52 protein-coding genes (2 of these 52 cut by a window edge) are annotated in these 56,436 nt (G+C 62.4%); 28 read left to right on the top strand and 24 right to left on the bottom strand.

Features of this window, described 5'->3' with window-relative positions; genetic code table 11:
* On the top strand, positions 1 to 685 hold the 3' portion of the coding sequence (locus EKL15_RS22390) for a DUF3748 domain-containing protein (RefSeq protein ID WP_060441258.1). Its footprint begins 596 nt before the window's first position; only the last 685 of its 1,281 coding nucleotides appear in the window; the start codon falls outside the window, past its left edge; it ends in the stop codon at positions 683 to 685.
* Positions 686 to 715: 30 nt separating this feature from the next.
* Here the strand turns inward: EKL15_RS22390 and EKL15_RS22385 are convergent, their stop codons facing one another.
* Entirely contained in the window at positions 716 to 1,063 is a 348-nt protein-coding gene (locus tag EKL15_RS22385; protein ID WP_016929593.1) for a YceK/YidQ family lipoprotein, read from the bottom strand.
* 309 nt (positions 1,064 to 1,372) lie between these two features.
* Between EKL15_RS22385 and ibpA the strand changes: the two genes are divergently transcribed.
* From ibpA to EKL15_RS22370, 3 genes are all read left to right on the top strand, one after another.
* Complete coding sequence (gene ibpA, locus EKL15_RS22380; RefSeq protein WP_004933919.1) at positions 1,373 to 1,786, top strand: small heat shock chaperone IbpA; 414 nt, start codon at positions 1,373 to 1,375, stop codon at positions 1,784 to 1,786.
* A gap of 100 nt (positions 1,787 to 1,886) precedes the next feature.
* Positions 1,887 to 2,315, top strand: coding sequence for a small heat shock chaperone IbpB (gene ibpB, locus EKL15_RS22375; RefSeq protein WP_004933922.1), 429 nt, complete (start codon positions 1,887 to 1,889; stop codon positions 2,313 to 2,315).
* 167 nt (positions 2,316 to 2,482) lie between these two features.
* The gene (locus tag EKL15_RS22370) at positions 2,483 to 4,141 is read left to right on the top strand and encodes a putative transporter (protein WP_084827017.1); all 1,659 of its coding nucleotides are present in this window, start codon (positions 2,483 to 2,485) and stop codon (positions 4,139 to 4,141) included.
* A gap of 10 nt (positions 4,142 to 4,151) precedes the next feature.
* On the opposite strand, the gene EKL15_RS22365 is transcribed toward EKL15_RS22370, so the two are convergent.
* From EKL15_RS22365 to EKL15_RS22350, 4 genes are all read right to left on the bottom strand, one after another.
* Entirely contained in the window at positions 4,152 to 4,532 is a 381-nt protein-coding gene (locus EKL15_RS22365) for a type II toxin-antitoxin system VapC family toxin (protein WP_060424343.1), read from the bottom strand.
* Positions 4,532 to 4,753, bottom strand: a complete 222-nt coding sequence (locus EKL15_RS22360) for a ribbon-helix-helix domain-containing protein (RefSeq protein WP_004933932.1) — start codon at positions 4,751 to 4,753, stop codon at positions 4,532 to 4,534. The genes EKL15_RS22365 and EKL15_RS22360 overlap by 1 nt, the downstream gene beginning before the upstream one ends.
* A gap of 75 nt (positions 4,754 to 4,828) precedes the next feature.
* Entirely contained in the window at positions 4,829 to 6,079 is a 1,251-nt protein-coding gene (locus tag EKL15_RS22355) for a valine--pyruvate transaminase (RefSeq protein WP_100396613.1), read from the bottom strand.
* A 135-nt stretch (positions 6,080 to 6,214) separates the two neighbouring features.
* On the bottom strand, positions 6,215 to 8,278 hold the full coding sequence (locus EKL15_RS22350; RefSeq protein ID WP_100396612.1) for an alpha-amylase: 2,064 nt from the start codon (positions 8,276 to 8,278) through the stop codon (positions 6,215 to 6,217).
* 195 nt (positions 8,279 to 8,473) lie between these two features.
* Between EKL15_RS22350 and EKL15_RS22345 the strand changes: the two genes are divergently transcribed.
* Positions 8,474 to 8,626, top strand: coding sequence for a hypothetical protein (locus EKL15_RS22345; RefSeq protein ID WP_019455508.1), 153 nt, complete (start codon positions 8,474 to 8,476; stop codon positions 8,624 to 8,626).
* 1 nt (position 8,627) lies between these two features.
* Here the strand turns inward: EKL15_RS22345 and ghrB are convergent, their stop codons facing one another.
* The 8 genes from ghrB to EKL15_RS22305 form a co-directional block, all read right to left on the bottom strand.
* Positions 8,628 to 9,605, bottom strand: coding sequence for a glyoxylate/hydroxypyruvate reductase GhrB (ghrB, locus tag EKL15_RS22340; protein WP_047569939.1), 978 nt, complete (start codon positions 9,603 to 9,605; stop codon positions 8,628 to 8,630).
* Between the two features lie 72 nt (positions 9,606 to 9,677).
* Positions 9,678 to 10,946, bottom strand: a complete 1,269-nt coding sequence (locus EKL15_RS22335) for an MFS transporter (protein ID WP_060424334.1) — start codon at positions 10,944 to 10,946, stop codon at positions 9,678 to 9,680.
* Between the two features lie 141 nt (positions 10,947 to 11,087).
* Positions 11,088 to 12,053, bottom strand: a complete 966-nt coding sequence (locus EKL15_RS22330; RefSeq protein WP_197780064.1) for a sugar kinase — start codon at positions 12,051 to 12,053, stop codon at positions 11,088 to 11,090.
* Positions 12,054 to 12,060: 7 nt separating this feature from the next.
* On the bottom strand, positions 12,061 to 12,813 hold the full coding sequence (locus tag EKL15_RS22325) for a sugar phosphate isomerase/epimerase (RefSeq protein WP_060424332.1): 753 nt from the start codon (positions 12,811 to 12,813) through the stop codon (positions 12,061 to 12,063).
* Positions 12,814 to 12,979: 166 nt separating this feature from the next.
* Positions 12,980 to 14,014: a LacI family DNA-binding transcriptional regulator gene (locus EKL15_RS22320; protein ID WP_038875990.1), complete on the bottom strand. Its 1,035-nt coding sequence runs from the start codon at positions 14,012 to 14,014 to the stop codon at positions 12,980 to 12,982.
* Positions 14,015 to 14,140: 126 nt separating this feature from the next.
* Positions 14,141 to 14,803, bottom strand: a complete 663-nt coding sequence (locus EKL15_RS22315; RefSeq protein WP_016929583.1) for an OmpA family lipoprotein — start codon at positions 14,801 to 14,803, stop codon at positions 14,141 to 14,143.
* A gap of 254 nt (positions 14,804 to 15,057) precedes the next feature.
* Positions 15,058 to 15,504 carry an N-acetyltransferase gene (locus EKL15_RS22310; RefSeq protein WP_197784686.1) on the bottom strand — a complete coding sequence of 149 codons (447 nt, stop codon included), beginning with the start codon at positions 15,502 to 15,504 and terminating at the stop codon, positions 15,058 to 15,060.
* On the bottom strand, positions 15,501 to 16,067 hold the full coding sequence (locus EKL15_RS22305) for a DNA-3-methyladenine glycosylase I (protein ID WP_038875986.1): 567 nt from the start codon (positions 16,065 to 16,067) through the stop codon (positions 15,501 to 15,503). Before EKL15_RS22305 ends, EKL15_RS22310 begins: the two co-directional genes overlap by 4 nt.
* Positions 16,068 to 16,263: 196 nt before the next feature.
* Between EKL15_RS22305 and EKL15_RS22300 the strand changes: the two genes are divergently transcribed.
* The 7 genes from EKL15_RS22300 (at position 16,264) to EKL15_RS22270 (ending at position 27,321) form a co-directional block, all read left to right on the top strand.
* On the top strand, positions 16,264 to 18,252 hold the full coding sequence (locus EKL15_RS22300; RefSeq protein ID WP_203090417.1) for an autotransporter outer membrane beta-barrel domain-containing protein: 1,989 nt from the start codon (positions 16,264 to 16,266) through the stop codon (positions 18,250 to 18,252).
* Between the two features lie 735 nt (positions 18,253 to 18,987).
* A complete protein-coding gene (gene glyQ / locus EKL15_RS22295) occupies positions 18,988 to 19,905 on the top strand; it encodes a glycine--tRNA ligase subunit alpha (RefSeq protein ID WP_004933966.1) in 918 nt (305 codons plus the stop codon).
* Positions 19,906 to 19,914: 9 nt separating this feature from the next.
* The gene (glyS, locus tag EKL15_RS22290) at positions 19,915 to 21,984 is read left to right on the top strand and encodes a glycine--tRNA ligase subunit beta (protein WP_203090407.1); all 2,070 of its coding nucleotides are present in this window, start codon (positions 19,915 to 19,917) and stop codon (positions 21,982 to 21,984) included.
* Between the two features lie 307 nt (positions 21,985 to 22,291).
* A complete protein-coding gene (locus EKL15_RS22285; RefSeq protein ID WP_016929578.1) occupies positions 22,292 to 23,011 on the top strand; it encodes a DUF3053 domain-containing protein in 720 nt (239 codons plus the stop codon).
* Positions 23,012 to 23,551: 540 nt separating this feature from the next.
* Positions 23,552 to 25,471 carry a PTS mannitol transporter subunit IICBA gene (locus EKL15_RS22280; protein ID WP_197848347.1) on the top strand — a complete coding sequence of 640 codons (1,920 nt, stop codon included), beginning with the start codon at positions 23,552 to 23,554 and terminating at the stop codon, positions 25,469 to 25,471.
* Between the two features lie 58 nt (positions 25,472 to 25,529).
* Positions 25,530 to 26,675: a mannitol-1-phosphate 5-dehydrogenase gene (locus tag EKL15_RS22275; protein WP_197848348.1), complete on the top strand. Its 1,146-nt coding sequence runs from the start codon at positions 25,530 to 25,532 to the stop codon at positions 26,673 to 26,675.
* 94 nt (positions 26,676 to 26,769) lie between these two features.
* Positions 26,770 to 27,321, top strand: coding sequence for an MltR family transcriptional regulator (locus EKL15_RS22270; protein WP_016929575.1), 552 nt, complete (start codon positions 26,770 to 26,772; stop codon positions 27,319 to 27,321).
* On the opposite strand, the gene EKL15_RS22265 is transcribed toward EKL15_RS22270, so the two are convergent.
* Positions 27,318 to 27,926 (bottom strand): LysE family translocator, encoded by a 609-nt coding sequence (locus tag EKL15_RS22265; RefSeq protein ID WP_038875972.1) that lies wholly within the window; start codon positions 27,924 to 27,926, stop codon positions 27,318 to 27,320. The genes EKL15_RS22270 and EKL15_RS22265 overlap by 4 nt on opposite strands.
* A gap of 142 nt (positions 27,927 to 28,068) precedes the next feature.
* Between EKL15_RS22265 and EKL15_RS22260 the strand changes: the two genes are divergently transcribed.
* Both EKL15_RS22260 and EKL15_RS22255 read left to right on the top strand, forming a co-directional pair.
* Entirely contained in the window at positions 28,069 to 29,535 is a 1,467-nt protein-coding gene (locus tag EKL15_RS22260; protein WP_038875970.1) for a PLP-dependent aminotransferase family protein, read from the top strand.
* Between the two features lie 73 nt (positions 29,536 to 29,608).
* Complete coding sequence (locus EKL15_RS22255; RefSeq protein WP_004933989.1) at positions 29,609 to 29,971, top strand: YibL family ribosome-associated protein; 363 nt, start codon at positions 29,609 to 29,611, stop codon at positions 29,969 to 29,971.
* An 11-nt stretch (positions 29,972 to 29,982) separates the two neighbouring features.
* Here the strand turns inward: EKL15_RS22255 and EKL15_RS22250 are convergent, their stop codons facing one another.
* The 4 genes from EKL15_RS22250 to sodA all read right to left on the bottom strand — a co-directional run bounded on the left by EKL15_RS22250 (position 29,983) and on the right by sodA (position 34,310).
* On the bottom strand, positions 29,983 to 30,762 hold the full coding sequence (locus tag EKL15_RS22250; protein ID WP_197848349.1) for a class I SAM-dependent methyltransferase: 780 nt from the start codon (positions 30,760 to 30,762) through the stop codon (positions 29,983 to 29,985).
* Positions 30,763 to 30,864: 102 nt separating this feature from the next.
* Entirely contained in the window at positions 30,865 to 31,536 is a 672-nt protein-coding gene (yiiM, locus tag EKL15_RS22245; RefSeq protein ID WP_197848350.1) for a 6-hydroxyaminopurine reductase, read from the bottom strand.
* Between the two features lie 99 nt (positions 31,537 to 31,635).
* On the bottom strand, positions 31,636 to 33,564 hold the full coding sequence (locus EKL15_RS22240) for a methyl-accepting chemotaxis protein (protein ID WP_060441251.1): 1,929 nt from the start codon (positions 33,562 to 33,564) through the stop codon (positions 31,636 to 31,638).
* A 125-nt stretch (positions 33,565 to 33,689) separates the two neighbouring features.
* A complete protein-coding gene (gene sodA / locus EKL15_RS22235; RefSeq protein ID WP_004934003.1) occupies positions 33,690 to 34,310 on the bottom strand; it encodes a superoxide dismutase [Mn] in 621 nt (206 codons plus the stop codon).
* 418 nt (positions 34,311 to 34,728) lie between these two features.
* On the opposite strand from sodA, the gene fdnG reads away from it, so the two are divergent.
* The 10 genes from fdnG (at position 34,729) to EKL15_RS22185 (ending at position 45,581) form a co-directional block, all read left to right on the top strand.
* Complete coding sequence (gene fdnG, locus EKL15_RS22230; RefSeq protein ID WP_100396610.1) at positions 34,729 to 37,776, top strand: formate dehydrogenase-N subunit alpha; 3,048 nt, start codon at positions 34,729 to 34,731, stop codon at positions 37,774 to 37,776.
* Between the two features lie 12 nt (positions 37,777 to 37,788).
* On the top strand, positions 37,789 to 38,691 hold the full coding sequence (gene fdxH, locus EKL15_RS22225; RefSeq protein WP_033649532.1) for a formate dehydrogenase subunit beta: 903 nt from the start codon (positions 37,789 to 37,791) through the stop codon (positions 38,689 to 38,691).
* Positions 38,688 to 39,323 (top strand): formate dehydrogenase cytochrome b556 subunit, encoded by a 636-nt coding sequence (gene fdoI, locus EKL15_RS22220; protein ID WP_004934017.1) that lies wholly within the window; start codon positions 38,688 to 38,690, stop codon positions 39,321 to 39,323. The genes fdxH and fdoI overlap by 4 nt, the downstream gene beginning before the upstream one ends.
* Positions 39,323 to 40,252, top strand: a complete 930-nt coding sequence (fdhE, locus tag EKL15_RS22215) for a formate dehydrogenase accessory protein FdhE (RefSeq protein WP_038875958.1) — start codon at positions 39,323 to 39,325, stop codon at positions 40,250 to 40,252. The genes fdoI and fdhE overlap by 1 nt, the downstream gene beginning before the upstream one ends.
* A 113-nt stretch (positions 40,253 to 40,365) precedes the next feature.
* On the top strand, positions 40,366 to 41,016 hold the full coding sequence (locus EKL15_RS22210; RefSeq protein ID WP_100396609.1) for a DcrB-related protein: 651 nt from the start codon (positions 40,366 to 40,368) through the stop codon (positions 41,014 to 41,016).
* 40 nt (positions 41,017 to 41,056) lie between these two features.
* On the top strand, positions 41,057 to 41,662 hold the full coding sequence (locus EKL15_RS22205; protein ID WP_203090404.1) for a glutathione S-transferase: 606 nt from the start codon (positions 41,057 to 41,059) through the stop codon (positions 41,660 to 41,662).
* A 68-nt stretch (positions 41,663 to 41,730) separates the two neighbouring features.
* Positions 41,731 to 43,125 carry an L-seryl-tRNA(Sec) selenium transferase gene (gene selA / locus EKL15_RS22200; RefSeq protein WP_203090402.1) on the top strand — a complete coding sequence of 465 codons (1,395 nt, stop codon included), beginning with the start codon at positions 41,731 to 41,733 and terminating at the stop codon, positions 43,123 to 43,125.
* A complete protein-coding gene (selB, locus tag EKL15_RS22195) occupies positions 43,122 to 44,963 on the top strand; it encodes a selenocysteine-specific translation elongation factor (RefSeq protein ID WP_100396608.1) in 1,842 nt (613 codons plus the stop codon). The genes selA and selB overlap by 4 nt, the downstream gene beginning before the upstream one ends.
* 82 nt (positions 44,964 to 45,045) lie before the next feature.
* A complete protein-coding gene (locus EKL15_RS22190; RefSeq protein ID WP_041037283.1) occupies positions 45,046 to 45,306 on the top strand; it encodes a CopG family ribbon-helix-helix protein in 261 nt (86 codons plus the stop codon).
* A complete protein-coding gene (locus tag EKL15_RS22185) occupies positions 45,306 to 45,581 on the top strand; it encodes a type II toxin-antitoxin system RelE/ParE family toxin (RefSeq protein WP_033636570.1) in 276 nt (91 codons plus the stop codon). Before EKL15_RS22190 ends, EKL15_RS22185 begins: the two co-directional genes overlap by 1 nt.
* Before the next feature lie 11 nt (positions 45,582 to 45,592).
* On the opposite strand, the gene EKL15_RS22180 is transcribed toward EKL15_RS22185, so the two are convergent.
* Positions 45,593 to 46,504, bottom strand: coding sequence for a LysR family transcriptional regulator (locus EKL15_RS22180; protein WP_100396607.1), 912 nt, complete (start codon positions 46,502 to 46,504; stop codon positions 45,593 to 45,595).
* Positions 46,505 to 46,625: 121 nt separating this feature from the next.
* Here EKL15_RS22180 and EKL15_RS22175 point away from each other — a divergent pair, with 121 nt between their 5' ends.
* On the top strand, positions 46,626 to 47,252 hold the full coding sequence (locus tag EKL15_RS22175) for a LysE family translocator (protein WP_047729542.1): 627 nt from the start codon (positions 46,626 to 46,628) through the stop codon (positions 47,250 to 47,252).
* Positions 47,253 to 47,305: 53 nt separating this feature from the next.
* Here EKL15_RS22175 and EKL15_RS22170 read toward each other — a convergent pair whose 3' ends face one another.
* A complete protein-coding gene (locus EKL15_RS22170; protein WP_038875940.1) occupies positions 47,306 to 48,553 on the bottom strand; it encodes an MFS transporter in 1,248 nt (415 codons plus the stop codon).
* 217 nt (positions 48,554 to 48,770) lie between these two features.
* On the opposite strand from EKL15_RS22170, the gene EKL15_RS22165 reads away from it, so the two are divergent.
* Entirely contained in the window at positions 48,771 to 49,763 is a 993-nt protein-coding gene (locus EKL15_RS22165) for an acyltransferase (protein WP_100396606.1), read from the top strand.
* Here the strand turns inward: EKL15_RS22165 and EKL15_RS22160 are convergent.
* The 4 genes from EKL15_RS22160 to EKL15_RS22145 form a co-directional block, all read right to left on the bottom strand.
* Positions 49,758 to 50,681 (bottom strand): GlxA family transcriptional regulator, encoded by a 924-nt coding sequence (locus tag EKL15_RS22160; RefSeq protein ID WP_203090400.1) that lies wholly within the window; start codon positions 50,679 to 50,681, stop codon positions 49,758 to 49,760. The genes EKL15_RS22165 and EKL15_RS22160 overlap by 6 nt on opposite strands.
* 2 nt (positions 50,682 to 50,683) lie before the next feature.
* Positions 50,684 to 51,235, bottom strand: a complete 552-nt coding sequence (locus EKL15_RS22155) for an isochorismatase family protein (RefSeq protein WP_060441240.1) — start codon at positions 51,233 to 51,235, stop codon at positions 50,684 to 50,686.
* Positions 51,236 to 51,335: 100 nt separating this feature from the next.
* A complete protein-coding gene (locus EKL15_RS22150) occupies positions 51,336 to 52,724 on the bottom strand; it encodes an amidohydrolase family protein (protein WP_100396605.1) in 1,389 nt (462 codons plus the stop codon).
* A 127-nt stretch (positions 52,725 to 52,851) separates the two neighbouring features.
* A complete protein-coding gene (locus EKL15_RS22145) occupies positions 52,852 to 53,706 on the bottom strand; it encodes a LysR family transcriptional regulator (RefSeq protein ID WP_070914487.1) in 855 nt (284 codons plus the stop codon).
* Between the two features lie 126 nt (positions 53,707 to 53,832).
* Between EKL15_RS22145 and EKL15_RS22140 the strand changes: the two genes are divergently transcribed.
* Positions 53,833 to 55,032, top strand: a complete 1,200-nt coding sequence (locus tag EKL15_RS22140; RefSeq protein WP_100396603.1) for a cyanate transporter — start codon at positions 53,833 to 53,835, stop codon at positions 55,030 to 55,032.
* A gap of 75 nt (positions 55,033 to 55,107) precedes the next feature.
* On the top strand, positions 55,108 to 56,436 hold the 5' portion of the coding sequence (locus tag EKL15_RS22135; protein WP_049274344.1) for an esterase-like activity of phytase family protein. The gene runs 15 nt beyond the window's last position; 1,329 of the gene's 1,344 nt are visible here — the first part of the coding sequence; its start codon is at positions 55,108 to 55,110; the stop codon falls past the right edge of the window.

Here is a 56,436-nt window from a genome sequence, read left to right as displayed (position 1 = left end):
GGTGCCGCAGCCGCAGTCGGGCAGCGATCAGATCAATCGCGCTTACGAAGAAGGCTGGATCGGCCGCGAGGGTTACCGTAAGGCCGACGGCAGCCGGCAGCGCTGGGCGCTGGCGTTCATCGGCGATACGCTGTCCGCCGCCGGCGAGAAGCTGCCGGAGGTGTTTATTGTCGATCTGCCGGAGAACGATGCCGATTACGCCAGGGCGGGCGCTTTGCCGCTGCAGGGGACGGAAAGCGAGTTGCCGGCGCCGCCGCAGGGCGTCAGGCAGCGGCGGGTAACCTTTACCGGCGATCGTCGTTATCCGGGCATTGCCGGTGCGCCGCGCCATTGGCTGCGCAGCTCGCCGGACGGCAGCCAAATCGCATTTTTGATGAAGGACGACGGCGGCGTGGTGCAGCTGTGGACGGTGTCGCCGAACGGCGGGGAGCCGCGGCAGGTGAGCCGCAGCGAGCATGACATCCAGTCAGCGTTCAGCTGGCACCCGCAGGGCGGGGCGATTGCCTTGGTGTGCGACAACAGCGTGATGCTGTGCGAGGTCGCCGGCGGCCGCCTGCAGCGTTTAACGCAGCGCAGCGCGCAGCCGCCGTCGGCGGATGCCGTGGTGTTTTCACCGGATGGCAAGAAAGTGGCGTTTATGCGCGAGATAGCGGGGTTCAACCAGATCTTTGTGGTTGAGGTGTAAGGCGGGCCTGGCGGCCCGCTGCGTGCGCGATTAGTGGGTGGCGGTGCTGTCGTTGCCTTCGCCGGGATTGCCGGTTGCCGCCAGATTCTGCTGCTCGCTGCGCAGGATGCGCGCTTTTGGCGAGTCTGCGGTGGCGTCGTTGCCGGAACGCAGATAGTCGTAAGGCAGCAGTACGGTGTCCATCACTGCGGAAAACGGCAGATCCAGCGCCACCAGCGGCATCATCGCCCAGCTGGTGTTGTCGTCCTTCAGCATGTCCACGCTGGCGCGGGTGCCGGGGTAGTAACCCTGATTCGGGCCAGTATGGCTCATCACGCTGGAGCAACCGCTGGTCGCCAACAACATGCAGCCCGTCGCTATCGCTTTCATCGTCGTCATTAATCCATCCTGCAGGGTTGCTGTTCCCCTAAATTAAGCTGATTTATAACATCCTGTTGCTGCTTTTAAAGAAGCAAAATCCCGCTCTGTGGCGGCTCTCTCACTTTAGTGTAAGTGGTAAAAAAACTTTCGCCTAATCGGTGCGAAGTTTTTTTGATCCTCGCCTGTTGAATTGATGAAATCAACCCCCATTTTATCATCAGAGCCGAATTGAGAATTCGCCGTAAGGGAATTCTGGCTTAATTAGCCTGTCCAGAGTGGAAGGCGTATTTATTTCAACCTCGCTGAAGTGCCTTAGGAGGCTGTTTTATGCGTAATTTTGATCTTTCCCCGCTATACCGTTCCGCCATTGGTTTCGATCGCTTGTTCAACGCGCTGGAAGCCGGTCAGAGTCAGGGCAACGGCGGTTATCCGCCTTATAATGTCGAGCTGGTGGACGAAAATCATTATCGCATCGCCATCGCGGTAGCCGGGTTTGCCGAGCAGGAGCTGGAGATCACCACGCAAGATAATCTGCTGATCGTGCGCGGGGCGCACAATAACGAACCGGCAGAAAAAACCTATTTATACCAAGGCATCGCCGAGCGTAATTTCGAGCGTAAATTCCAGCTGGCCGAACACATTCAAATTAAAGGCGCCAAACTGGAGAATGGCCTGTTGTATATCGACATGCAACGCATCGTGCCGGAAACATTAAAACCGCGCCGCATCGAAATTAAATAAATGTCCGTTTCGCCGGCAGGTACGCTGCCGGAAAATAATACCTAGCCTGCCGTCAGGGGGCTGAATAAACACATCTCGCTTAATGAAAGGAGTTGTTCCTATGCGTAATTACGATTTATCCCCGCTTCTGCGTCAGTGGATTGGTTTTGATAAATTGGCCAGTTCAATGGGGGGCCAGGAACCCCAAGGGTTCCCACCGTACAACATCGAGAAAAGCGATGACAATCACTACCGCATTTCTCTGGCGCTGGCCGGTTTCCGGCAGAGCGAACTGAATATCGAGGTGGAAGGGCCGCGGTTGACCGTCAGCGGTAAACCTACGCCGCCGGAAAAACAGGTCGAATACCTGCATCAAGGCCTGGTGTGCAAAGAGTTCCAGCTGACCTTCACCCTGGCGGAGCATCTGCAGGTGTCCGAGGCCAAATTTGAAAATGGCCTGCTGCACATCGATCTGGTGCGTCAGGTGCCGGAAGCCTTGCAGCCGCAGCGCATCGCCATCGGTGCGACGCCGGAGCTGGAAGCCAAATAACCGACTGAAAAACGGTCATCATCATGCGGGGGAGATCCAGACGGATCTCCCCCGCTGCGTTATGTGGCGCACGCCACAGTCCCCCCGTCTGTCCGATGTCATAATCCTTGTTAATTGTGTGCTTTTAACCGTGAATTCCCGTTTCAACTTTGGCAAGGATGTGACCTATGAGCGATATCGCCCTGACCGTCAGCATGTTGGCGCTGGCGGCCGTCATTGGGTTGTGGATGGGGAACTGGAAGCTGTACGGCGTCGGGCTGGGTATCGGCGGCGTGCTGTTCGGCGGCATCCTGGTCGGTCACTTCGCCCAGAGCGGGCAAATCAGCCTGAACGGGGACATGCTGCACTTTATCCAGGAGTTCGGCCTGATCCTGTTCGTCTACACCATCGGTATTCAGGTCGGCCCCGGCTTCTTCTCTTCGCTGCGCGTCTCCGGTCTGCGTCTCAACGCCTTCGCGGTGCTGCTGGTGCTGACCGGCGGCGTCGTGGCGGCGGCGGTGCACAAGCTGTTCGACGTGCCGCTGCCGATCATCCTCGGCGTGTTCTCCGGCGCGGTCACCAACACTCCGGCGCTGGGTGCCGGTCAACAAATCCTGACCGATCTCGGTTCCGATCCGGCGTTGGTGGACGGGATGGGCATGGGCTACGCCATGGCCTATCCGTTCGGCATATGCGGCATTCTGCTGGTGATGTGGCTGATCCGGCTGTTTTTCCGCATCAACATCGAGCGCGAGGCGCAGGCGTTTGAAAGCCGCCTGGGCAATCAGCGTGAGCTGCTGCACGCCATGAACGTGGCGGTGCGCAATCCCAATCTGCAGGGCATGGCGATCAAGCAGGTGCCGCTGCTCAACGGTGAAGCGATCGTCTGTTCGCGCCTCAAACGCGGGGAGCTGCTGATGGTGCCGGCGCCGCACGAGCGGCTGGAGCTTGGCGACTACCTGCATCTGGTGGGCAAACGCGAAGATCTGGAAAATGCCCGGCTGGTGATCGGCGAAGAGGTGGACGCCTCGCTGTCGACGCGCGGCACCGCGCTGCAGGTGGTGAGGGCGGTGGTGACCAACGAGCAGGTGCTGGGCAAGAAAATCCGCGATCTGAACCTGAAGCAGAAGTATGACGTGGTGATTTCACGCCTCAACCGCGCCGGCGTGGAGCTGGTGGCCGGCAGCAACGTGACGCTGCAGTTCGGCGACATTCTCAACCTGGTCGGTCGACCGGAGGCCATCGACGCGGTGACGGCAATCGTCGGCAACGCCCAACAAAAACTGCAGCAGGTGCAGATGCTGCCGGTCTTTATCGGCATCGGGCTCGGGGTGCTGCTCGGCTCCATTCCGCTGTTCGTGCCCGGCTTCCCGGCGGCATTGCGGCTGGGGTTGGCCGGCGGGCCGCTGGTGGCCGCGCTGATCCTGGGGCGCATCGGCAGCATCGGCAAGCTGTATTGGTTTATGCCGCCGAGCGCCAACCTGGCGCTGCGCGAACTGGGCATCGTGCTGTTTCTGGCGGTGGTTGGATTGAAGTCGGGCGGCAACTTCATCGATACGTTGTTGCACGGCGAGGGGCTGACGTGGGTCGGGTACGGCGCGCTGATCACCGCCATTCCGCTGCTGAGCGTCGGTATTCTGGCGCGCACGGTGGGCAAGATGAACTACCTGACGCTGTCCGGCATGCTGGCGGGATCGATGACCGATCCGCCGGCGCTGGCCTTCGCCAACGGTCTGCATCCTACCAGCGGCGCCGCTGCGCTGTCTTACGCCACCGTGTATCCGCTGGCGATGTTCCTGCGCATCATGTCGCCGCAGCTGCTGGCGGTGCTGTTCTGGACGCTGTAACGCTGCCCGACTACAGCCGGTAAGGCATTAACACGCCGTTGTCAGTGCCAAAATCTTTGGGGTTGCGGGAGATGAGCGTCCGGAACCCCACCTGCGCGGTGGCCCAGATAATGGCGTCCGGCAGCTTCACATGCTGTGAGTGGCGTAGTTCTACGGCGCGTTCGGCAACTTCATCGGTAATAGGCAGCAGCAGGAATTGCCCTAAAAACTGGCGCGTTTTCAGCTCCAGCGCCGGCCCCTGTTTTTTGGCACCCACCATCACTTCCATCCAGGTGATGGCGCTAATAGCCGGGTTGATGTGGTATTCGGTCAGAACGTCTTTGGCTTGAGGAATGCCGTTGAGATAATCGATCAGGATATTGGTGTCGAATAGCGCCCGTTGAACCACCATTATTCCCACTCCTCGCGCTGACGATTTTCGTAGTCTACGCCATCGCCCATCGCCCCGGACCAGAGCCCGAAAGCATTGCTGGGATCTTCAACGTGGTTCTCCGTCAGATAACGGGAGACGGCCTGACGGATGATTTCGGCCCGGGGAACGTGGCGGATATTTTTCAAATTGTCGAGCTGCCGCAGGTCTTCTTCAGGTAAATCGATCACGATGCGGGTCATCGCTAGCCCTCCAAAAAAAAGATATACGATATATGCATCGTATATCTTTATCGGTCGATTTTCAATCAGCTGGCGTTAGCCTTCCTGATGCGCGCGTTCGATCTCTTCCGCCAGGATCGCTACGCCGCGCTCGATTTTCTCCGGGTCGGGCACGTAGTTCATGCGCATGCACTGGTGGGTGTGCGGCCAGTCGTGCTCCAGCCCCGGGAAGAAGTAGTGGCCCGGCACCATCAGCACGCCGCGCTTTTTCAGGCGCTGATACAGCACTTCGGTGGTGATCGGCAGATCCTTGAACCACAGCCAGAGGAAGATAGCCCCTTCCGGTTTGTGGATCAGGCAGCGCTCCGGCGACAGGTAGCGGCGGATAATCTCGATGGTGTGCTCGACGCGCTGTTTGTAGAACGGGCGAATCACCTCGTTCGACAGGCGCAGCAGATCGCCGCGCGCGATCATTTCCGTCGCCATCGCCGGCCCCATGCTGCCCGGCGACAGGCTGATGATGCCGTTCATGTTGGTCAGCGCGGTGATCACCTTCTCGTCGGCGATCACGATGCCGCAGCGCGAGCCCGGCAGGCCGAGCTTGGACAGACTCATGCACAGGATGGTGTTCGGGTTCCACAGCGGCGTGGCGTCGCTGAAGATGATGCCGGGGAACGGCACGCCATAGGCGTTGTCGATCACCAGCGGAATATCGCGCTGCTGTGCCAGCAGGTCGAGCTTCATCAGCTCTTCGTCGGTGATCACGTTGCCGGTCGGGTTGGTCGGCCGTGAAACGCAGATCATGCCGATGTCGTCGCCGATGGTGAGGTGTTCGAAATCAACGTGATACTTGAACTGGCCATCCGGCAGCAGCTCGATGTTCGGCTTGGCGGAGACGAACAGCCCTTCGTCCAGCCCGGCGTCGGCATAGCCGATATATTCCGGCGCCAATGGGAACAGCACGCGGCGGCGCGAACCGTCGGCATAGCGGCCGGCGAACAGGTTGAACAAGTAGAAAAACGCGCTTTGGCTGCCGTTCGTCAGTGCAATATTCTGTGGCGAAATCTCCCAGCCGAGCTCGTCGCGCAGCAGATTGGCCAGCGCTTTCAGCAGCGCGTCCTTGCCTTGCGGGCCGTCGTAGTTGCACAGCGCTTCAGACAGTTTGCCCTGATCGAGCATCTCCTGGCACAGCTGTTTAAAGTAGGCTTCCATCTCTGGGATCTGCGCCGGGTTGCCGCCGCCGAGCATGATGGCACCGGGGGTGCGCAGGCCTTCGTTCAGGTCGTCCATCAAACGGGTAATGCCCGCATAACGGGTAAATTTTTCGCCGAAAAGTGAGAAAGTCATAGGTGCAGCAGTACTGTTTCTTAGCAGGTAATCCCCCACCATACCGCCAGACAAATCCCGCTGCAATGCGGCCGACAAATCGACCAATGGGCACAAACTTCGCCCATTGGCCGATTGGTAGCATATTACACTGGATTATTGTGACCGTTCGCCGGCCCACACCACCATCACCTTATCGTCGCCGAGCCGGCGGCTGAAGGCGTAGTAGGCGGCGTGCGGCTGCGGGGTTTGCACGCCGCCGCCGATCGCCGGGTGGCGAGCGCGGAACTGCCCCAACCGTTGCCAGTGGGCCAGCAGCGGGGCTTTTTCTCCCAGCAGCTCACGCCAGTTCATGTCGGAGCGGGTGCCCTGCAGCGGATCGGAACCGGTTGGGCCGAGCGGGCGGCCGCTTTCATCGCCGTAGTAAATCTGCACCGCGCCCGGCGCCAGCAACAGCAGGTTCGCCGCCCGCTGTTGCAGCGGCAGCGAGCCTTTGGCGTCGCTGGCGAAGAACAGCCGGGTGTCGTGCGAAGAGAGGTAGCTCAGCACGTTGAAATCCTGCAGCCGCTCGGCCATCTGCCGGTAGGTGGCATCGATGTCGGCAAAGCAGCCCAATGCCTGCGCCGCCTGGTCCTGGAAGTCGAAGTTGATCATCGCGTCGAAGCCGTTTTGGTAATAGTCGCTTTTCATCACCCCGTGGCCCCAGGCCTCGCCGGTCATCCAAAACGGCGCGTCATCCAGCGCCTGCTGCGGGTGCTCCGCTTTCCACGCCGCCAATGCCGCCGTGGCGCGCTGCTTCAACAGCGCCAGCGTCGGTTTTTCCACGTGCTTGGCGGTATCGACGCGAAAACCGTCGATGCCGTAATCGCGCACCCACTGGCTGAGCCAGACGGTCAGGTAATCGCGGGTGGTGGCGCCGGGCATGTCGCGCGCGGCGGTGTCGGGTTTGTGGCGATAGAACAGCGGCAGGCCGCTGGCGCCGGGCGCTTCGGTTTTGATGTCCGGCAGGAAGGCCAGCGACATTGTCAGGTCATCATAGCCCGGTGAGTCATAGTCGCCGATGTCGGTGCGGATCCAGTTTTTCCCCCACCATTGGCGCCAGCCCGCTTTGTCGCTGAAGTTGATGTAGTCGTTGAAGCTGTGCCAGTTTTGCCCCGGTCCGGGGCGCCAGTCGCTCCAGTTTTTCCCCAGGGTTTTCTCCACCTCTGTACCTTGCAGATACAGCGAGCCGAAGTGGAACGTCTGCATATCCGCCAGCGTGGCGTAGCCGACGTGGTTCACCACCACGTCGAACAGAATGCGAATGCCGCGCCGATGCGCTTGCTCGACCAGCGTGCGCAGCTCCTGTTCAGTGCCCATGTTGGCGTCGAGGCGAGTCCAGTCCAGCGCGTAATAGCCGTGATAGGCGTAATGCGGGAAATCGCCTTTGGTGCCGCCGCCAACCCAGCCGTGGATCTGCTCCAGCGGCGAGCTGATCCACAAGGCGTTGACGCCCAGCTGCTGCAGATAATCCAGCTTCTGCGTCAGGCCGGCCAGATCGCCGCCGTGAAAGGTGCCAATTTCCTGCAGGCCGTCGCTGCGGCGCCCGTAGCTGTGGTCATTGGCCGGGTTGCCGTTCTCAAAGCGATCGGTCAGCACGAAGTAGACCGTGGCGTTATGCCAGCTGAACGCCGCCGGTTTCGCCGTGGCGGCGGATTCCAGCAGCAACAGGCCGCCGCTGGCGGCGGCGGGCTGCAGCGTGATTTTCCCCTGGCTCACCTGCGCCGTTTGGCCGGAATAGAAATCGCGCAGCGTTTCGCCTTCGGCGAAGGTGGAGGCGACGTCGACTGTGACCGGCTTGCCGTCCCAGCGCGGGCAGCTGCGGACGGCAACGGCGGTGCTTTCCGGCGCGCTGCTCAGGCTGAGCTGCAGCGTCGGCGTGCCGCTGCGGGTGTCGATGCGCACCTGATAATCGCCGGCGCGGAACTGCCGCCAGTTGACCGGCGGGTGAGTGCCGCAGGGCTGCAGCGACAGCGTCTGGTTAAGCTTCACCGCCTCGGCCGGCTGCCAGCAGTGGTTATCCTGATACAGCCGCAGCGGCAGCTGGCCTTTGGGCAGCGCGGCCTGGCTGGCGAACAACCCGGCGGCCGTTTCGTCGAAGGCCGGGAAGCCCGGCAGCGTCCAGCCGGCCAGCGCCGAAGGCGACAGCAGCATCAACAAGGGCAGGGGTAACAGTTTCATGGCTCTCCTTACGCGCGGCAGGAAGCGTTTTTTCGCAGGGTAGCGCCCAGTGTGGCAAACGGTGGAAAAATGGCCTCCTCCCTGCGGGGGTTTTTCGGGGAGGAGAGGAAGGGCGGAGCGTTTTCGGATTGATTCGGCTTGGCTTTGCGCGCGCGCTGCGGCAGATTAAACGATGAACATCAAAGGAGGTTAGCGATGACGGACAAAAACTGGCGAGAAGAGATCGTTCAGGCAATTCAGGATGCCGAATTGCAGCACTTTGCCGAAGAACATCAGCTGCAGGCGTTGTTCGCGCCGCAGCAGGAAGAGCAACACGGCCGGTTATCTGCAGACCACCGGCCGCGCTGAGTTATTTCCGCAACAGCTGCGGGTTGACGCAGTTTTCTTTCACCGTGCCGGTCAACGCGGCGATCAAATTATCCACCGCGCAGGCGGCCATGCCGTAGCGCGTTTCATGGGTGGCGGAGCCGATGTGCGGCAACGCCACCACGTTCGGCATGCTGAGCAGCGGCGAGTTGGCCGGCAGCGGCTCTTTCTCGAACACGTCCAACCCGGCGGCGTGGATCACGCCGTTTTGCAGCGCTTCGATCAGCGCCTGCTCATCCACCACCGGCCCGCGGCCGGCGTTGATCAGAATGCCGCTTTTCTTCATTTTCGCCAGCTGATCGCGGCCGATCATGTGGAAGGTTTGTTCGGTCAGCGGCAGCGTGATGCAAACGAAATCCGACTCGGCCAGCAGGGTATCCAGATCGCAGCGGCGCGCGTTAAAGCGCTGTTCCGCCTCTTCATGCGTGCGGCGGGCGTTGTACAGCACCGGCATGCCGAAGCCGAAATGCGCGCGCTGCGCCAGCGCCAGGCCGATACGCCCCATGCCGAGGATGCCGATGGTTTTATGGTGCACGTCGACGCCGAACCAGTCCGGCCCGATGCTGCCGCGCCATTCGCCGGCCTTCACCCGCTCGGCCACTTCCACCACCCGGCGCGCGGTCGCCAGCACCAGGCTCATGATGGTGTCGGCGACGGTTTCGGTCAGCACCGTCGGGGTGTGCATCAGCAGCACGTTATGGGCGTTGAGCGCCTCGACGTCGAAGTTGTCGTAGCCGACGGAAACGGTCGAGGCCGCGCGCAGTTTGGGTGCCTGCTGCAGGAAGGCTTCGTCAATTTTACCGCCGGAACCGATGATCCCTTCGGCCTGCTGCAGCGCCTGGCGCAGGTCGTCGCGGTTCTCCGGCTGCAGGCCGTTGAAGGCGTGCACGGTGAAGTGCTGTTCCAGACGTTCACGCAGATCGGCAGGCAGGCTTTTGTACAATACGATAGAAGGCTTCATCACGAACTCCAGCTGGGCCAAAGGGGGCATGGCGCCCCCCCGGTTGGGTTAACAGATAAAAGTATAACCGGATCAAGCCAATTGCGGCTGGATCTCGTTGCGGGCGGGTTTGACGATCAGCGTCAGCACCACCGCCACCACCAGTGCGATGGCCATAAACATGTAAGAGGCCGCCGGGCTGCCGGTGGCGCCATTCAGATAGCCGACGAACCATGAACCGAAGAACGACCCCAGCGCGCCCATGCTGTTGATCAGCGCCATGGCGCCCCCGGCGACGTTTTTCGGCAGCATTTCCGGAATGATGGCGAAGAATGGCCCGTAGGGGGCGTACATCGCGGCGCCGGCGACCACCAGCAGGCCGTAGGAGATCCAGAAGTGGTTGGTGCCCACGGCGTAAGAGCCGAAGAACGCCAGCGCGCCGATCAGTAGCAGCGGCCAGACGAACAGCTTGCGGTTTTGCATTTTGTCCGACGCCCAGGAGACCACGATCATGGCGATGGTCGCCGCCAGGTAAGGCACCGCCGACAGCCAGCCGGCTTCCACCATGCCCATCTGCATGCCGCTGCGCAGGATGGAAGGCAGCCACAGCACGAAGCCGTACACGCCGATGCTCCAGGCGAAGTACTGCACGCACAGCAGGATCACGTTGCGCGAACGGAAGGCTTCGCCGTAGTTGCGCACGGCCTTGATGCCTTTCTGCTCTTCGTCCAGCTGCTGTTGCAGCGCCAGTTTCTCCTCGGCGCTCAGCCAGCCGGCCTGCGCCGGTTTGTCTTTCGCCAGCACCCACCAGCAGAACGCCCAGATAACCGCCGGAATGCCCTCGATGATGAACATTTCGCGCCAGCCGAAAGCGTGAATGAGATAACCGGACACCACCGACATCCACAGCACCGTTACCGGATTGCCGAGGATCAGGAAAGTATTGGCGCGTGACCGTTCCGATTTAGTGAACCAGTTGCTGATGTAGATCAGCATCGCCGGCATCACTGCCGCTTCCACCACGCCGAGGATAAAGCGGATGGCGGCCAACATCGGGATATTGCTGACCACGCCGGTCAGCGAGGCGCAGCCGCCCCACAGGATCAGGCACCAGAAGATCAATTTTTTGACGCTGCGGCGTTCGGCGTAGATGGCGCCGGGAATTTGGAAGAAGAAATAACCGAGGAAAAACAGCGCACCCAGCAGCGAGGCCATGCCTTTGGTGATGCCGAGATCTTCATTGATGCCGGCGGCAGAGGCGAAGCTGAAGTTGGCGCGATCGAGATAGGCCAGGCTGTAGGTGATAAACACGATGGGCATGATGTACCACCAGCGTTTGGCCGCGACAGTCGCTTTGTTCATGTTCAGTATCCTTCAGTGGTGTTGCATCCCCTTCGCCCGGCACGCTGGGCATGCAAGACAAAGGGGCAGATGCTCTCCCGACGCGTCCCGGTTGTAGGGCCAGAGGCTGACGTCATGCGGAGAAGTCGTTTTTTTTTATTGTTATTCGGCCAGCGCCGCGCGGGTTGGCAGGCCTTCGCTGTCGCCGATGGCCTGGATCGCCAGCGAACCGATTTTGTTGCCGCGCTGCACCGCCTGTATCAGCGTTTTTCCTTCCAGCAGGGCGCTGAGGGTGCCGACGGCAAAGCCATCACCGGCACCGACGGTATCCACCACGTTGTCGACCTTCACTGCGGCCACTGCCGCCTTGTCACCGGCGGCGGTTTTAAACCAGGCGCCGTCCGGGCCGGTTTTGATGATCACCGCCTGCACGCCGCGTTCCAGATAGAAATCGGCGATGCCTTCCGGCGTCGATTGGCCGGTGAGGATCTGCCCCTCTTTCAGCCCCGGCAGCACCCAGTCGGCGGCGAATGCCAGCTGGTTCAGCTGCTCGATCATCACCTCGCGGCTAGGCCACAGCACCGGACGCAGGTTGGGGTCGAACGAAATGGTTTTGCCCATGGCGCGCATTTCGCGCGCCGCATGGTGGCACAGGGCCAGCGACTCGCTGGACAGCGCCGCTGCAACGCCGCTCAGGTGCAGGTGGCGTGCGGAACCGAAATACTCACGGTCGAAATCGGCGACCGACAGGTGGCTGGCCGCCGAGCCTTTGCGAAAGTATTCCACGCTGGGATCGGTACCATCGGTGGTTTTGGATTTCACCTGAAAACCGGTGGGATAGTGGCCGTCGACCGTCACCTGCCGGTAGTTGATGCCTTCTTTTTTCAGCTGCTGCAGGGTGAAGCGGCCGAACGAATCGTTGCCGACGCGGCTGACCCAGCCGACGTTCATGCCCAGACGCGCCAGGCCGATCGCCACGTTTAGTTCGGCGCCGGCGATGCGTTTGGTGAAGGTTTCCACCTCCGCCAAATCGCCGGTTTGCGCCGCCACGAACATCGCCATGGCTTCGCCCAGCGTGACCACATCCAGGGGCGCCTGCTGCGCCGTCGTTGCCGTTAACGTTGTCATCATGAGGTTACTCCGCACGCAAGATATTGACGTAATGGCGGGTGACGGCTTCCAGATCATCGCCCTGCAACGGGAATTCGATGCCGCGCGGCGCATCGTGCGGCAGGCGGGCCAGCAGATCGCGCCAGCTGCCGTCGGTATCGTCCAGCGCGACGGCGCGCCAGCCGCGCGGGCCTTGGGTGGCGGCTTTGACGTGCACGTAACCGACGTGGCGGGCCAGGCGTTCGGCGGCGGCGAAGGCGTCTTGCCCCACCCACAGCCAGTTGGCCATATCGAAGGTCATGCTGACCGGCAGGTGGCTATCTTCCGCGGCGTGGAAAAAGGCGTTCAGCATCGACAAAATGCCGCAGTCCGGCGTCTGATCGTTTTCGACCACCAGTTTGACCGGGTGCTGCTCCAGCGCCACTTTCAGCTCGGTAAAATCGAAGCCGGGGCGGAAATGGCCGAGGGACAACTTCAGCCGGCGCGCGTTCAGCGCCTGCGCTTCCGCCAGCAGCGCCGGCAGGTTAGGGTTCAGCGTATGTTGCGGGGTGAACAGCGCCTCAGGGGCGGAGTAGACGGCGAACAGCTGCTGGCGATCGATCTCTTGCGCCAGGGCCGGCAGGCTGTCCAGTTCGCCGGCGGCGAACAGTTCGCGGCGGATCTCGACCCCGTCGGCGCCTGCGCCGGCGATGATGGGCAACAGCGCGCGCTGGCCGCCGTGTTGTTTGACGGTATCGGTGCCGTAGGCGCCGGTGACCACGATGATTTCTGTTTTCATTTTGACTCCTGAGGCGGCATTGTCGCCGCCGCTGCTGTTACCGGTACGTTAAATGGAACCGGTTCCAGCGGAAAGCGACAGAGTGTAAAAATATGATCGCAATCACGAAGCTGAGCAAAAAACAGCCGATGAGGGCGGGGCGGGCAACGGCCCCGGAGAAGGCGGGTTAGCGGGTGGTGGAGCCGCGGACGATCAGCTCGCCGGAGAACATCTGCTCGCCGCTGGGGGCAGCCAGGCCCTGAATGCGCTGCACCAGCCGCTCCAGCGCCGCGTGCCCCATTTGGTAGGTGGGCTGTTTCAGCGTGGTGATGCCGACGCCCGCCAGCTCCGCCCACTCCAGCTCGTCGAAGCCCAGCAGGCCGATGTCGTTGCCCCACTGAATGCCGAGCCGGCGCATGGCGCGCGCCACCTGCAGCGTCAGGGCGCCGTTAGCGGAGATCACCGCCTTGCGCATGCCGCGATGGCGGCCGCTGAAATCGCTCAGCACCTGCTCCAGCTTCTGCCGATCGTTGAGCGGCGTTTCGGCCTGCTCCGCCAACAGCGTGGGGTGCTGCGCCATGGTGTGTCTGAAAGCGTGCAGGCGTTCGAGACGGGTATTGACCGTACCGAGCGGCTCGCTGAGGAACAGGATCGCTTCGAAACCTTGTTGCAGCAAATGTTCGGTGGCGACGGTGGCGGCTTCGCGGTTGTTCAGGCCCACCACGTCGCAGGCGAAGTCGGGAATTTTGCGGTCGATCAGTACCATCGGCAGCATCGACTGTTGCAGCGTGGATAACGCTTCCTCGCGCATGCCGACCGCGTTGACCACGATGCCTTCCACCCGGTAACTGCTGAGCAGCTGCAGGTAGTGCTGTTCCTGATTGACTTCGTTGTTGGTGTTACACACCAGCAGGGTAAAGCCGTGCTGGCGGCAGGCGGCCTCGATGCCGCGCATCACGTCCACCGAATAGGGGTTGGTGATATCGGCGAGGATCAGGCCGATCAGGCGGGTCTGGCCGCCCTTCAGGCTGCGCGCCATCTGGCTTGGCCGGTAGTCGAGCTGCCGGATCGCCTGTTCGATACGCTGTTTGAGATCGTCGGAAAGCAGGTGTTGTTCACCATTCAGATAGCGCGACACGCTGGTCTTGCCGGTTTTGGCGATGCTGGCCACATCGCTGATGGTGGCGCGCCCTGAGGCGCGCGTTGCCTTGACAGTGCTCACAGCCGATCCCTCCTGCGGTTAATTGCCAAGGAGACTACCATACCCGATGTGCGGGCGGGAGTATTGAAGGGTAAGGAGAAAATCGCAGGGAGGCGGCGGGGCGCCGGTTGCGCGCCCCGCACGGGATTACTGCAGCGGGCTGAGGGTGATCTCGACGCGGCGGTTTTGCGCCTTGCCTTCCGCGGTGCTGTTGGAGGCGATCGGGTTGTCCGGGCCGGCACCGGTGGTGCGGATACGGTTTGCCGCCACGCCCTGGGTGATCAGCGCGCTGGCTACGCCGTCGGCGCGCTGCTGCGACAGGTTCATGTTGAGCGAGCGGGAGCCGGTGCTGTCGGTGTAGCCGACAACGTTGACCGCGGTTTTCGGGTACTCTTTCAGCACCATGGCGACGCCGGTCAGGGTGTTGGCGCCCGCCGGTTTCAGCGTGGCGCTGCTGCTGTCGAAGGTCACGTTGTTCGGCATGTTCAGCACGATGTTGTCGCCCTGGCGGGTGACGCTGACGCCGGTGCCTTTCATCTTGTCGCGCAGTTTGGCTTCCTGCACGTCCATGTAATAACCTGCGCCGCCGCCCAGTGCCGCACCGGCCGCCGCGCCGATCAGCGCGCCCTTGCCGCGATCTTTCTTGGAAGAGGACAGCACGCCGACACCGGCGCCCAGTGCGGCCCCGAGGCCTGCGCCGATGCCGGATTTGCCGACTTCGGATTCGCCGGTGTATGGGTTAGTGGTACAGGCCGACAGTGTGAGCGCTACGCTCACTGCGCCGGCAATAATTGCAATGCGTTTTTTCATGTTCTTGTCCTTAATGGCATCAAAATCTGTACGCGCCTGCCCAAAACGGGGGCGCAAAAAATAGACGACGCAGGTGGGGCCCGCGTCACCGCGCTACTATGACGCGTTGACTCGCCGGCAGTTCCGGAGAAAAACGTGACAAATGATGAGCGCGGGGAAGTGCTGGGGGGAGTTATGCGACAAAACGCCGGGCGGCGCTATGCAGCGGATTCCTAATTGCGCGCATCCGGGGTGCGGATGCGCCTTTTTTAAGTCTAATGGGTTGAATTTTCGACTGCCGACCAGTTCATGATCAGCGTATAGGCCTGGGTTTCTTCATTGAACAGGCGCTGCGTCACCTGAAAGCCGTGCTTGTGGTAGAACGCGCAGGCACGCAGGTTCTGCTGGTACACCTCCAGGCTGAGCCGGCGGTAGCGCTGCTGCACGTACGTCATCAGCGCCTGGGCGACGCCGCGGCCGTGAAACGCCCGATCGACAAACAGCGCGCCGATGAACTGCTCGTCCAGCACGCTGATAAAGCCGACGATCTCGTCGTGATGCCAGCAGGCCCAGCTTTGCGCGCGCGGCAGGTAGTTTTCCCGCACCAGCGCGGCGCTCTCACGCCAGTACTTTTCCGCCACGAACGGATGGGCGGCGATGGTGCTGGGCAGCCACAGCGCCATCAGCCGTTCGATATCCTCCGGGCCACAGGGGCGGATCACCGTGGCTTTGGGTAGCAGATGCACCCCGTCAGATGATCGTTCACCAGCCCGCTGGCCTGCATGAAGGCGTAACAAATGGTGGAGCCGATAAACTTGAAGCCGCGCTTTTTCAGCGCCTTGGACATGGCGTCGGACTGTTCGGTTTTGGCCGGCACCTGGTTCAGCGCCTGCCAGCGATTGAGCTGCGGTCGGCCGCCGACGAAGTCCCAAATGAAGGCGACGAAATCTTCGCCGGCCGCTTCCATCGCCAGATAGGCTTTGGCGTTGGTGATGATGGCTTCTATTTTGCCGCGGTGGCGGATGATGCCGCTGTCCTGCAGCAGGTTTTCCACGTCCTCTGTGGTCATGGCGGCGACACGCTGCGGATCGAAACCGTGGAAAGCGCGACGGTAATTCTCGCGCTTTTTCAGAACGGTGATCCAGGAAAGGCCGGCCTGTTGCCCCTCCAGACACAGCATTTCAAACAGTTCGCGCGCGTCGGTGGTGGGCGCGCCCCATTCCTTGTCGTGATACTCGAGATACAACGGATCGGCCGTCACCCAACCGCAACGTTCGTCTGCCATCCTGACTGTCCTTATGCTGTGTTTATGAACAGTAATCATCGCTCGTAGCGCCGAACTTGGCAAGCCTCTGATTGTTTTGTCATCAGCCCGCTTGACGTGACGAAAAAGCCGACAATAGTTACTACATGGCCGGTGGAAAACCGGTCAACGATAAAAACGACATTGCCTTCATTTGCAGGCTCTCAGGAGTCGATTCATGCCTCTAAAAATAACGTGCATGCCCCGCCCGGCGGCGCTTGCAGTGGCGCTACTTTGCAGTGTGACCCTACCGGCTCAGGCGTACGATCAACTGTACGTCTTTGGCGACAGCCTGAGCGATACCGGCAACAACGGCCGGTTCACCTATGACAGCAACCAGCACTTGCTGTACGACGAAGCGTTGGCGCAACGCATCGGGGCGGCGCTGGTGGCTTCGGACAACGGCGGTGAAAACTACGCCGCCGGCGGCGCCGTGGCGGTGCCGGGCCTGAACCCGGTCGACAACACCCAGGATCAGGTGCAGCGCTACCTGAACCGGGTCAATGGCCAGGCCGACGGCGACGGGCTGTATATTCATTGGATCGGCGGCAACGATCTGGCGGCGGCGGCGCTGAATGCCGCTACCGCGCCCGGCGTGGCCTATAACAGCGCTGCGGCCGCCGCCGCGCAGGTGCATTCGCTGCTGAACGCCGGCGCCGGCACGGTGATCGTGCCAACGGTGCCGAACATCGGCTCCACGCCGCAGCTGATGGAATTGATCATTCAACAGGCGCTGTCGCCGGTGCAGGGGGCGGCGATCCAGGCGGCCTATGCCACGCTTAATTCGGTGGCGACGCCGGACAACGCTTCACGCACGCAGGCGATCCACGCGGCGTTGGCCGCCGCGGCGAAGCAGGGCAGCGCCATTCCTCAGGTGCAGCAGGCGATCGCCGCGCAGCTTATCGCGGCGTATGACAGCCTGAGCGCGCAGGCCGCCCAGCTGACCGATTTCTATAATCAAAGTGAAGACCGTCTGCTGGCGCAGGGCGGCGGCAATATCGTGCGGGTGGACGTCAACAAGCTGTTCGCCGAAGCGATCGCCAATCCGGCGCAGTTCGGCTTCGCCAACACCGCCGGTATGGCTTGCCCGCCGGGCGTTTCCTCGGCGGTTTGCCGTTCCGATATGCCCGGCTTCGACGCCAGCCAGTCCTATCTGTTCTCCGACCATTTCCACCCCAGCCCGCAGGCGCACCTGCTGATTGCGGATTATATCCAGGCGGTGTTGGATGGCCCGGCGCAGGTGGTGGCACTGAATCAGGCGACCGCGGCGATGGCGCGCGACAGCCGCGCCACGCTCGACAGTCGCTTCCAGCAGCTGCGCAATGGCGACAACCCGCAGGGCTCGCTGGGCGTGTTCGGCGGTTACGCCGGCCAGCACTACGACTATGCCGATAACCGGGCGGCGGGGGACGGCAATGCCACGACCCATAACCTGACCGTCGGCGTGGACTATCAGCTGACCGACGGTTGGTTAATCGGCGCGTTGATCGCCGGTTCCAACGACGATCAGCATCCTTCCAGCCGCTTTGATTACAAGGCGCGCGGGCTGCTGCTGTCGGCCTTCAGTTCGCTGGCGCTATTCGAGCATGGCTGGGTCAACGCCGATCTGCACTATGCGACGATGGATTATGACGACATCCGCCGCAGCATGCGGCTGGGGCCGCTGACGCGCACCGAAACCGGTTCGACCACCGGCAAGCAGTGGGGCGCGCGCGTGACCGCCGGCTATGACTTCCCGATTACTTCTTACCTGACCACCGGGCCGGTCGCGCAGTTCGCCTGGGATTACAGCCGCGTTTCCGGCTACGGTGAAGATGGCGATGACAGCACCGCCATGCACTTCAACGATCAAACTTACCACTCGCAGATCGGCGCGCTGGGTTGGCGGCTGGATACGCAATTCGGCGTGTTTAACCCTTATGCGGAAGTGAGTTATCAGCATCAGTTCGGCGACGACGTCTACCGCGCCGGCGGTGGCCTGAAATCGACGCAAACCTCGTTCACCCGCGACAGTGCGGGCCAGGACAAAAACTGGGTGGATGTCACGCTGGGGGCCAACATGCCGTTGACGGACAGGGTATCGGCCTTCGCCACCGTGTCGCAAACCGGCGGGCTGAGCAGCGGCGAGCAGTTTATGTATAACGTCGGCGTCAGCGCGCGTTTTTGAATTGGCCATCGGCGCGCTCAACGGCGCAGGAGAAGCCATAAGGGCTGTAAGCGGGGGGCGGCCTGGCGTGAATTATGCGGGCCGCAATGACGTTGGCGGAAATACAAAAAAAAACTGATCCTATGAAAGGATCAGGTAGCCACTTGGCCAACACCAGGGAAAATTTTATTTATTATTGTATAATCAAAGATTAACTGTCAATTTGTTTCTGTGGCCCGTTTGCGCCGTATTTCATCCCTGACCTTCCCTTCATACCCAGAGCCTCGGTCCGCCGTGCGCTATCGCCTTATTTTTCACGTTCATAAGAAATAATCTGGCACTTGATCACATTATCTCTCGGTGAGGGGAGTTTTTTAGTTGATAAAATTAACAAAAATAACATTGGCGCAACTTTATCTTGTGGCAAATATAAGGATATGCGTACGTAAATCAGCCTGAATTTGGCCGGCGAGGGGCGATATCGCGTTCAGCTAATTGCTTATTTAAACGGCGGTGAGTGATATTTTTGTTAAGCTCATCTAATGGATTTGGCGGCGTCACGCCTTTCAGGCCGGCTCGTGGATGGCGAGGGGGCCGGCCGGAGCGCTGTGTCTTCACGCTGCGGCCGACGTGTGAAAATCCAGCGCTTCTCGCCCCGATTCGCACTTGTTGCCGGATTCTGGCTGTATATCTTACGGTCAAAGGGTATACTGGCCCATTCCATCTAAATCCACTTGTATCGCGTGCGAATTCAACATGCAAAAGTTTGATACCAAGACCTTCCAGGGCCTGATCCTGACACTGCAGGATTATTGGGCGCGCCAGGGCTGCACCATCGTTCAACCATTGGACATGGAAGTCGGCGCGGGAACCTCACACCCGATGACGTGCCTGCGCGCACTGGGGCCGGAGCCGATGGCCGCCGCCTATGTGCAGCCATCCCGCCGCCCGACCGACGGCCGCTACGGCGAAAACCCGAACCGTCTCCAGCACTACTACCAGTTCCAGGTGGTGATTAAGCCGTCGCCGGACAACATTCAGGAACTCTACCTGGGCTCGCTGAAAGAGCTGGGTCTGGATCCGACCATCCACGACATTCGCTTCGTGGAAGACAACTGGGAAAACCCGACGCTCGGCGCCTGGGGCCTGGGTTGGGAAGTGTGGCTGAACGGCATGGAAGTGACGCAGTTCACCTACTTCCAGCAGGTCGGCGGCCTGGAGTGCAAGCCGGTGACCGGCGAGATCACCTACGGCCTGGAGCGCCTGGCGATGTATATCCAGGGCGTGGACAGCGTGTACGATCTGGTGTGGAGCAACGGCCCGCTGGGTGTTACCACCTACGGCGACGTGTTCCACCAGAACGAAGTGGAGCAGTCCACCTACAACTTCGAATACGCCGACGTCGACTTCCTGTTCTCCTGCTTCGAGCAGTACGAGAAAGAAGCCCAATCGCTGCTGGCGCTGGAAAAACCGCTGCCGCTGCCGGCCTACGAACGCATCCTGAAGGCGGGCCATACCTTCAACCTGCTGGACGCGCGCAAGGCGATTTCGGTGACCGAGCGTCAACGCTACATTCTGCGCATCCGCACGCTGACCAAAGCCGTTGCCGAAGCCTACTACGCTTCCCGCGAAGCGCTGGGCTTCCCGATGTGCAACAAGAAGAACGAGAACTAAGAGGCAGCCATGACTCAACAGACTTTCCTGGTGGAAATCGGCACGGAAGAGCTGCCGCCGAAGGCGCTTCGTTCCCTGGCGGAATCTTTCGCCGCCAACTTCACCGCCGAGCTGGACAACGCCGGCCTGGAACACGGTGACGTGAGCTGGTTCGCCGCACCGCGTCGCCTGGCGCTGAAAGTGGCCAACCTGAGCGCGGCGCAGGCCGATCGCGAAATTGAAAAACGCGGCCCGGCGATCGCCCAGGCGTTCGACGCCGAAGGCAAACCGAGCAAAGCGGCCGAAGGCTGGGCGCGCGGCTGCGGCATCACCGTCGATCAGGCTGAACGCCTGGTGACCGACAAGGGCGAGTGGTTGATGTACCGCGCCCACGTCAAAGGCCAGTCGGCGCAGCAACTGCTGGCCGGCATGGTCAGCACCGCGCTGGCTAAACTGCCGATCCCGAAACTGATGCGTTGGGGCGACTCCGACGTGCAGTTCGTGCGTCCGGTACATACCGTCACGATGCTGCTGGGTGCCGATCTGATCCCAGGCACCGTGCTGGGCATCGACTCTGCGCGCACCGTGCGCGGCCACCGCTTCATGGGCGAAGCCGAGTTCACCCTCGACAACGCCGACCAATACCCGCAGATCCTGCTGGAGCGCGGCAAAGTGGTTGCCGACTATGAAGCGCGTAAAGCCCTCATCAAGCGCGATGCCGAGCTGGCGGCGCAGAAGATTGGCGGCAAGGCCGATTTGAGCGACAGCCTGCTGGAAGAAGTGGCCTCGCTGGTGGAATGGCCGGTGGTGCTGACCGCCAAATTCGAAGAGAAATTCCTGGCGGTGCCGGCGGAAGCGCTGGTGTACACCATGAAGGGCGACCAGAAGTATTTCCCGGTGTATGACGCCGCGGGCAAACTGCTGCCGAACTTTATCTTCGTGGCCAACATCGAGTCGAAAGACCCGCAGCAGATCATCTCCGGTAACGAGAAGGTGGTGCGTCCGCGCCTGGCCGACGCCGAGTTCTTCTTCAACACCGACCGCAAGAAACGCCTGGAAGACAACCTGCCGCGCCTGGAAACCGTGCTGTTCCAACAGCAGCTGGGCACCCTGCGCGACAAAACCGACCGCATTCAGGCGCTGGCGGGCTGGGTTGCCGGCCAGATTGGCGCCGACGTCAACCACGCCACCCGCGCGGGCCTGCTGTCGAAGTGCGACCTGATGACCAACATGGTGTTCGAATTCACCGACACCCAGGGCGTGATGGGCATGCACTACGCGCGCCACGACGGTGAGGCGGAAGACGTCGCCGTTGCGCTGAACGAGCAGTATCAGCCGCGCTACGCCGGCGATGCGCTGCCGCAGTCGCTGGTGGCCTGTTCCCTGGCGATCGCCGACAAGATGGACACCCTGGCCGGCATCTTCGGCATCGGGCAGCATCCGAAAGGCGATAAAGACCCGTTCGCGCTGCGCCGCGCCGCACTGGGCGTGTTGCGCATCATCGTCGAGAAAAACCTGCCGCTGGATCTGCAGACCCTGACCGAAGAGGCCGTGCGCCTGTACGGCAGCAAGCTGACCAACGCCAAGGTGGTCGACGAGGTGGTGGAATTCATGCTGGGCCGCTTCCGCGCCTGGTATCAGGAAGAAGGCCACGCGGTCGATACCATTCAGGCGGTGCTGGCGCGCCGTCCGACCAAGCCGGCCGACTTCGACGCGCGCGTCAAGGCGGTGTCTCACTTCCGTACGCTGGAAGCGGCGGCGGCGCTGGCGGCGGCCAACAAACGCGTCTCCAACATTCTGGCCAAGTCTACCGAAACGCTGAACGACAGCGTGTGTGCTTCGGTGCTGAAGGACGCGGCGGAGATCCAGCTGGCGACTCATCTGGTGGTGCTGCGCGACAAGCTGCAGCCGTACTTCGCGGCGGGCAACTACCAGGAAGCGCTGGTGGAGCTGGCTGCGCTGCGCGAGCCGGTGGATGCGTTCTTCGATAACGTGATGGTGATGGCGGACGATGCGGAAGTGCGCGTGAATCGCCTGACGCTGCTGAGCAAGCTGCGTGAACTGTTCCTGCAGGTGGCGGACATCTCCGTGCTGCAGTAAGCGATTCTCTGCTGTGAAAAGGCGCCTGCGGGCGCCTTTTTTATTTCCGTTTCCTGGGCGCGAAGGCAAGGTCGCCTGGCGACTTGGGGGGCGACTTGGGGAAATTGAAGCGTCCGGTCGCCGACGGCAATGAACCTCAGTGCGTTTTGCGCACAATTTTCAACCGCATCCGGCCGGGGCAATGCTCATCGCAAGCGGAATCGCGTATCGGAACGCCGCCAGTTGATCTATTCTTATAGGCGCACGGAGTGCGCAAAAAGGGGCGGAGTCCAATGAAAAAGCAGGTTTATAACAGGAGTTATGTCACATGGCGGTAGGGATCCAGAGCAGAGGTTTCGCGCGTTGGTTGGCACCGGTATTGGCATTGTTGGTGGTCATGCAATTGACCGCCTGCGGCGATAAAGAGCCGGAACAGCGCAAAGCATTTATCGATTACTTACAGAATACCGTGATGCGCAGCGGGGCGAACATCCCCACGCTGAGCGAAGACCAGAAACAGAAGTTCGGCAACTATGCCGGTGATTACGCGATTTTGGTCGGTTTTTCTCAGCAGTTGTCCAAATCGGTCGGCGCCAGCCTGACCCCGGCGCTGGATCAGATTAACCAGATCCGCACCGCGCAGGACTACCTGAACAAACGTGATGCGCTGCAGCAATCGGTCGGGGCGTTGAACCTGTTGGGCCAGCAGATCCAGTCTGCCAAATCGCAGGCGGATACCGCCCGCGCGGCGCTGAAGCAGCCCGACGATCTGAAGGCGGTGTACAACCAGGCCTATGACAAGATTGTCACCGCACCGGCCAACGCCCTGATGCCGGCGATCCCGACCACCGCCAGCTTCGTGCAGGATCTGGTGCAGGTTGGCGATTTCCTGCAGAGCCAGGGCAATCAGGTCAGCTTCAACAACAACGGCGTGCAGTTCCGTACCGCGCAGCAGGTGGCGCAGTACAACACCATGATGTCGAATCTGGTGGCCAAACAGCAGAACCTGGTAAACGCGCAGAAAGCCATTCAAAGCGTGACGCAATAACGCCTCCACGCACGCAGCAGGCCGGCATTGCCGGCCTGTTTTATTTCCCCTCAGCGTTTCCAATAGCTTGCTGGTTTATTGCGCAGGCTTCTGTACTACACTTCAATTAATCCATTCATTCGGCAATGTAGTTTTCTTTCATTCATCACTTCGCTAGTTCCCGGCGGGATGAGTGCTCACAGGGAAGATCAAACAGAGCGTCGCGATCGGGCGCTGCAGCCAAAAATAAATTGTGATGCTCGTCACAATTTAAAAACAAACAACCAATTTAAAAATGTGACAAATATCACGTTATTATGGGTTTCAAGGCGGTTTTTTTCTCACTGTGCTTTTTTTACACGCCATAAATGTGATCTTTGTCACTATAAAGGGTGGTTTGTTGGGGTGTTGTATGTGATTTGTATCACAAAAAATCCGTGAAGTTCGCGTGACAAAAACAGCGTGATAGAGTCCGTTTCGCATACAGCGGCAACACGGCTGGATCGTCACAACAATAATCACGCGCTCTATTGTCAGCGCGTAACAATAGGGGTGTGTTTTATGTTTTCACCAGACATCAAGGTCAAAGTACAAAACTTTGGCCGCTTCCTGAGCAACATGGTGATGCCCAACATCGGCGCCTTTATCGCCTGGGGGATTATCACCGCGCTATTCATTCCAACCGGCTGGCTGCCGAATGAAACCTTAGCCAAGCTGGTCGGCCCGATGATCACCTACCTGCTGCCGCTGCTGATCGGTTATACCGGCGGGCGGCTGGTGGGCGGCGATCGCGGCGGCGTCGTCGGCGCCATCACCACCATGGGCGTCATCGTTGGCGCCGACATGCCGATGTTCCTCGGCGCGATGATCGCCGGCCCGCTGGGCGGCTGGGCTATCAAGCACTTTGACCGCTGGGTGGACGGCAAGATCAAAAGCGGCTTTGAAATGCTGGTGAATAACTTCTCCGCCGGCATCATCGGCATGCTGCTGGCGATCCTGGCCTTCCTCGGCATCGGGCCGCTGGTGGAGGTGCTCTCCAAGCTGCTGGCGGCGGGCGTACACGTCATGGTGACGAACAACCTGCTGCCATTGGCGTCCATCTTCGTTGAACCGGCGAAAATCCTGTTCCTGAATAACGCCATCAACCACGGCATCTTCTCGCCGCTGGGTATCCAGCAGGCTACGGAAGCCGGTAAGTCGGTGTTCTTCCTGATTGAAGCCAACCCAGGCCCGGGCATGGGCGTACTGATGGCCTACATGTTCTTCGGCCGCGGCAGCGCCAAGCAATCCGCCGGCGGTGCGGCAATCATTCACTTCCTGGGCGGCATCCACGAAATCTACTTCCCTTACGTGCTGATGAACCCGCGCCTGCTGCTGGCGGTGATCCTGGGCGGCATGACCGGCGTCTTCACCCTGACGATGCTGAACGGCGGCCTGGTTTCTCCGGCTTCTCCGGGTTCGATCCTGGCGGTGCTGGCGATGACGCCGAAAGGCGCCTACTTCGCCAACATTGCGGCGGTGTGCGCAGCCTTTGCCGTCTCCTTCGTGGTGTCCGCTTTCCTGCTGAAAACCTCCAAGGTGAAAGAGGATGACGATCTGGAAGCCGCAACCCGTCGCATGCAAGAGATGAAATCGCAGTCCAAAGGCGGCACAGCGGCGCCGGCATCGGTCGACGGCGATCTGAGCACCGTGCGCAAAATCATCGTCGCCTGCGATGCGGGCATGGGCTCCAGCGCCATGGGCGCCGGGGTGCTGCGCAAGAAAGTGGCCGACGCCGGGCTGAAGAACATCTCGGTGACCAACAGCGCCATCAACAGCCTGCCGGACGACGTGGATCTGGTGATCACCCACCGCGATCTGACCGAGCGCGCGATGCGCCACGCGCCGCAGGCCCAGCACATCTCGCTGACCAACTTCCTAGACAGCAAGCTGTACAGCGATCTGGTCGACCGTTTGGTGGCGGTCAACAAAACCAGCGACAACCAGCAGAAGGTGCTGGGCGCGCTGGACGACAGCTTCGAAGCCGGTGAGCCGAACCTGTTCAAGCTGAGCGAGAGCAACGTGTTCCTCAACCTGCAGGCCAGCGACAAAGAGCAGGCGATCCGCTTCGCCGGCGAGCAGCTGGTGAAAGGCGGCTACGTCGAGGCGGAGTACGTGCCGGCGATGCTGGAGCGCGAGAAACTCACCTCCACCTACCTGGGCGAGTCGATCGCCGTGCCGCACGGCACCATCGAGGCCAAAGACCGGGTGCTGCGCACCGGCGTGGTGTTCTGCCAGTACCCGCAGGGCGTGCGCTTCGGCGAGGAAGAGGATGAAGTGGCCCGCCTGGTGATCGGCATCGCCGCGCGCAACAACGAGCATATCCAGGTGATCACCAGCCTGACCAACGCGCTGGATGACGAGAGCGTGATCGAGCGGCTGGCGAATACCACCAGCGTGCAGGAAGTGCTGGACCTGCTCGGCGGCAAAAAAGCCGGATAACAGAATCATTTTAAAGGGTGCAGCTTGCTGCACCCTTCGACATTAAGAAGGTAGAGTTATGAAAGCATTACATTTTGGCGCAGGGAACATCGGCCGCGGTTTTATCGGCAAGCTGCTGGCGGACGCAGGGGTTGAGCTGACCTTCGCCGACGTCAATCAAACGGTGCTGGATTTGCTGAACAGCCGTAAAAGCTACGCAGTGCACGTGGTGGGCGAGCAAGAACGCGTGGAGAACGTCAACAACGTCAGCGCCGTCAACAGCGGCAGCGAGGCGGCGGTGGCGCTGATCGCTGAGGCGGATCTGGTGACCACCGCCGTTGGCCCGCAAATTCTCGGCAAAATCGCCGGCACGATCGCCAAAGGGCTGGTGCTGCGTCATCAGCAGGGCAATGTGCAGCCGCTGAACATCATCGCCTGCGAGAATATGGTGCGCGGCACCAGCCAGCTGAAGCAGCATGTGTTCGCCGCGCTGCCGCAGGATGAGCAGGCATGGGTTGAGCAGCACGTCGGCTTCGTCGATTCGGCGGTCGACCGCATCGTGCCGCCGGCGGACAGCAGCGATCCGCTGGAAGTGACGGTGGAAACCTTCAGCGAATGGATCGTCGATCAGACCCAGTTCAAAGGCCAACCTCCGGCGATCGCCGGCATGGAGCTGACCGACAACCTGATGGCGTTCGTCGAGCGCAAGCTGTTCACCCTCAATACCGGTCACGCCATCACCGCCTACCTCGGCCAACAGGCCGGGCTGCAAACCATTCGCGACGCCATTCTCGACCCGGCGATCCGACGCGTGGTGAAAGGGGCGATGGAAGAGAGCGGCGCGGTGCTGATCAAGCGCTACGGCTTCGACGCCGACAAGCACGCCGCCTACATCAACAAAATCCTCGGCCGCTTCGAAAACCCGTATCTGCACGACGACGTCGAGCGCGTGGGCCGCCAGCCGCTGCGCAAACTGAGCGCCGGCGATCGCCTGATCAAACCGCTGCTGGGCACGCTGGAATACGGCCAGCCGCACGCCAACCTGATCCAGGGCATCGCCGCCGCCATGAGCTACCGCAGCGAACAGGATCCGCAGGCGCTGGAATTGGCGGAATTGCTGAACACGCTCGGGCCGAAAGCCGCGCTGGCGCAAATTTCCGGCTTGCCGGCGGAAAGCGAGGTTGTAGAAGAGGCCGTTGCTGTGTATAACGCCATGCACAAGTAGAATCGTGATGATGAACACCCGAGCGCAGCTTGCTGCGCTCCTGCAACCCGAGTTCGGCATCGACGGCCCTCCCCACGCCTTTCGAAAAGCGACGATGGAAGAAGCACAGGCATTTGAAAACCAGGTTCTGGAAAAGCTGAACGCGGGCAAAACGGTGCGCAGCTTCCTGATCGCGGCGGTAGAGCTGCTGGCGGAAGCGCTCAACGTGCTGGTGGTGCAGGTATTCCGCAAGGATGACTACGCGGTGAAATATGCCGTCGAACCGCTATTGTCCGGCAGCGGCCCGCTCGGGGAGCTGTCGGTGCGCCTGAAGCTGATGTACGGGCTGGGGGTGATCTCCCGCCACGAATATGAAGACGCCGAGCTGCTGATGGCGATGCGCGAAGAGCTGAACCACGACGGCTCGGAATACCGCTTCGTCGACGACGAAATTCTCGGGCCCTTCGGCGAGCTGCACTGCGTGGCCGCGCTGCCGCCGGTGCCGACCTTCCTGCAGCCGGGCGAAGCGGATGAAGCGCTGATCGCCATGCAGCGCCAGCGCTATCAGCAGATGGTGCGCTCCACCATGGTGCTGTCCATTACCGATCTGATCGCCGGTATCGGCGCCAAACAACCTTCCCGACTCTCTCCTCTCGGCCGCGGCTAAGCAAAGGCCGCGCGCCACTCGTCGAACAACAACCACAGCGCGGTGGCGGCCATCAGGCCGGACATCACGCCGTTGAAGGCGCGCAGTTTCCAGGTGACCCGCAGCGCGTTGCGCAACCGGTCGCCCAGCACCGCCCACAGCAGCACGCACGGCAGGTTCAGCAGCGCGAAGCCGGCGATGACCGACAGCGTATGGACAAAGGTGGCGCCTTCGCGCGGGGTGAACAGGATCGCCACGTTGATCACCATCAGCCAGGCCTTGGGGTTGACCGCCTGAAACAGCGCGCCATTGAGCAGGCTCATCGGCTGCGCCTGCTCTTTGGCGTCCGGCGAGGCCGCCTGGAACAGTTTCCACGACAGCCACAGCAGGTAGGCGCAGCCGATCACCGCCAGCGGGAGGCGGATGACGCCGGCCCAGCTCAGTGCCAGTGCCAGCAGCGGGATAATGATCGCCAGCTGCACCGCACAGCCGACGCAGATGCCAAGCAGCATCGGCAGGGTGCGGCGCAGGCCGAAGTTGACGCCCGACGAGGCCAGCAGCAGGTTGTTGGGGCCGGGGGTAATCGACATGACGGTGACGTAGCTGACAAAGGCGGAGTCCAGCATGACAGGTTCCTTGAAAATGGCGGTAATCACGAGAGGATCAGCATAATCGCTGCGATGGGATGGTGACAGAACCACAAATCGGATATTGTCATGGTTACAGTTGTGCAAAATGTAAACTGTACCCATTGCCTGGAGAGAAACTGTGACCCTGCTCGATGAAACCCCGGATACCCGTTACCTGCAGCTGGCGGATACGCTGGCCGAGGCCATTCGCCGCGGCACGCTGCGGCCCGGCGACCGCCTGCCGTCGGTACGGCGCTGTGCGCAAACTCATCGCGTCAGCATCAATACGGTAGTGTCGGCTTACCGCACGCTGGAGGATCGCGGGCTGATCGAAGCGCGGCCGCAGTCGGGGTTTTATGTTCGCAGCACGCTGCCGGCGCTGAAGATGGCCTCGGCGCCCAGCGGGCGCATTGAACCGCCGGCGGACGACGTGCTGGCGCTGATCGACACCGTGTTTGCCGCCCAGCAAAACCCGGCTTTCACCAACATTGCGCTGGCCTGCCCGCAGACCAGCGATTTTTATCCCGGCGGCAAGCTGGGGCGCATGTTGTCCTCTCAGCTGCGCCGCCAGCCGGATCTGATCGGGCAGTACCCGTTGCCGCCCGGCAGCCTGCGGCTGCGTCAGCAGATCGCCCGCCGCTCGATGACGCTGGGCATGCTGCTGGAGCCGGGCGACGTGGTGCTGACCCACGGCTGCATGGAAGCGCTGCAGCTGGCGCTGCGCGTCACCACCAAACCGGGTGACTGCGTCGGGCTGGAGTCGCCAACCTATTTCTATCTGCTGCCGCTGCTGGCCAGCCTGGGGCTGAAAGCGCTGGAAATCCCCACCGATCCGCAGCTGGGGCTGTCGCTGGACGCGCTGGAACTGCTATTGAACGAGAAACGGCTGAACGCGGTGATCGCCATGCCGACGGTGCAAAACCCGCTGGGCTGCACTATGCCGCTGGCGGCGAAAAAGCGGCTGGCGCGGCTGATGAACGATCATCAGGTGCCGTTGATTGAAGACGGGCTGTATGCCGAGATCCAGTTCGGCGGCGCGCTGTCGCCGGCGGTGAAGGCGTTCGATCGCGACGGCTGGGTGCTGTTTTGCTCCAGCTTTACCAAAACGCTGGCGCCGGACTTTCGCGTCGGCTGGATCTGCGGCGGCCGTTTCCACGAGGCGTTGCGCAAGCTGAAGGCGGTGTCATCGATGTCCGAGTCGCAGCTGCTGTCGGAAACGCTGGCGACCTTCCTGGAGAGCGGCGGCTACGATCATCATTTGCGCAACCTGCGCAAGCGTTATGCGGCGCAGGTGGACGAGGCGCGGGCGCTGATCGCCCGGCATTTCCCGCGCGGCACGCTGGCCACGCAGCCGGCGGGCGGATTCGTGTTTTGGGTCGAATTTCCCCCCGGCGTGGACAGCGTGGCACTGTTCCATCAGCTGCTGGAGGAGCAGATTTGTTTGACGCCGGGCACTTTGTATTCGCCCAGCGGGCGCTACCGCAACGCGCTGCGGCTCTCCTGCTGCTACCCGTTCAACGCGCGCTACACCCAGGCGTTGGCCCGGCTCGGCGCCAGGGCCTGCGAGATGAGCGGCCTGCCGCCCGGCATTGCGCAGGACGGGTAACGGCGCGCGCCTTTTGCTACAATGCCGGTATCGTTGATTAGCGTGCCATTTTGGGCACAACGGGCCAGAGACCATGAAAGAGAAAGAAAAGGCAGAGATCAAGCGCCTGAGCGACCTGCTGGACGCCTTGAACCACAAAGACGCCACCGTGATCCAACAGGGCAACCCTGAGTTGATCGCGCAGCACACCAAAGAGAAAGAGAAACTGGCGACGGAGATCGAACGCCTGAAAAACGTGCGCGGCGAGAAGCTGAGCGCCGAAGCGCAGAAGCTGAGCAAGCTGCCGTTCAGCCGCGAGATCACCAAGAAAGAGCAGGCCGATATGGGTGCGCTGAAGAAGAGCGCGCGCGGGCTGATCGTGGTGCACCCGATGACCGCGCTGGGCCGCGAGATGGGCCTGAAAGCGGTCACCGGTTACGCCAAGAAAGCGTTCTGAACCCCCGGGCGTCAGACCTTGGTGGTGAAATACGCCTTGGTCTGATAGGGCACGGTGACCGTGTCCTGGCCCCGCAGTTCCTCTTCTTCCGCCACCAGCTGGCGCAACTGCTCGATAACCTGCTCCTGTTGCGGCTGCGGCAGCGCGGCGATAAAGCTGGTTGAACGCACCCGGTTGTAGATCACGTCCTCCACCGCGCCGCGGTGACCCAGCATAAACACCTGCTCCTGCAGCGGTTCAAAGCCTTTGAACGGGAAGAGTTTGCGCCATTCGCCGGTATAGAAACGCGGCGCATCGCCTTCGTGGCTATCGACGATCTGATTCAATTTACGCACCCAACCGACGCGCGCATCGCGCATGTTCCACACCAGACCGAGTTTGCCGCCGGGCTTGAGGATGCGCTGGATTTCCGCCAGCGCCTGCGGCGTGGCGAACCAGTGGAAGGATTGGGCGCAGACCACCGCATCGACCGACTCGTCCGGTAGCGGGATCGCTTCGGCGGTGCCCGCCAGCGTTTTCACCTGCGGCAGCGCCGCCGACAGTTTTTCCAGCATTTGCGGCACCGGTTCGACGGCGATCACCTGCGCGCCGGTTTCCAGCAGGCGCGGGGTAAACTTGCCGGTACCGGCGCCGAGATCGATGACCGTCATGCCGGCGTGCAGGCCGATAGTTTCACGCAGCCAGACGGCGATTTCCGGCGGGTAATCCGGCCGGCCTTTCACATAGCGATCGGCGTTGGCCTGATAGCCTTCGGCGGCGGCGTGATGAATCGAATGGATCGGGGTGGTCATTACCTGGCTCCTGGCTGAAAAAACGTGCGGCTACAGTATAGGCGGAAGAATAGGGTTAACGCGGCATTCGGCGCACGTTTTTCATCTTTTCCGCCCGCGATTTCAACGGCCGAGCAGGCGGCGGTTGAAGTCCTCGAGGCGCCCTTCGGCAAGCCGCGTGAGCATGGTCTTGCTCCAGCTGGCGGAGAGGCCGGCCACCGCCAACAGGCGGCGATACTGTTTCGCGTCGAACGGCATGTGCCAGGCGATGGCGATGGCTTCGGCGACCGACACGTCGCTGTTGCGCGCCGCCAGCTCCAGCGGACGATCGCCGCTGACCGCGCCCGGCGACACCACCCGATACAGCCAGCCGCAGCGTCCGCTTTGCTGCATCAGCACCGAAATGTCCTCGATGGCGAAGTGATAATTGAGCTTGAAGCACGGTGAGCGCGGCTGGGTGACCTGGATCAGCGCTTCGCCCCAGCGGAAGATGTCGCCCATAAACACATTGTGTTCGGTCAGCCCTTCGGTGGAGATATTCTCGCCGAAGGCCGGGGCGCAAAACTGCTCTGCCTGCGCCGGAAACTGCTCGCGCCAGTGGACGTAATGCTCGCGCGGGTAGTGGCACAGCGCGCGATCCGGCCCGCCGTGGTAGCTTTTTTCCGCCTGTTCGTCGCCTTCCAGGCCGAGCGGCGTGAGCCGGATGGCGCCATCCACCTGGCGTTTGGCGATGGCGCTGGGGCGCCCGCCTTCGTAGGGTTGAATATTGCCGATGTAAACGTCTGGGTGATGCATGTGCGCCTCCGTGTCTCGCGTCGAGGGCTCAGCATAGCCTGAGTTGTGCCGGGGGGACATAACAACCCGCCCGAAAATCCTCGGGCGGGCGGCGGGGCATCAGAAGGTGGTCCAGTTCTCTTCCGCTGCGGCGTTGGCGACCGCGGGTTTTACCGCCGGCGCTTTCGGCGCGGCGGCTTTCACGGCGGCGGGTTCGGTCTGCTCCGCCAAACGGAACACCGAGACGCTTTGCAGCAGCATGTCGGCCTGTTCTTCCAGCGAATCGGCGGCGGCGGCGGACTCTTCCACCAGCGCGGCGTTCTGCTGGGTGGTGTGGTCCATCTCGACGATCGCCTGGCCAATCTGGGCGATGCCGCGCGTCTGCTCATCGGAGGCGGCGGCGATTTCAGCCATGATATCGCGCACGTGGGTGACCGAGCGGACGATCTGTTCCATGGTGTTGCCGGTGCTTTCCACCAGTTCGGTGCCGGTTTTCACCCGGCTGACCGATTCGGCGATCAGCCCTTCGATCTCCTTGGCCGCCTGGGCGCTGCGGCTCGCCAGGCTGCGCACTTCGCTGGCAACCACCGAGAAGCCCCGGCCCTGTTCGCCGGCGCGTGCCGCTTCGACCGCGGCGTTGAGCGCCAGGATGTTGGTCTGGAAGGCAATGCCGTTGATCAGGGTGGTAATTTCGGCGATACGCTGCGAACTGCTGGAGATATCGCGCATGGTGCTGACCACGTTTTCCACCAGCTTGCCGCCCTGCTGCGCGGTCTGCGAGGCGTCGGTGGCCAGCTGATTGGCGTGATGGGCGTTGTCGGCGTTCTGTTTCACCGTGGCGGTCAGCTGTTCCATGCTGGCGGCGGTTTCCTCAACCGCCGCCGCCTGCTGCTCGGTGCGGGAAGAGAGATCGGTGTTGCCGGCGGCGATTTCCGCAGAGGCGGTAGAAACCTGGCTGACCCCCATCTGGATCTTCTCAATCATGGTGCGCAGATTTTGGCTCATGGCCGCCACCGCGTTCAGCAGCTGCCCCAGCTCGTCGCGGCGGGTGCTGGTCTGCGCCTGGCGCAGGTCGCCGCCGGCGATGCGTTCCGCCATCGCCAGCGTGCTGTGCAGCGGACGGGTGATCTGCAGCGTGATGCGCCAGGCGATAAGCACCCCGGCGATGATGGCGATCAGGGTGGTGATGCCCATTTGCAGCTGCGCCAGATTGATGTTGTTGCGCGTCTGCACCAGCTCGTCCTGCATAAAGGCGTTGACCAGCATGCCGATCGCTTGCGCGCGTTCGCCGAGCTGCCGGCTGATCTGCTGCTCGTGCTCATAGGCCGGCAGGTAAGCCGCGATGCGGTTTTTGTAATCGTCCAGGGCGGCTAGCAGCGGCTGCAGCTGCGGGCGCTGCGCGTCGCTCACCCGGCGGCTCAGGGCGTTGGCCGCGTCGCGCGCGTCGTCGATGGCCGCCATCAGCGGGGCTTCGGTTTCCTTATTCAGGCTCAGCAGCAGGCCGCGCGCGCCGTAGCGCACCTGGGTCAGCTTCTGGTTCAGCTGGATGAAGGCCAGCTGCAGATCGCCGTTGGTCAGCTGGCGTTCCACCTGGCTCAGGCTGGCCTGCACTTCCGACATGTTCCAGCTCTGGCGCACCGCGTCTTTCGCCGTGACCGCCTGCTCAAAGACTTTTTGCTGCTGTTGATATTCCCCGATCAGCGTCACCAGACGCTGCAGATCCTTGCGGCTTTGGGCGTCCCAGTCCAGCGCCTGCCCCTGGTCTATCAGTTTGACGGCGTTCTCAATATTGGCGCGGTTGTTCTGAATGTACTCCGGCCGGTAGGTCTGGCCGTACATGGCGCGATTGTATTTGGCCTGGTTGATCTCCTCGTTCAGCCGGTTGCTGAAGTCGATGCGATCGGCGCGGGATTCGATGATGTGCAGATATTGCGCCCCGGTGCCGGCGATGACGACCGCCAACAGCAGCAACAGCGCGAAGCCGAGACCGAGCTTTTTACCTACGGTGAGATGAGTGAACTTTCCTGCCAATGCTTGCAATGCCGCCATAGCGTTTTTCCTTCTCCGGGCGAACGTCAATTGAACAAACCATCGGCAAGAAGTGGTCAAACTTTAGCGGATTTCAGGCAAAAAAATACCCGCCGGTGGCGGGCATCTTCATCAACGGGGGCGAATTACTTCTTCGCGGCGAAGCGTGCGGCGGCTTCGTCCCAGTTGACCACGTTCCAGAACGCCTTGATGTAGTCAGGGCGTTTGTTCTGATATTTCAGGTAGTAAGCGTGTTCCCACACGTCCAGACCGATGATTGGGAAACCGGAAGCGCCGGCGACGGCTTCGCCCATCAGCGGGCTGTCCTGGTTAGCGGTAGACACCACGGCCAGTTTGCCGTCTTTCAGCACCAGCCAGGCCCAACCGGAACCGAAGCGGGTGGCTGCGGCTTTCTCGAACTCTTCCTGGAATTTCTCAACGCTGCCGAAATCGCGCTCGATGGCCGCTTTCAGATCGCCGCCCAGCGTGGTGCCGGTTTTCAGGTTTTTCCAGAAGAAGCTGTGGTTAGCGTGGCCGCCGGCGTTGTTGCGCATGAAGGTGCGTTTGTCGGCAGGCACTTTATCCAGATCCTGGATCAGCTCTTCAACGCTGTATTTGGCCAGCTCTGGGTAGGCTTCCAGCACGGTGTTGGCGTTGTTGACGTAGGTCTGGTGGTGTTTGGTGTGATGGATTTCCATCGTCTGCTTGTCGAAATGCGGTTCCAGTGCGTCGTAAGCGTACGGCAGGGATGGCAGTGAATAACTCATAATCATCATCTCCAGTGGTGTATGGGCGGCGCAAAGGGCGAGCACCGCGTAAGCAGTCGGATCATTATAGTTAATTAAATGATATTGAAAATGATTATCAATGCCCTGTGAACTGTGTGGTTAATGAACAAATCGCTGCGCTAACATACTGATAGAAGAGGGCGGCGGATGGCCGCCTCAAGCCGTCGATCCGGCGCGTGGGTTACTCTCTATACTGTAGGGAGCACCCACGCCGAAATGTATCGAAATGTGCCAATGCGTTCACTGAATGAGCACGAGTGTGTAACAACCACAAGCACGCTGTGGTAATATGGCCGGCGTTCGTAGCAAGCATAACAACAGTGACATTCGCGTTTGCCGCGCTAGCGGGGCAGGCGCATTTGAACAATGTGACAATCGAGAGTGAAAGGAGACCCCCATGCAGGTCAGCAGAAGGCAGTTCTTTAAGATCTGCGCTGGCGGTATGGCAGGAACGACGGTGGCCGCGCTGGGCTTTGCCCCCGAAGTGGCGTTGGCGGAAACCCGGCAGTACAAACTGCTGCGCGCCCGCGAGACCCGTAATACCTGTACGTATTGTTCCGTCGGCTGTGGGCTGTTGATGTACAGCCTTGGTGATGGCGCCAAGAACGCCAAAGAAAGCATTTTCCATATCGAAGGGGATCCGGATCATCCGGTAAACCGCGGCGCGCTTTGCCCGAAAGGCGCCGGCCTGGTTGACTTCATCCACAGCGAAAGCCGCCTCAAGTACCCGGAATATCGGGCGCCAGGGTCGGACAAATGGCAACGCATCAGCTGGGACGACGCCTTTACCCGCATCGCCAAGCTGGTGAAAGAAGACCGTGACGCCAACTTCATCAAAACCAACGACCAGGGCGTTACCGTCAACCGTTGGCTGACCACCGGCATGCTGTGCGCCTCGGCCGCCAGCAACGAAACCGGTTTTCTGTCGCAAAAATTTAGTCGCGCTCTCGGCATGCTTGCCGTAGACAACCAGGCGCGTGTCTGACACGGACCAACGGTAGCAAGTCTTGCTCCAACATTTGGTCGCGGTGCGATGACCAACCACTGGGTTGATATCAAGAACGCGAATTTGATTATCGTCATGGGCGGTAATGCGGCGGAAGCGCATCCGGTGGGGTTCCGCTGGGCGATGGAAGCCAAAATACACAACAATGCCAAGCTGATCGTGATCGATCCGCGCTTTACCCGAACCGCATCGGTGGCGGACTTTTACACGCCGATCCGCTCCGGGACCGACATCGCTTTCCTGTCGGGCGTGTTGCTGTATCTGATGACCAACAACAAGTTTAACCGCGAGTACGTCGAGGCCTACACCAACGCCAGCCTGCTGGTGCGGGAAGACTTTGCCTTCGAAGACGGCTTGTTCAGCGGCTACGACGCGGAAAACCGCAAGTACGACAAAACCACCTGGAACTACCAGTTCGACGAGAACGGCTTCGCCAAGCGCGACGTCACGCTGCAGGATCCGCGCTGCGTGTGGAACATGCTGAAGCAGCACGTGAGCCGCTACACGCCTGACGTGGTGACCAACATCTGCGGCACGCCGAAGGACGATTTCCTCAAGGTGTGCGAATACATCGCCGAAACCTGCGTCGCGGATAAAACCGCTTCGTTCCTGTACGCTCTGGGCTGGACTCAGCACTCGGTCGGCGCGCAGAACATCCGTACCATGGCGATGATCCAGCTGCTGCTCGGCAACATGGGCATGGCGGGCGGCGGCGTCAACGCGCTGCGCGGCCACTCCAACATCCAGGGGCTGACCGATCTCGGCCTGCTGTCGCAGAGCCTGCCGGGCTACATGACGCTGCCGTCGGAGAAACAGACCGATCTCGAGACCTACCTGAAGGCCAACACGCCGAAGGCGCTGCTGCCGGGCCAGGTGAACTACTGGGGCAACTACCCGAAATTCTTCGTCAGCATGATGAAGACCTTCTACGGCGACAAGGCGCAGAAGGACAACAGCTGGGGCTTTGACTGGTTGCCGAAGTGGGACAAAGGCTACGACGTGCTGCAGTACTTCGAAATGATGGCGCAGGGCAAGGTCAACGGCTACTTCTGCCAGGGCTTTAACCCGGTGGCGTCGTTCCCGAACAAAAACAAGGTAGTGGCTTCGCTGTCCAAGCTGAAGTTCCTGGTGACCATCGATCCGTTGAACACCGAGACCTCCAACTTCTGGCAGAACCACGGCGAGTTCAACGAGGTGGATCCTTCGCAGATCCAGACCGAAGTGTTCCGCCTGCCGTCTACCTGCTTCGCCGAAGAAAACGGCTCGATCGTCAACTCCGGCCGCTGGCTGCAGTGGCACTGGAAAGGCGCAGATGCCCCGGGCGAAGCGCTGAACGACGGCGAGATCCTGGCGGGCATCTTCAGCCGCCTGCGCGAGATGTATGCGCGCGACGGCGGTGCGGTGCCGGAACAGGTGCTGAACATGCGCTGGGACTACCTGACGCCGGACAACCCGTCGCCGGAAGAGGTGGCGCAGGAGAATAACGGCAAGGCGCTGGCGGATCTGCTGGATGCCGACGGCAAAGTGCTGGTGAAAAAAGGCGAGCTGCTCAGCTCGTTCGCGCAGCTGCGCGACGACGGCACCACCGCCAGCGGTTGCTGGATCTTCGCCGGCAGCTGGACGCCGGCCGGCAACCAGATGGCGCGGCGCGACAACGCCGATCCGTCCGGCCTCGGCAATACGCTGGGCTGGGCCTGGGCATGGCCGCTCAACCGCCGCATCCTGTACAACCGCGCCTCGGCGGACCCGCAGGGTAAACCGTGGGATCCGAAACGCCAGCTGCTGGAGTGGGACGGCGCCAAGTGGGTCGGGGCCGATATCCCGGACTACAGCACCGCCGCGCCGGGCAGCGACGTCGGGCCGTTCATCATGCAGCCGGAGGGCATGGGCCGCCTGTTCGCCACCGACAAGATGGCGGAAGGGCCGTTCCCTGAACACTACGAGCCGTTCGAAACGCCGCTCGGCACCAACCCGCTGCACCCGAACGTGGTGTCCAACCCGGCGGCGCGCGTGTTCAAGGACGATCTGGCGGCGATGGGCAAATCCGACAAGTTCCCTTACGTCGGTACCACCTATCGTCTGACCGAGCACTTCCACTACTGGACCAAGCACGCGCGGCTGAACGCCATCGCGCAGCCGGAGCAGTTCGTGGAGATCGGCGAGAAGCTGGCGGAGAAGAAAGGCATCAAGCAGGGCGACACCGTGAAGGTCAGCTCCAACCGCGGCTACATCAAGGCCAAGGCGGTGGTGACCAAGCGTATTCGCACGCTGCAGGTGCACGGCCAGGAAGTCGACACCATCGGTATCCCGATCCACTGGGGTTACGAAGGGGTGGCGAAGAAAGGCTTTATCGCCAACACGCTGACGCCGTTCGTCGGCGACGCCAATACGCAAACGCCGGAGTTCAAGGCGTTCCTGGTCAACGTGGAAAAGGTGTAACGGAGACGAATTATGGCCATGCAATCTCAAGACATCATTCGTAAATCCGCCACCAATGGTTTCACGCCGGCGCCGCGCGCCCGTGACCACCAGGAAGAAGTGGCCAAACTGATCGATGTCACCACCTGTATCGGCTGCAAGGCCTGTCAGGTGGCCTGTTCCGAATGGAACGACATCCGCGACGAGGTGGGGCACAACGTTGGGGTGTACGATAACCCTGCCGATCTGACCGCCAAGTCGTGGACGGTGATGCGCTTCTCCGAGGTGGAGGAAAACGGCAAGCTGGAATGGCTGATCCGCAAGGATGGCTGCATGCACTGCGCCGATCCGGGCTGCCTGAAGGCCTGCCCGTCGGAAGGCGCGATCATTCAGTACGCCAACGGCATCGTCGACTTCCAGTCCGAGCACTGCATCGGCTGCGGCTACTGCATCGCCGGCTGCCCGTTCGACGTACCGCGCATGAACAAGGACGACAACCGGGTGTACAAGTGCACCCTGTGCGTCGACCGCGTGGACGTCGGCCAGGAACCGGCCTGCGTGAAAACCTGCCCGACCGGCGCCATTCACTTCGGCACCAAGGAAGCGATGAAGCAGGTAGCGGCAGATCGCGTCAGCGAGCTGAACACCCGCGGCTACCAGAACGCCGGTCTGTACGATCCGGCGGGGGTGGGCGGCACGCACGTGATGTACGTGCTGCACCACGCCGACAAACCGCAGCTGTACCACGGTTTGCCGGACAACCCGAGCATCAGCCCGGCGGTGACCTTCTGGAAGGGCGTGTGGAAACCCCTGGCGGCCATCGGCTTTGCCGCCACCTTCGCGGCCAGCGTGTTCCACTATGTCGGCGTCGGGCCTAACCGCGTCGACGATGAGGACGAGCACGACGAGTCGCACGACGAGGAGACGCGCAAATGAGAAAGGAAAAGCCCATTCAGCGTTACAGCGCACCGGAGCGCATCAACCACTGGATCGTGGCGTTCTGCTTCGTGTTCGCCGCCATCAGCGGGCTGGGGTTCTTCTTCCCCTCCTTCAACTGGCTGATGAACATCTTCGGGACGCCGCAGCTGGCGCGCATTCTGCACCCGTTTGTCGGGGTGATCATGTTTGCCGCGTTCCTGCTGATGTTCCTGCGCTACTGGAAGCATAACCTGATCAACCGGGAAGATATCGTCTGGGCCAAGAACATCCACAAAATCGCCATGAACGAGGAAGTGGGTGACACCGGGCGCTATAATTTCGGCCAGAAGTGCGTGTTCTGGGCGGCGATTATCAGCCTAGTGCTGTTGCTGGCCAGCGGCGTGGTGATCTGGCGGCCGTATTTTGCGCCGTCGTTCTCCATCCCGCTGATCCGCATCGCGCTGCTGGTGCATTCGCTGGCCGCGGTCGGCCTGATTATCGTGATTATGGTGCACATTTACGCCGCATTGTGGGTAAAAGGCACCATTACCGCGATGGTGGAAGGCTGGGTGCCGGCGGCCTGGGCCAAGAAACATCATCCGCGCTGGTACCGTGAGGTCCGCGAGAAACGACAGGAAGATAAACCCTGATGAGTATCCGCATCGTTCCTAAAGAGCAGTTAGGGGCACAGCGTGAGAAGTCCACAACGGCGGAGAACATCCCGCCGTTACTTTTCGCCAACCTGAAAAGCCTGTACAGCCGCCGCGCCGATCGTCTGCGTCAGCTGGCGGTCGACAATCCGCTGGGCGACTACCTGAACTTCGCCGCCGAGCTGGCGCAGGCGCAGCAGCATGCGCTGCACGATAACCCGCTGGAGCTCGATCTGAGCGAAGCGCTGGCGCAGGGCGCCGCCAGCGGCAAACCGCCGCTCGATCTGAGCGTGTTCCCGCGTAGCGAGCACTGGCGCAAGCTGCTGACGTCGCTGATCGCCGAGCTGCGCCCGCAGGCGCCGGAGCATATCCTGGCGGTGCTGGACAACCTGGAGAAAGCCTCGGCGCACGAGTTGGAGCTGATGGCCGACGCCTTGCTCAACCGCGAGTTCGGCAAGGTGGGCAGCGAGAAGGCGCCGTTCCTCTGGGCCGCGCTGTCGCTCTATTGGGCGCAGATGGCCAGCCTGATCCCCGGCAAGGCGCGCGCCGAATACGGCGAGCAGCGCCAGTTCTGCCCGGTGTGTGGCAGCATCCCGGTCTCCAGCATGGTGCACATTGGCACCGTCAACGGCCTGCGCTACCTGCACTGCAACCTGTGCGAAAGCGAATGGCACGTGGTGCGGGTGAAGTGCAGCAACTGCGAGCAGACCCGCGATCTCAACTACTGGTCGCTGGACAGCGAGCAGGCGGCGGTGAAGGCGGAGAGCTGCGGCGACTGCGGTACTTACCTGAAGATCCTCTATCAGGAAAAAGACCCGCAGGTCGAAGCGGTGGCCGACGATCTGGCTTCGTTGGTGCTGGACGCCCGCATGGAAGAAGAAGGCTTCGGCCGCAGCAGCATCAATCCGTTCCTGTTCCCGGCGGAGTAACCGCCCGGCCCGTTCGCGCGGGGCCGGACCAGCAATTTCAGAACGGGCTTCTGGCATTCGCCCGGGCGAGTTGCTACGTTTAGGCCATAACGCGCCAAGCGAAAGGAACCACGATGTTAAACACCCTGGCAAAACTGACCGCGGTCGCCGTGCTGGCGATGGGACTGGCGGCCTGCGACAACAAAGACGACACCAAACCGGCGGTGCCGCCACCGGACACCAAGCCGACCGTGGCGCAGCCCGCGCCACCGCCGCCGCCTGCGCCGGCAGAAACCCCGTCCGCGCCACCGGGGCTGAACGTGTCGCTGCAGAAGGGCAAAATCACCTTCGAGCTGCCGCCGGGCTTTAGCGATCAGACGCTGAACAGCGGCATCATCAACGACAGCACCTCCACCATTCAGCGCTTCCTTGACGGCAAGTCGCGCCAGAGCGCGGTTTCGTCCGAGGTGATCCCGCCGGACGACATGAAGCTCAACACCAGCGACAAAATGCTGAAAGAGCTGGCGCAGAGCGCCATCACGGTGCTGGCCGAGCGCTATCAGAATATCCAGACCACCAAAGAAGAGAACTTCACCGTCGGCAAACAGAAGTTTCGCCGGGTGGATACCGAGCAGACCGTCAACGGGCAGAAGGTGGTGTCCACGCTGGTGCTGACGGTGTTCAACAAGCGGGTGGTGACGCTGCAAATGCTGTCGCCGGCCAAAACGCCGGAAGTGCACCAGGCGCTGGTGCAGCGGATTATCGATACCCTGGCGGTGAAGTAAGGGCGCCGCGCCGCGGCCAGGACGAAGCGGAGGAGAACGGATGAAGCTTATCGGCAGTTACACCAGTCCCTTTGTGCGCAAGATTTCCGTGATGCTGTTGGAGAAGGGGATCGCGTTCGAATTCGTCAACGATCCGCCGTATGAGCCTGGCAGCCGGGTGAAGGAGCTGAACCCGCTCGCCAAGGTGCCGGTGCTGATCGCCGATGACGGCGAGGTGTTTTACGACTCGCCGGTGGTGGCCGAATACCTTGAGCTGCTGGCGGTGGAACCGGCGTTCTTGCCGGCCGATCGCGCCGCTGCGTTGCGCGTCCGCCAGGTGGCGGCGCTGGCGGACGGCGTGACCGAAGCGGCAGCGACCCTGTTTCGCGAAAGCCGGCGCGCGCCGGAAAAACAGGACGAAAACTGGATGCTGCGCCAGCGTGACAAACTGACGCAGGGGTTGGATGCGCTGGAGGCGCTGGCGCGGGAAAAAACGTGGCTCAATGCCGAGCGGCTGACGCTGGCGGATATCGCCACCGGCTGCGCGCTGGGCTACCTCAATTTCCGCCGCATCCTGCCCAACTGGTGCCTCGAGCGCCCGGCGCTGGTCAAGCTGGCCGAACGCCTGTTCGCCCGCGAAAGTTTCGCCCGCACTTCGCCTCCCTGAGCTTTTTTCTCCCCCGCCGCGGCGGGGTTTTGCTATGCCGATACGTCTAAACTGAAAACCGAGCGACCATGAGCACTGAATCCTACCTTCTTTACAGCCAACTGCCCGCCATTGACCGCCTGCTGCGAGAACCCGCGATTGAACCGCTGGTGGCGCAGCATGGCCAGACGCTGATCGGCGAACTGCTGCGCCGGCTGCAGGCCGAGGCGCGCGCCGCGATCAGGCAACAGCAACGTTTACCCGCCTGGTGCGACGACTGGCCGCAGGCGCTGCGGGCGGAGCTGGCCCGGCAGCAACGCCCGGCTTTGCTGCCGGTGTTCAACCTCAGCGGCACCGTGCTGCACACTAACCTCGGGCGCGCCCTGCTGGCGCAGCCGGTGAAGGACGCGGTAAGCGCGGTGATGGGGGAGGCGGTGACGCTGGAGTACGATCTGGATGGTGCCGGGCGCGGCCATCGCGATCGGGCGGTGGCGGATCTGCTGTGCCGGCTGACCGGCGCGGAGGACGCCTGCATCGTCAATAACAACGCGGCGGCGGTGCTGCTGATGCTGGCGGCGATCGCTCCCGGCAAAGAGGTGGTGGTGTCGCGCGGCGAGCTGGTGGAGATCGGCGGCGCGTTCCGCATACCCGACGTGATGCGCCAGGCGGGCTGCCAACTGGTGGAGGTCGGCACCACCAACCGTACCCATCTGAAAGATTACCGCCAGGCCATCAACGAGCAGACCGGCCTGTTGATGAAGGTGCACACCAGCAACTACAGCATTCAGGGCTTTACTGCGGCGGTCGACGAGGCCGAACTGGCGCAGCTCGGGGCCGAACAGGGCGTGCCGACCGCCACCGATCTGGGCAGCGGCTCGCTGATCGACATGGCGCAGTACGGCCTGCCCGCCGAACCGATGCCGCAGCGGCTGCTGGCCGCCGGCGTCGATCTGGTGACGTTCTCCGGCGATAAGCTGCTGGGCGGCCCGCAGGCCGGCATCATCGTCGGCAAAAAGGCGCTGATCGCTCGCCTGCAGCAGCATCCGCTCAAACGCGCGCTGCGCGTCGGCAAGCTGACGCTGGCGGCCCTGGAGGCCACGCTGCGGCTCTATCTGCAGCCGGAAAAACTGGCTGAGCAGCTGCCGACGCTGCGGCTGCTGACCCGCCCGCAGCTGGAGATGCAACAGGCGGCCGAGCGGCTGCTGGCGGCGCTGACGCCACGGTTCACCGCCGATTTCGAGCTGCGCGCCGAACCGTGCTGGTCGCAGATTGGCAGCGGTTCACTGCCGGTGGATCGCCTGCCCAGCTATGCGCTGACCTTCACGCCGCGCGACGGCCGCGGCGCCACGCTGGAGGCGCTGGCTGAACGCTGGCGCCGCCTGCCGCAGCCGGTGATCGGCCGCCTCGGCGACGGCCGGCTGTGGCTGGATCTGCGCTGTCTGGAACAGGAAGGGGCGCTGATCGAAGCGCTGAGCGCCTCATGATCATCGCCACCGCCGGCCATGTCGATCATGGCAAAACCACCCTGCTGCAGGCGATCTCGGGGATCAACGCGGATCGCCTGCCGGAAGAAAAGCGCCGCGGCATGACCATTGATCTGGGTTACGCCTACTGGCCGCAGCCGGACGGCCGGGTGCTGGGCTTTATCGACGTGCCCGGCCACGAGAAATTCCTCGCCAATATGCTGGCGGGCGTCGGCGGTATCGACCATGCATTGCTGGTGGTGGCCTGCGACGACGGCGTGATGGCGCAAACCCGCGAGCATTTGGCGATCCTGCGCCTGAGCGGGCGCCCGGCGCTGACGGTGGCGTTGACCAAGGCCGACCGGGTGGACGCGGTGCGTGTCGACGAGGTACGCCGTCAGGTGCGCGACGAACTGGTGCGCCAGGGCTGGCCCGATGCGCTGCTGTTTGTTACCGCGGCGGCGGCGGGGGAAGGCATCGAGGCGCTGCGCGCGCATTTGCTGGCGCTGCCCTCCGGCGAGCACGCGCTGACGCGCCGTTTTCGCCTGGCGGTAGACCGTGCGTTCAGCGTCAAAGGGGCGGGGCTGGTGGTGACCGGCACCGCGCTCGGTGGCCGGGTGCAGGTGGGGGATTCGCTGTGGCTGACCGGCGCCGACGCGCCGGTGCGGGTGCGTGGCCTGCACGCCCAAAATCAGACCGTGGAGCAGGCGCAGGCCGGGCAACGCATTGCGTTGAACATCAGCGGCGATGTCGATAAAGACCGGATCGCGCGCGGCGACTGGCTGCTGGCGCAGCGTCCACCGGAAGCGGCGGAACGCATTCTGGTGGCGCTGGAAGCGGATCGGCCGATCCGCCATTGGCAGCCGCTGCATCTGCACCATGCCGCCAGCCACATCACCGGGCGCATTTCGCTGCTGAACGACGGGTTGGCGGAACTGATCCTCGATCGCCCGCTGTGGCTGGCGGAGAACGATCGGCTGGTGCTGCGCGACATCGGCGCACGGCAAACGCTGGGCGCGGCCCGGGTGCTCAGGCTGAGCGCGCCCAAGCGCGGCAAGCGCCAGCCGCACTACCTGGCATGGCTGCAGGCTCTGGCGCAGGCGCAAGACGATGCGCAGGTGCTGGCGCTTGAGCTGCCGCAGGGCGCGCTGTCGCTGGCGGCGTTCGCCTGGGCGCGTCAGTTGACCGACGACGGCCTGGCGGCACTGCTGGCGGACCGCGATCTGCTGATCGTCGGTGACCGGGCGCTCGCGCAGGATCAGGTGCAACAGGCGGAGAGCCGGCTGCTGCAGGTGCTGGCGGAGTACCACCAACAGCACGCCGACCAGCTGGGGTTAGGGCGCGCCCGCCTGCGGCGCATGGCGCTGCCTCAGCAGCCGGAAGCGTTGGTGTTTATGATGATCGATCGGCTGTTGAAGGCCGGTGCGCTGCGCAATACGCGCGGCTGGCTGCATCTGCCGGAACACGGTCTGGCATTCAGCGCCGAAGAGGCGCCGCTGTGGGCGCGCATCGAACCGCTGTTCGGCGACGAGCCGTGGTGGGTGCGCGATCTGGCGAGCGAGTTGGGCGAGGAAGAGAGCCGGGTACGGGCGCTGCTGCGTAAGGCAGCTCAGCTGGGCCATGTGACGGCGGTGGTGGTGGATCGCTATTACCTCAGCCGACGCATCGATCAGTTCGCGGCGCTGATCCGCGAGCTGGATGCGGAGCGGGGCGGCGCCAACGCCGCCGACTTCCGCGATCGGCTCGGCGTCGGGCGCAAGCTGGCGATCCAGGTGCTGGAGTTCTTCGATCGCAGCGGTTTTACCCGCCGCAAGGGTAACGAGCATTTGCTGCGCGACGGCGGGTTGTTCGGCAACTGATTGCGTGTTTTTTGTTCTCTGATGGCAGTATAATCAGCTTTAATCACTTTGATTGATGTCGATTGTATTGAGGAGCAAGACGATGAATACGAAAGTCATCACCGCTCATGTGCCGCTGCCTTTGGCTGAAAAGGTGGATGAAATGGCCGCCAAACTTGACCGCTCACGGGGATGGATAGTGAAGCAAGCCCTCGCCGCCTGGCTTGAGCAAGAGGAAGAGCGCCGTCGATTAACGCTGGCGGCGCTGGCCGATGTCGAACAGCAAAACGTTATCGATCATGAGTCGGTAGAAGCCTGGGCTGCCAGCCTGGACAGTGACGATCCGCTGCCGGTACCGCGCTGATGGAGTTAAAATGGACGAGTAAGGCGCTATCGGATTTGGCGCGTTTGTTTGAGTTTCTTGCTTTGGCTAACCGTACTGCGGCAGCGAATTCGGTGAAGGCTTTGGTCGCCGCGCCTAAAGCGTTGCTCGATAATCCTCGCTTGGGTGAAAGGTTGGACGAGTTTTTACCGCAGGAGGTGAGGCGTATTCTGGTCGGCCGCTATGAGATACGTTACCAGGTGCAGCCGGCAACGATTTATGTTCTGCGTATTTGGCATACCCGCGAAGAGCGATAGGCCGAATTCCCCTAGCCGATAAACCTGACGGCGGCCTGGCTGACGTCGGGCGTTTGGGCGGTGAGAAACGCCTGTAAGCGTTCGATCAGCGGCCGTTTCGCCGACTCCGCCGGCCAAACCAGATAGTAACCGTCGCCGGTGCGCACGGCGGCGTCACAAGGCAGCGCCAATAACCCCTCCTCAATGGTTCGCAGGCTCAGCGCCAGATCCCCGATCGAGATGCCGTGCCCGGCGATGGCTGCGGCGTTGCCCTGTTCCAGCGAATCAAATACCTGGCCGCGTGCAAGATCGATCGGGGCCGCGATGCCGCTTTTTTGCAGCCAGCGCCGCCAGTCGCGCCGATCGGGCGAAGGGTGGATCAGCGGGCAGGCGGCGAGATCGCGCTGCCCGTCGGCGAGCAGCGCGGGGGCGCAAATCGGGATTAGCCATTCGTCGAACAGCTTGGCGGCGGCGGTGTTGGCGCCGAAATGACCGTTGCCGAGCAGGATGGCGCAGTCGTAGGGTTCGCTGAAAAAATCCACGCTGTCGATGTCCATCCAGACGCTGGCTGCCTGCACGTCGAACGCCTGCGCCGTTTGCCTGAACCGGCTCAGGCAGTCCAGCAGCCAGCGCATGGTCAGGGTGGAGGGCGCCTTCAGCCGCAGCAGATCGCGGTGGCTTCTGAACAGCTCGCAGGCTTGCTCGATGCGGCCAAACCCTTGCTGCAGCTCGGCGGCGAAGATTTTCCCCTGCGGCGTGACCTCGATACGCGGGCCGTTGCGCTGGAACAGCCGGCAGCCGAAGTGCTGCTCCAGCGTTTTGATGTGCTTGCTGACCGCGCTCGGGGTGAGATGCAGCTCCTCGGCGGCCAGCGTGAACGAGCCGGTGCGGGCGGCGCTTTCGAAGGCGCGCAGGGCGTAAAGCGGCGGAAGGGAACTGGCCATCGCGGCGTCTCTAATAATGAGTCTGATTCACAGTAAACGACAGGATTACTCCTTTTTCAAGGCGGGGGCGGCGGCATGATAATGGCGCGACGCCAACTGACTGAATGTGAGTGAAATAAAGATGAACCTGTCGTTACTGGCGGCGTATTTCGCCGCCATTTTGTTGCTGATCGCCACGCCGGGGCCGGTGGTGGCGATGGTGGCCAACACCGCAGCGCGCTTTGGCGCCCGGCGTGCGCTGTTGACCGCGCTGGGCAGCAACGGGGCCTCCTTGTTGCTGATCGGCATCGCCGCGCTGATTATCACCGGGCTGTTCGCCGTGGATATGCGCATGCTGCAGTGGGTAGGCCTGCTGGGTTGCCTGTTTATCGGCCGTATGGCGATCGTCTCGCTGTATGAGGATTTATCCGCGCGACCCCCCGATGCGCAGCCCGTTGCGCCGCCGCAAAAACGCTCGGCGATCCTGAACGGTTTTCTGGTGGGCATCGCCAACCCCAAAGACATTGTCTTCTTCGTCGCCTTTTTCCCGCAGTTTATCGCCGTCACTCCCTCGATCGGCACCAGCCTGACGCTGCTGACCGCGCTGTGGGTGCTGGCGGACTTCGCCATCTTGCTGACCTATATCACCCTGCTGTCGGGAATGGCGCTGCAGCACGCGCGGCGGGCGATCTCTGTCCTGTCGGCGTCGCTGCTGTTGGGGGTGGCGGTAGTGGGAGCGGGGTATGCGCTGTGGGGGCTGTTCGGCTGAAGCCGCATAAAAAACGCCGGTCGGGAAACCGGACCGGCGTTTTATCGTGGCATTTAAGCCGCGCCGGTCGGCTGCGGCGTGGGGTCGCCGTTGCGGCGTTTGCCGAGGAACAGCGCCACCAGCGTCAGCCAGCACAGGCCGCTGATGAGGTTGAACAGGTTGAACAGCCCGCTGCCGCCCCAGACGTAGGCGACCTTGGCCAGTTCGATGCCGACGGTGAACACCATCATGCTCAGCATGCCCATGGTGGCTGACACCGTGCCCTTGCTGACGTTGCTGGAGAACAGCGTCAGGCGATACAGCCCGGCGTTGGCGAGGCCAATGCCGAAGGCGTACAGGCTCAGGCCGGCGGTCATCCACAGGTAGGCGTGGCTGGAGAACTGGGTCGCCAGCGCGGCGATCAGCAGCCCCAACAGCATTGGGCCTGCGCCCAGCTTAATCAAACGCTCTACGCTGTTTTTGCCGGTCAGGCGCGCCAGCGTCAGGTTGCCGAGGATCAGCGCGCCGAACACCGGGATTTGCAGCAGGCCGTAGTCCAGCGTCGACAGCGACTCACCGCTGATCAGGATCACCGGCGACTGGGCGATCCAGGCCAGCAGCGGCAGGCTGGCGAAACCGATCGCCAGCGCGCCGCACAGGAAGCGGCGGTTGCCTAACACCTGGCGGTAGTCGCGCCACAGGTTGGCGGCGGAAAACGCCTCGCCCTGCAGCGTGGCGGTTTCCGGCATCGCTTTCCACAGGCCGTAGAAGGCGATGGCCGCCAGCGCGGCGAACAGCACGAACATGCTCTGCCACGGCGCGACGTGGATCAGCGCCGCGCCGGCCAGCGGCCCGAGCAGCGGGGCGATCAGCGCCACGTTGGCCATCAGCGCGGTGATTTTGATGCACACCGATTCTTCAAACGACTCCTGAATGGTGGCGTAGCCGACGGCACCGATAAAGCACAGGCCGATGCCCTGCAGGAAACGCATGGCGATGAACTGTTCGATGGTGGTGACCAGCAGGATCGCCAGGCAGGCGACGATAAAGAACGCCACCCCGGCCAGCATCACCGGGCGACGGCCGCGGCGATCCGACAGCGGCCCGAGCAGCCACTGCAGGAAGATGCCGCCGGCCAGATAGGCGGTCATCGAGGTGGGTACCCACTCTTCGCCGGCGTTGAAATCCGCCACGACGGCCAGCATGCCCGGCTGAATCATATCGTTGCCGATATAGGTGGCGAACTCGAACAGCACCAGACAAAGAGGGAATAAAAGCGCCTGTCGGCCCAAACGTGCCGCAGGTGGTAATGTCGTTTTCATATTATTGTACTGATAGTAAAAGAGAAAAAGGAACTGCCAGGGCGGGAAGCGCAAACTGAGCGAGTTGTGGCGGCTATTTTGCCGCCAATTGTTCACCTTCGCAATAATAAGGTGTTGTTTAAGTGCATTCTGATATTTCGCTTTTGGGTTGTCGCCGAACGCCGTGCCCGATAACCTCTTCTTAACATATCAATATGACACAAGATCGGGCGAGCGTTTGAGCGAGAAAATCGGCTGGATAGACAACCTGCGGGCGATGGCGTGCATGATGGTGGTGATGATCCACGCCACCACCTATTACGTCACCAACGGCGCGGCGATAGGGCTGCACAATTGGGATATCGCCAACGTGCTGAACTCGCTGTCGCGCGTGTCGGTGCCGCTGTTTTTCATGATTTCCGGCTACCTGTTCTTCGGCGACAAGAGCGCCGGCCGGCGGCATTTCACCCGTATCGCCTGCTGCATTCTGTTCTACAGCGCCATCGCGCTGATCTATATCGCGGCCTTTACCAAGATCGGCTTCTGGCCGTCGCTGCGCGCCATCCTGCAAAAGCCGGTGTTTTATCATCTGTGGTTTTTCTATGCCATTGCGGTGATTTACCTGCTGTCGCCGCTGATCAGCGTCAAGCCGGTGTCGCGCCGTTACCTGGCCGCCGCGCTGGTGGTGTTGGCGGCGATCGCCAACCCGAATACCGACAAGCTGACCTTCGGCAACGTGAACCTGCTGCCGGTTAACCTGTATATCTACGGCGATACCTTCTACTACCTGCTGTATGCGCTGGCCGGGCGGGCGATTGGCATGATGGAGGCGCGCGGGCGCGTCGTGGGCTGGCTGGCGGCGCTGGGATTTGCGCTGTGCGTGGCGCTGATCGCGCGCGGCACCAAGCACCAGCTGTTCATCAACGGCAACTTCGCCGATACCTACTATATCTACAGCGGCCCGCTGGTGTTTATGGCGGCGGTGGCGCTGCTGGTGTGGGTGAAACACTGTCTGCCGCAGCCGATCGGCTGGCTGAGCGCGTTCTCCCGCCATTCGCTGGCGATCTACGGTTTTCACGCCCTGATCGTCAACGTGATGCGCAGCCGGCACCTGGATTTCACCGGCCACCCGCTGCTGGATATCTTCTGGGTGTTCGGCGTGGCGCTGGGGCTCAGCCTGCTGCTGTCTGTCGGCCTGCAGCGGCTGGATACCCGCCGGCTGGTATCATAGCGGCGAACGCTGGCGCTGCTGGGCGCGGCGCAGCTGCCGCCCGGAAGAAAAGCCGGCCGCCAGCGCGGCCTTCTCCAACCCATATCCTTGCTGCAGGCGCTGTTGCGCCACCGCCAGCCGCAGCTGCTCATGGTATTCCCGCACGCTGATGCCGACGTAGCTGCGAAACAGCCGCGCCAGGTGGCGGCTGCTGACGTGCGCTTTTTCCGCCACCTGCGGCACCGACCAGTCGGCCTCCGGCTCGGCGGCCATCACGTCCTGCGCGCGGTGCACCGCCGGGTGCAGGTGGTTGCGGTAGCGCAGCCAGGGCGACAGCTGCGGATCGTCCCCCGCGCGGCGGAAATAGACCACCATATCGCGGGCGACGTCGCGCGCCCGGCCGGAGCCGCAGTGGCGGTGCACCAGGTGCAGCGCCAAATCGATGCCGGTGGTGATGCCCGCGCTGGTGTAGACGCCGCGATCTTCGACGAAGATACGGTTCTCTTTCACCTGCGCCGCCGGCGCCTGCCGGCGGATACGCTCGATAACGTCGTGGTGGGTGGTGCACTGATAGCCGTCGAGCAGCCCGGCCTGCGCCGCCAGCAGCGCGCCGGAGCAGATGCACACCAGGGTGATGCGCTGCCGCTGCAGATCGGGCCGCAGCGTCGCCAGCCAGCGACGCGCCTGCTCGGCCTCTTCCCCGGCGAAATAGCGCTGCGAATCGCCGACGCCCGGCAGCACCAGGATGGCGCCGTCTTCCAAGCGTTCGGGCAACGGCTGCAGGCCGCTCAGCGTCATGCCGATGGAGCAGATGATCTGTGGCGACGGGCTGAGATAACGCAGGCTGAACTGCCCCGCGAGGCGCAGGGTTTCCGCCGGGCCGCTGACGTCCAGCGACAGCACATTGGGCAACAGCAGAAAATAGACGGCCTGCGACATGGTTACTCCTGTGCGAGTTGCGCCAGCGCCTCATCCACGCTGGCGATGCGGGCGAAACGATCGACCAGTACGGTTTCAGTATGCCGCTTCAGCTGCGCGGGGGTAAAGACTTCGCCGTCGGGATGGCGCATCGGGAAGGTCAGCGTCGCCTCGGTGACGAAGGTCACCCGATAACCGAGATCGGACGCCACCCGGGTGGTGGTTTCGCAGCACTGCTCGGTACGGATGCCGGAGACGATCAGGTGGTTGATATCCCGCTCGCGCAGCCAGGCGTCGAGGCCGGATTCGGTCAGCGCATTGTGCACATGCTTATGCACGGTGATATCCGCCTGGTGGGTGAGGAACGGCAGGCGCTGCACGTGGCCTGATGCCAGCGAGAACGGCCCCTGCGGCGAAACGTGCAGCACGTCGACCAGCGCCGCGCCGCGTTGTTGGCAGCCCGCGATCAGGCGGGTCAGCGCCTGCTGAAACGCCGGCAGATCGTCCTCCTGCCAGAATGGACGGTGCTGGAATGATTGCTGGACATCGATGATCAATAACGCGCTCTGTGACATTTTCGGCCCTCCGCCAGTGTGTGTAGCGACCATCTTGCGCCGCGCCTTACTCTGGCAGAAGGCCAAAAACGGCCATCATGATGACAACAGCGGACCGACCTTAGGCTTTGCTCACCTGGCCGGCCACCAGACGCCCCTGATGGAAGGTGGCGCTGCGCGCCGGCAGGCGGGCGACCGCCTCGGCGGAACAGCTGGCGTTGACCAGCACGAACTCGGCGGCGTCGCCGGCTTTCGGCCAGGCGCGCTGGCCCTTATCGTCCAGCGGCAGCACGCCGCCGGTGGAGATGGCCATGGCGCGCGACAGGTGATACTCGTCGGAGCCGCGGTACAGCTGGGCATACAGGTTAGCCTTCTCCAGAATGTCGCCGGTGCCGAACGGCGACCAGTGGTCGATCACGCTGTCGGTGCCGGTCATCACGAACACCCCTTTGTCGCTGAGCTGCGGCAGCGGCATCATCAGGCCGCCGATCGGCACCGTAGAGGCGATGGTGATCTGCTGCGCCGCCAACCGGGTGGCGGTTTCCGCCAGTTCGCCCGGCGTCAGCGTAGTCAGGGCGAACGCGTGGCTGATGGTGACCTTGCCGCGCAGCGCCGGGTTTTGCTCCACGGTGGCGATCATGTAGTTAATGGCGGCGACCCCGGCCGGGCTGGTCTCATGCAGGTGGATATCCACGCCTTTGCCGGTATCGAGGGCGATCTGGAACATGGCGTCCAGCGATTTCTCCATTGCGCCGTCGACGTTGGTCGGATCGAGCCCGCCGACGTACTGCACGCCCATCTGCATCGCTTCGCGCATCAGCGCATCGACCCTGGAGTGCAGCAAGCCGTGCTGCGGGAAGGCGACGATTTCACAGCTGAAATCCGCCCGGTGGTTTTCCAGCGCGCGCTGCAGGTGCTCCAGGCTTTTCAGGCCGCTGACCGGATCGATATTGCAGTGGCTGCGCGCCACGGTGCTGCCTTTGGACTGCAGCAGGGCGATCAGGTTTTCCGCCCGCTGCTGCGAGGTGGGCAGCAGTTTCGGGATCAGCGTCTGCTCCAGCGCGATCATGTCCATGATGGTCTTGCCCTGGCGCGGGCGCGGCGCCTGCCACGGGCCGCTGTAGAAGGTTTTGTCCAGGTGGATGTGCATGTCGCGGAACGCTGGCAGCAGCAGCTGGCCCTGCGCCTGATAGCGGGGCACGCCGGCGGGCAGGGAGGCGTTGGCGGCGTGAATGGCGGCGATCTTGCCGTCTTTGATCTCCAGCGTGTACAGCGCGGTGCGGGTGCCGATCACCGTTTCGCCGTCGTATTCAAAACCGTCTTCCAGTCGCACCTCACTCAGGCAGTAGTGGCGATCGGTCAGGGTCATCGGTGCCGGTGCGCACTGCCCGTCGCCCGGTGACGCGGCCTGCGCCATGCCGCCCGTCAGGCCGATCACCGCGCAGGCGGTGGTGAGTTTGCCGGTTTGGCTGAGGAAGGCTCTGCGGCCCGGTTGTTGAGGGTTTTCCACGTTCGGTTCCTTAATCCAGAGGTGAGGGGTGAAACATCCCCCAATTTAGGAGAGGAACCGGCCGGTTGGCAGCGACATTTGCCACTGGTGACTATTCGATTTGGTAATGATCGGCGTCTGCCGGCGTTTATTTCAACCCGCAAAACACCGCCAGCCGCTGGGCCAGCGCCAGCGTGGCGGCGGGGGCGCCATCGCGGTAATAGAGCGCCAGTTCGAAGCTGTCTATCGGCGGTAATCCTTCGGCTTCGCCCAGCACCCGATGCGTGGGCAGGCGGCAGCCGGCCGGCAGCAGGGTGACGCCCAGCCCGGCGGCGGAAGCGGCGGTCAGCGCCGCCAGGCTGGCGCTGCTGTAACCGATGCGCCAGCGTTTGCCGAGGGTGTCCAGCGCCTGGCACAGCTCGTCGCGGTACAGGCCGCTGAGCGGAAACACCGCCAGCGGCACCGGCGATTGCTCGATGGCCGGGAAGGCCAGGCTGTCCAGCCACAGCAGCGGTTCCGGCCGCGCGGCGCGCGGCGGTTGCCGGCGGCGCTGTTTCACCAGGATCAGATCCAGCTCTTCACGCGCGTAGGCGCTGTGCAGATCGGCGCTCAGGCCGCTGGCGACGTCCAGCCGCAGGTGCGGGTGCTCACGGCTGAAGTCGGCCAGCAGCTCGGTGGTGGGCACGGCGAAATCTTCCGGCATGCCGATCCGCAGCACGCCGTCGCGCCAGATGCCGGTCAGCGCGTCGTGGGCTTCCTCATTCAGCGCGATGATGCGGCGCGCGTAGCTCAACAGCTTCACGCCTTCTTCGGTCAGCAGCACCTGATGCGAGGAGCGCTCAAACAGCGGCTTGCCCAGCATCTCTTCCAGCCGGCGCACCTGCTGGCTAACGGTGGACTGCGACAAAAACACCCGCTCTGCGGCGCGGGTGAAGCTGTTGCTGTCGCACACGGCGACGAAGCTGAGCAGCAGCTGCGGATTGAACATCGGGTAGCGATTCATTTTCCCACTGTTGGCTATTTTATTATTTAATTTCCCAATACTAGCGGCGTTGCCTACAGTAACGCAACGCTGCGGCGATCGCGCTGTGACGCCGCACTCTTCATTTTGCAGTACCAGGAATATACTGTGTTAAATCATTCTGTTAATTCATCCTCTTCGCGCCGCTGGTTCAACCCTCTGCTGCTGGCGCTGGTGTTGATCGGCCTGAACATGCGGCCGTTGTTGACCTCGATCGGCCCGTTGCTGCCGACGCTGCGCCAGGCTACCGGGCTGAGCTTTGGCGGCGCGGCGCTGCTGACCACGCTGCCGGTTTTGATGATGGGCCTGATGGCGTTGGCGGGTGGCGCCATCAACCGGCTATTCAGCGAACGCAGCGCCGTGGCGTTAAGTTTGTTGGCGATCGGGCTGGGCGCGCTCTGGCGCGAACTGGCCCCCGGCAGCGTGCAGCTGCTGATGAGCGCGGTGCTGGGCGGGCTCGGCATCGGGGTGATCCAGGCGGTGATGCCCGGCATCATCAAGCATCATTTCCTCAAAAGCATGGCGCTGGTGGCCGGGCTGTGGTCGGCGGCGCTGATGGGCGGCGGCGGGTTGGGCGCGGCGATCACCCCGTGGTTGATGAGTGTGGGGCACGACTGGCACAGCGCGCTGGCCTGGTGGGCATTGCCGGCGCTGGTGGCGCTGCTGGCCTGGTGGCCGGTCAGCCGCGGGCTGTCACGCCTGAGCGCGGCGGGTGAAAACCGCGGGCCAAGCCTGCTGCGCAACCGGCGCGCCTGGCTGCTCGGCGCCTATTTCGGCCTGATCAACGGCGGCTATACCAGCCTGATCGCCTGGCTGCCGCCGTATTACATGCAGCTCGGTTGGCAGCCGCAGGCCAGCGGTTCGCTGCTGGCGTTGATGACCTTCGGCCAGGTCGTAGGCGCGCTGCTGCTGCCGGCGCTGGCGCGCAATCATGACCGGCGGCCGCTGCTGCTGCTGGCGTTGATGATGCAACTGATCGGCTTTATCGGCTTGATTTACCTGCCGCAGACGCTGCCGTGGCTGTGGGTGCTGCTCTCCGGGCTGGGGCTGGGCGGCGCGTTCCCGCTGTGCCTGGTGCTGGCGCTCGATCACCTGCATCAGCCGGCGGCGGCCGGGCGACTGGTGGCCTTTATGCAGGGCGTCGGCTTCCTGCTGGCGGGCGTGACGCCCTACCTTTCCGGCCTGCTGCGCGACTACAGCGGCGGCTTCGTGCTGGACTGGCAGATCCATGCGCTGCTGGTGGTGGTGCTGATCGTCATCACCTGGCGCTTCCATCCGCACAGCTACCGGCGGGCGTTCGCCGAATAATATTTCTGTCATTGCCGCTCCCTATAGTGACGTTGCTTTTACTTCTGGGCGATAACAACGAAAAGGGACCATGACATGCACAACACCAAAACCCGGCTGGCGCTGCTGGTCGGCTGCATGGCGCTGAGCGCCAACCTGTGGGCCGACGCGCAGCCGGTGCAGGCGACGCTGGCCGGGCATGCGCTGCTGCCGGTGAAATCCGCCGTTTCCACACCGAAGGATGCGCCGAGCGATCTGCAGCAGAGCGGCAAGTACACCAGCGGCAAACGCGTCACCGAGCTGGGCAGCGTGGCGGGCAAATCCGCCGATCGCCTGACCGGCCTCGGCCTGCCGATCGACGGTCAGCCGCTGCAGGGCCACTCCGGCATCAAACACATGCCCGACGGCACCTACTGGGTGCTGACCGACAACGGCTTCGGCAGTAAGGCCAATTCGCCGGACGCCATGCTGTACCTCAATCACTACAAGATCGATTTTAAAGACGGCACGGTCGCGCCGCTGAAGACGGTTTTCCTGCACGATCCGGATAAAAAGGTGCCGTTCCACATCATCAACGAGAGCACCGAGAAGCGTTATCTGACCGGCAGCGATTTCGATCCGGAAAGCTTCCAGTTTGCCGACGATGCCTTGTGGATCGGTGAAGAATTCGGCCCTTACCTGATCAAGGCCGACCTGAACGGCAAAGTGCTGGCGGTGTTCGACACCCTGGTGGACGGCAAGGTAGTGAAATCGCCGGACAACCCGACGCTGACCCTGCCGGGCGCGCCGGACGGCAAGCAGAACTTCCAGGTGGCGCGCTCCAAAGGCTTTGAAGGCATGGCCGCCTCGCCGGACGGCAGCAAGCTGTACCCGCTGCTGGAGGGGGCGCTGTGGGACGGTGAGCAGTTCGAGAACGTCGGCGGCAAACGCTACCTGCGGGTGCTGGAGTTCGACGTGAAACAGCAGGCCTGGACCGGCCGCAGCTGGCAGTACGTGCTGGAAGACAACCAGAACGCCATCGGCGACTTCAACATGATCGACGCCACCCACGGGCTGGTGATCGAGCGCGACAACGGCGAAGGCACGCCGGACAAAGCCTGCGCCGCCGGTGCGCCGACCGACAACTGCTTCAGCCAGGTAGCCAAGTTCAAGCGGGTGTATAAAATCGCCTTCTCGGACGCTAACGTCGGCAAACCGGTCGAAAAACTGGGCTATATCGACCTGATGAACATTCAGGATCCGAACAAGCTGGCGCGCAAGCCGCTGAACGACGGCGTGCTGACCTTCCCGTTCTTCACCATCGAGAACGTGGACGTGGTGGACGCCAACCACATCATCGTCGGCAACGACAACAACTTCCCGTTCTCCTCCAGCCGCCAGCCCAATATGGCGGATGACAACGAGTTCATCCTGCTGGACGTGAAG

This window comes from Serratia sp. 4542 (assembly GCF_016805595.1).
Taxonomy (GTDB): domain Bacteria; phylum Pseudomonadota; class Gammaproteobacteria; order Enterobacterales; family Enterobacteriaceae; genus Serratia; species Serratia nevei.
This window is presented reverse-complemented; position numbering and strand designations above follow the sequence as displayed.

What these genes read in the sequence shown, in the direction of transcription:
- EKL15_RS22385 (WP_016929593.1), bottom strand. Translation starts at nt 1,063, where the DNA reads ATGACGACGATGAAAGCGATAGCGACGGGCTGCATGTTGTTGGCGACC.
- ibpA (WP_004933919.1), top strand. Translation starts at nt 1,373, where the DNA reads ATGCGTAATTTTGATCTTTCCCCGCTATACCGTTCCGCCATTGGTTTC.
- ibpB (WP_004933922.1), top strand. Translation starts at nt 1,887, where the DNA reads ATGCGTAATTACGATTTATCCCCGCTTCTGCGTCAGTGGATTGGTTTT.
- EKL15_RS22370 (WP_084827017.1), top strand. Translation starts at nt 2,483, where the DNA reads ATGAGCGATATCGCCCTGACCGTCAGCATGTTGGCGCTGGCGGCCGTC.
- EKL15_RS22365 (WP_060424343.1), bottom strand. Translation starts at nt 4,532, where the DNA reads ATGGTGGTTCAACGGGCGCTATTCGACACCAATATCCTGATCGATTAT.
- EKL15_RS22360 (WP_004933932.1), bottom strand. Translation starts at nt 4,753, where the DNA reads ATGACCCGCATCGTGATCGATTTACCTGAAGAAGACCTGCGGCAGCTC.
- EKL15_RS22355 (WP_100396613.1), bottom strand. Translation starts at nt 6,079, where the DNA reads ATGACTTTCTCACTTTTCGGCGAAAAATTTACCCGTTATGCGGGCATT.
- EKL15_RS22350 (WP_100396612.1), bottom strand. Translation starts at nt 8,278, where the DNA reads ATGAAACTGTTACCCCTGCCCTTGTTGATGCTGCTGTCGCCTTCGGCG.
- EKL15_RS22345 (WP_019455508.1), top strand. Translation starts at nt 8,474, where the DNA reads ATGACGGACAAAAACTGGCGAGAAGAGATCGTTCAGGCAATTCAGGAT.
- ghrB (WP_047569939.1), bottom strand. Translation starts at nt 9,605, where the DNA reads ATGAAGCCTTCTATCGTATTGTACAAAAGCCTGCCTGCCGATCTGCGT.
- EKL15_RS22335 (WP_060424334.1), bottom strand. Translation starts at nt 10,946, where the DNA reads ATGAACAAAGCGACTGTCGCGGCCAAACGCTGGTGGTACATCATGCCC.
- EKL15_RS22330 (WP_197780064.1), bottom strand. Translation starts at nt 12,053, where the DNA reads ATGACAACGTTAACGGCAACGACGGCGCAGCAGGCGCCCCTGGATGTG.
- EKL15_RS22325 (WP_060424332.1), bottom strand. Translation starts at nt 12,813, where the DNA reads ATGAAAACAGAAATCATCGTGGTCACCGGCGCCTACGGCACCGATACC.
- EKL15_RS22315 (WP_016929583.1), bottom strand. Translation starts at nt 14,803, where the DNA reads ATGAAAAAACGCATTGCAATTATTGCCGGCGCAGTGAGCGTAGCGCTC.
- EKL15_RS22305 (WP_038875986.1), bottom strand. Translation starts at nt 16,067, where the DNA reads ATGGCAGACGAACGTTGCGGTTGGGTGACGGCCGATCCGTTGTATCTC.
- EKL15_RS22300 (WP_203090417.1), top strand. Translation starts at nt 16,264, where the DNA reads ATGCCTCTAAAAATAACGTGCATGCCCCGCCCGGCGGCGCTTGCAGTG.
- glyQ (WP_004933966.1), top strand. Translation starts at nt 18,988, where the DNA reads ATGCAAAAGTTTGATACCAAGACCTTCCAGGGCCTGATCCTGACACTG.
- glyS (WP_203090407.1), top strand. Translation starts at nt 19,915, where the DNA reads ATGACTCAACAGACTTTCCTGGTGGAAATCGGCACGGAAGAGCTGCCG.
- EKL15_RS22285 (WP_016929578.1), top strand. Translation starts at nt 22,292, where the DNA reads ATGGCGGTAGGGATCCAGAGCAGAGGTTTCGCGCGTTGGTTGGCACCG.
- EKL15_RS22280 (WP_197848347.1), top strand. Translation starts at nt 23,552, where the DNA reads ATGTTTTCACCAGACATCAAGGTCAAAGTACAAAACTTTGGCCGCTTC.
- EKL15_RS22275 (WP_197848348.1), top strand. Translation starts at nt 25,530, where the DNA reads ATGAAAGCATTACATTTTGGCGCAGGGAACATCGGCCGCGGTTTTATC.
- EKL15_RS22270 (WP_016929575.1), top strand. Translation starts at nt 26,770, where the DNA reads ATGGAAGAAGCACAGGCATTTGAAAACCAGGTTCTGGAAAAGCTGAAC.
- EKL15_RS22265 (WP_038875972.1), bottom strand. Translation starts at nt 27,926, where the DNA reads ATGCTGGACTCCGCCTTTGTCAGCTACGTCACCGTCATGTCGATTACC.
- EKL15_RS22255 (WP_004933989.1), top strand. Translation starts at nt 29,609, where the DNA reads ATGAAAGAGAAAGAAAAGGCAGAGATCAAGCGCCTGAGCGACCTGCTG.
- EKL15_RS22250 (WP_197848349.1), bottom strand. Translation starts at nt 30,762, where the DNA reads ATGACCACCCCGATCCATTCGATTCATCACGCCGCCGCCGAAGGCTAT.
- yiiM (WP_197848350.1), bottom strand. Translation starts at nt 31,536, where the DNA reads ATGCATCACCCAGACGTTTACATCGGCAATATTCAACCCTACGAAGGC.
- EKL15_RS22240 (WP_060441251.1), bottom strand. Translation starts at nt 33,564, where the DNA reads ATGGCGGCATTGCAAGCATTGGCAGGAAAGTTCACTCATCTCACCGTA.
- sodA (WP_004934003.1), bottom strand. Translation starts at nt 34,310, where the DNA reads ATGAGTTATTCACTGCCATCCCTGCCGTACGCTTACGACGCACTGGAA.
- fdxH (WP_033649532.1), top strand. Translation starts at nt 37,789, where the DNA reads ATGGCCATGCAATCTCAAGACATCATTCGTAAATCCGCCACCAATGGT.
- fdoI (WP_004934017.1), top strand. Translation starts at nt 38,688, where the DNA reads ATGAGAAAGGAAAAGCCCATTCAGCGTTACAGCGCACCGGAGCGCATC.
- fdhE (WP_038875958.1), top strand. Translation starts at nt 39,323, where the DNA reads ATGAGTATCCGCATCGTTCCTAAAGAGCAGTTAGGGGCACAGCGTGAG.
- EKL15_RS22210 (WP_100396609.1), top strand. Translation starts at nt 40,366, where the DNA reads ATGTTAAACACCCTGGCAAAACTGACCGCGGTCGCCGTGCTGGCGATG.
- EKL15_RS22205 (WP_203090404.1), top strand. Translation starts at nt 41,057, where the DNA reads ATGAAGCTTATCGGCAGTTACACCAGTCCCTTTGTGCGCAAGATTTCC.
- selA (WP_203090402.1), top strand. Translation starts at nt 41,731, where the DNA reads ATGAGCACTGAATCCTACCTTCTTTACAGCCAACTGCCCGCCATTGAC.
- selB (WP_100396608.1), top strand. Translation starts at nt 43,122, where the DNA reads ATGATCATCGCCACCGCCGGCCATGTCGATCATGGCAAAACCACCCTG.
- EKL15_RS22190 (WP_041037283.1), top strand. Translation starts at nt 45,046, where the DNA reads ATGAATACGAAAGTCATCACCGCTCATGTGCCGCTGCCTTTGGCTGAA.
- EKL15_RS22185 (WP_033636570.1), top strand. Translation starts at nt 45,306, where the DNA reads ATGGAGTTAAAATGGACGAGTAAGGCGCTATCGGATTTGGCGCGTTTG.
- EKL15_RS22180 (WP_100396607.1), bottom strand. Translation starts at nt 46,504, where the DNA reads ATGGCCAGTTCCCTTCCGCCGCTTTACGCCCTGCGCGCCTTCGAAAGC.
- EKL15_RS22175 (WP_047729542.1), top strand. Translation starts at nt 46,626, where the DNA reads ATGAACCTGTCGTTACTGGCGGCGTATTTCGCCGCCATTTTGTTGCTG.
- EKL15_RS22170 (WP_038875940.1), bottom strand. Translation starts at nt 48,553, where the DNA reads ATGAAAACGACATTACCACCTGCGGCACGTTTGGGCCGACAGGCGCTT.
- EKL15_RS22160 (WP_203090400.1), bottom strand. Translation starts at nt 50,681, where the DNA reads ATGTCGCAGGCCGTCTATTTTCTGCTGTTGCCCAATGTGCTGTCGCTG.
- EKL15_RS22155 (WP_060441240.1), bottom strand. Translation starts at nt 51,235, where the DNA reads ATGTCACAGAGCGCGTTATTGATCATCGATGTCCAGCAATCATTCCAG.
- EKL15_RS22145 (WP_070914487.1), bottom strand. Translation starts at nt 53,706, where the DNA reads ATGAATCGCTACCCGATGTTCAATCCGCAGCTGCTGCTCAGCTTCGTC.